The sequence below is a fragment of the Pseudomonas sp. LS-2 genome (assembly GCF_003605735.1).
Taxonomy (GTDB): Bacteria; Pseudomonadota; Gammaproteobacteria; order Pseudomonadales; family Pseudomonadaceae; genus Aquipseudomonas.
Genome location: NZ_QXTJ01000033.1, coordinates 172610 through 229188 on the forward strand (window position 1 = coordinate 172610; position 56579 = coordinate 229188).

The following is a 56579-nucleotide window of genomic DNA, read 5'->3' on the forward strand; positions in this document are numbered from 1 at the left end:
TTGAGATAGAGCCAGATGATGCCCTGTGCATCGTCGGGATGGTTACCACCCTGCAGAATGCCTGCAGTGGCGCGTGCGATGTCGGGAACCGGTTGGTCCATTGCCACACGCAGGTCGTGCCCACCCTGGGGGATGGCGATGGCCTGCTGGTACTTCATGTAATTGATCTCATCGCGACCGTTGGCGTAGAGATTCAAATAATAGATCGCGTCCTTCTGCCCTTTGGACCAGAGGCTCTCTCCGCCGACATAGCTGCGCACGGCCGACATCATGTACAGGCTGCCGCAACCCAGCAGCGCCTGTAACAGAACCACGGCGATAAATGGCCAGACGATGCCCAGAAGACGGGGCTTCTCGAGGATCCGCTTTTGCTTCATGGTGTCCCTTTCATCAGCACTGCCCGTACTCGCTCCCCAGGCGCAGGCGACCTTCCTGGCCGTCAGGGGACTCGGCTAATTTCCACGATGCAACGGATAACTCTCACACGTTGTACAGCAACCCATTCGTAAACCTGGAAAAGAAGAGACGTAAATATGACGCTTTTCACACTTTCCCGGACGATAAGGCTCAAGCATAGCCCAAGAATTGACGTGTTCCACTGGCGATACGCCATTTGATACGGCTTATGCGAAAAACCGACAAGGTGTATCAGAGTTGTTGCAGATGCCCGTAAAGACGGGCGTAGAGACCGCCGTCGGCAATCAGCTGCTGATGGTCACCATCCTCGGCGATGCTGCCACCGTCGAAGACAAGCACGCGATCAGCCTGCTTCACCGCTGACAGGCGGTGGGCAATGATCAGGGTGGTTCGGCCGCTGAGAAATCGGTTCAGGGCTTGATGCAGGTTGTACTCGGTGGCGGCGTCCAGTGCAGAGGTCGCTTCATCGAGAATGACGACTTTCGGGTCGGCGAGCACCATGCGCGCAATCGCCAGCCGCTGACGCTGTCCGCCGGACAAGCGCACGCCCGAACGCCCGACGACACTGTCCAGCCCGTGCGGCAACGCCCGGATAGTAGCGTCGAGCTGGGCGATTTCCAGTGCCTGCCAGCAGGCTTCGTCGCTGCGTTCGCGTCCCATCGACAGGTTCGCCCGAACGGTATCGTTGAACAGCGCAGGATGCTGCAAGACCACCGCGACATTTTCACGAACGGTCTCAAGCCCGATCTCCTCAAGGCTCGCACCCCCGAAGCGGATGGTTCCGGCCGTGGGGCTATAGAGGCCCAGCAGTAACTGAACCAGGGTGCTTTTGCCTCCGCCGCTGGCCCCGACGATCGCCACCTTCTCTCCTGGTGTAATCGACAGGTCGAGATGATCCAGAACCAGTTCCTCGCTGTAACCGAAGCTCAGGCCGCGCACATCGATGCTGACGGTTTCGCGACCCATGAAAGGATTGAGACGCCCCTCATATTGAGGTTCGTCGGCACGCGCCAGCAGCTCGTTGATACGGGTCAGCGCGCCACCGGCGGCATAAAAGGCGTATTGCAGGTTTAGCAGTTGCTCCACCGGGCCGATCATGAACCACAGGTAGCTGAACACCGCGAGCATATGGCCGATGGACAGGTCCGAGAACAGCACGGTGAGCATCGCGGCGGCGCGAAAAATGTCGATACCGAACTGAAACAGCAAACCGCTCGCGCGCCCCGAAGCGTCACTCTTCCACTGCGAGGCAACGGCGTAATCGCGCACTTCCCTCGCCCGTGACCCCAGCAAACCCAGGAAATACCCCTGACGGTTGCTGGCTCGAATCTCCTGAATCGCATCCAGGGTTTCGGTCAGCGCCTGGGTGAAGCGCGAGGTGCTGTCGTTCTCCAGCTTCTTCAGGTGCTTGACCCGCTTGCCCAGCTTCACTGTGGCGTAGATCACCAACGGGTTGAACAGCAGGATCAACAGCGCCAGTTGCCAGTGCATCCAGACCAGAATCGCGGCCGTGCCGGTGAGTGTCAGCATCGCGACGAGGAACTTGCTCAGCGTCTCGCCGACGAACTTGTCCAGCGTGTCGAGATCGGTGACCAGATGCGCTGTCACCGTGCCGCTCCCCAGGCTTTCGTATTCCCCCAGAGAAATACGCTTGAGTCTTTCGATCAGGCGTGTCCGGATACGGTAAACGATGTCCTTGGAAAGGCCCGCGAACAGCCGTGCCTGAATAACGTTGAAGAGCAATGCCCCCAACCGCAGGCACAGTGTGGCGACGAGCATCAGTCCGATATAGCCGATCGGCTTGTGCAGGCTCTGCGGCAGGAAGCGATTCATGAAGATCAGCGCCGAATCACCTTTGCCCAGCAACACCTCGTCCACCAGCAATGGCAGCAGCAAGGGGATCGGCACCGAACAGAGCACCGCCAGCACAGCGATGCCGTTGGCAATCCACAGCGACTTTTTATGGTGCAGCGCCAAGCGACGAATCTGTGTCCAATCGAGGCGATCGAGCAGCCCCGCGCCGGTTCTGGAGGGTGCCGGGCTTTCTATATCGACGTCGTTACGCACAGGCCGCGCGCTCCAGCCAACGGCTGAGCAGCGGCGCCAGTTCTTCGAGAGGTTGATAGCCGTTGGTCAGCAGGGCCAACTGGCCGTTACGTTCGGCGAGCAAGGTGGGGAAGCCAGCGATACCCAGATCCTGCACCCAGGAAAAATCAGAAGCCGTGGCGGCATGCTGTTCAGCACTGTCGAAGGCCTCGGCGAATTCGATCCGCGGCAACCCGGCTTTTTCAGCCAGTTCAGCCAATACCGTGGCTTGTGTGACGTCGCGACCTTGCAGATAAAACGCCTGCTGAATTTCTTTGACCAGTTTCCAGGCAATGTCCGGGGCCAGGCTGCGCGCGGCGACAATGGCGCGGCAGGCGGGCTCGGTGTCGTAGACGAAACCGTCGGGCAAGGCGTCTTCGAACTTGAACGACTGGCCTGTGGTGTCCTGCACCGCGTGCCAGTGTTCGAGGATGTAGCGCTTGGTGGCCGGCTCCAAAGCCGCGCCGCTGCCCGTGCGCAAGCCACCCACCACCAGATGCAGCGGCAAGCCCGCCGCCCTCGCCTGCTCGACCAGTGCATCGGCTACCGGCGCAAAGCCCCAGCACCAGGAACACATCGGGTCCATCACATAAAGCAGGCGGGCGTGCATGGCTCAGGCCTCGTTGGTTTGCGTGTCGTTGGCGTCTGCCAGGCGGTAGTTGCGACCGATCGGGTGCGGTTGATTGCGTGCCTTGGCCAGTTCGATCTGCTTCTGCCGGTCGATGGCGCTGCGGCGGGTTTTCTCGCTCAGCGTATCCCAGCAATGCGGGCAACTGACGCCCGGCGAATAGTGCTCACTGGCACGGTCTTCAGCGCTGATCGGTGTACGGCAGGCATGACATTGATCGTAGTCGCCTTCGGTCAGGTCGTGGCGCACGGTGACGCGATTGTCGAACACGAAGCAATCGCCACGCCACTGGCTTTCTTCCTGCGGCACTTCTTCCAGGTATTTGAGGATGCCGCCCTTGAGGTGATACACCTCTTCGAAACCCTCGCCGAGCATGTAGCTGGAGGCTTTTTCGCAGCGAATGCCGCCGGTGCAGAACATCGCGACTTTCTTGTGCCTGGCCGGATCGAAGTTGGCCTTGATGTACTCGGGGAATTCACGGAAGGTCGTGGTCTTGGGGTCAATGGCGCCCTCGAAGGTGCCGATGGACACTTCGTAGTCGTTACGGGTGTCGATCAGCAACACTTCGGGGTCGGCGATCAGCGCGTTCCAGTCCTGTGGTTCGACATAGGTGCCGACCGCCTTGTTCGGGTCCACGCCTTCGACGCCGAGGGTGACGATCTCTTTCTTGAGTTTGACTTTGGTGCGGTAGAACGGCTGATCGTCGCAATAGGACTCTTTATGGTCGATGTCGTCCATGCGCGGGTCGTTCTTGAGCCAGGCCATCAGCCCGTCGATGCCTTCGCGGCTACCGGAAACCGTGCCGTTGATGCCTTCTTCGGCGATCAGCAGCGTGCCTTTTATACCGTTATCGACCATGGCCTTGAGCAGCGGCTCGCGCAGTTCGACGTAGTCCGAAAGGGTGACGAATTTGTACAGCGCCGCGACAACGATGGGGGCGGTTTGGGTCATGTTGCGTCTCCAGGTGGTGACCCTCGCAAAGGGCCTACCGGATGAATGATTCAGGTGAAAGCGTGCCGACCAGGCAACGCGGCGCGGATTCTAGCAAAAATCGGAGGGGAACAGAGAGGGCGGTGGATCAGCGGGGATTGATGTGGGTCAATTGAAGTATTTGGCATGACCCCAATCCCGTAGGAGCGCGCTTGCCCGCGATATGCGGCGTGTCAGACACCAGAGAGGGGTCAGACAGATCGCTATCGCGGGCAAGCGCGCTCCTACAGAACTGAGCATCAGATCTTAGTCATGCCCCCCGGCACAGGTCGGCGACGCAGGCGCAGCGCCCAGCTTTGACCATTCTTCCGGGGTGTAGGTGTGCAATGCCAAGGCATGGAACTCACCCATCAGCCCCCCCAGCAGGCCGTAGACCTTCTGGTGGCGCTTGACGGCGTTGAGGCCAGCGAACTGCTCGCTGACCACCACGGCTTTGTAATGAGTGTCCGAGCCGCGACTGTGCATGTGGCTTTCATTGAGGACCTGAATGTACTCGGGCTGAAAGACCGCCAGCGCGGATTCGATTCGCTGTTGCATGCTCATGTCAGGCTTCGCTTATGGCTTCTTGGCCGGGGCAGCCGGTGCAGCAGCGCCTTTGCCAGCCGGAGCCAGTTCGTTGGTCATGGACTCCAGCAGTTTGGTGACCGCAGGCACTGCAGGTTGCAGTTTTTCCTGAGTCATCTGGAACGATTGCTGGCTGATCTGAGGCATCTTGGCCTGGACTTTCTTGCCCAGCGGAGACTGGTAGAAGGCCACCAGATCTTTCAGCTCTTGTTCGCTGAAGTTGTCGGTGTAGAGCTTGACCATGTCAGGCTGCAGCTTGTCCCAGCCAATGGCCTTGTCCAGAGCGGCGTTGGCCTGGGCCTGATACTTCTCCAGCACGGCTTTCTTGGAATCCGGCGCTTTGGTTTCGGCGAAACGCTGGGCGAACATTTGCTGCGCTTGCATGTAGATCGGCGCACCCAACTGATCGGCGTGAGCCAGTTTGAGGAACGCTACAGCACTGGCCTCATGGCTGGCGGTGGCGGCAAGAGCCTGGCCGCTGGCACACACCAGAGCGACCGCAGCACAGATGGCGCGAAGACGGGTCATCGAGTTTCCTTATCTAGCAGGCGAGGCTGAACCCCAAGGCCGGACATTCTGCGCCCCTTTTCGCCCCACGCTCAACCCCTGCCGCTACGAGCGGTCGAATCACTACAGGGGGACAACGACATCTCTGGAAGGTTTCACACGACCGGACCGCGCATTTTGTCGCACACTGAACGGGCTTGTTCAGCCGTGCAGCCGCTACCGGGAACCGAACCGCCTTCCCGGGTACTAAACTGCGCCAACCGACCTTAAGGAGTGAGTCCAGTGAGCCGTACCGAAACCGACAGCATAGGTCCGATCGAAGTCCCCGAAGACGCTTACTGGGGGGCGCAAACCCAGCGCTCTCTGATCAACTTCGCCATTGGTCAGGAACGCATGCCTTTGCCGGTGCTGCATGCGCTGGCACTGATCAAGAAAGCCGCAGCGCGGGTCAACGACCGCAACGGCGATCTGCCAGCCGATATCGCCAGACTGATCGAGCAGTCGGCTGACGAGGTCCTCAGCGGCAAGCTGGACGATCAGTTCCCGTTGGTGGTCTGGCAGACCGGCAGCGGCACCCAGAGCAACATGAACGTTAACGAGGTGATCGCCGGTCGTGGCAACGAGCTGGCCGGCAAAGGCCGGGGCGGCAAAAGCCCGGTTCACCCTAACGATCACGTCAACCGCTCGCAAAGCTCCAACGACTGCTTCCCCACCGCCATGCACATTGCTGCGGCGCAGGCGGTCAAAGAGCAGCTTCTGCCGGCGATTGCCGAACTCAGCGCGGGTATCGCCGAGCAGTCGTCGCGCCACATGAAGCTGGTGAAAACCGGCCGCACGCACATGATGGATGCCACGCCGATCACCTTCGGCCAGGAGCTGTCGGCCTACGTCGCGCAACTTGACTATGCCGAGAAAAGCATCCGCGCCGCCCTGCCCGCGGTCTGCGAACTGGCGCAAGGCGGCACGGCCGTCGGTACCGGCCTGAACTCTCCCCATGGTTTTGCCGAAGCAGTGGCGGCTGAACTGGCGGCGCTGTCCGGACTGCCTTTCGTCACCGCACCGAACAAGTTCGCGGCATTGGCCGGACACGAGCCGCTGACGGCATTGTCCGGCGCACTGAAGACCCTGGCCGTGACGCTGATGAAAATCGCCAACGACCTGCGCCTGTTGGGTTCAGGCCCCCGTGCCGGCCTTGCGGAGGTCAAGCTGCCAGCCAACGAGCCTGGCAGTTCGATCATGCCCGGCAAGGTCAATCCGACTCAGTGCGAAGCCTTGTCAATGCTGGCCTGCCAGGTCATGGGCAACGACACCACCATTTCCTTCGCCGCCAGCCAGGGTCACCTGCAACTGAACGTGTTCAAGCCGGTGATCATTCACAACCTGCTGCAATCGATTCGTCTGTTGGGCGACGGCTGCCGCAACTTCAACGAGCACTGCATTGCCGGAATGGAGCCGGATGCCGGAAAGATGGCCGAGCATCTGGAACGTGGCCTGATGCTGGTGACCGCGTTGAATCCACACATCGGCTACGACAAATCGGCGCAAATCGCCAAGAAGGCCTACAGCGAGGGCCTGACCTTGCGTGAAGCGGCATTGCAACTGGGCTTTTTGACCGACGCCGAGTTCGATGCCTGGGTGCGTCCGGAAAAAATGCTAGAGGCCGGCAGCAATGGCTGAGCCGATCAGCGGCGCCACCCCACTGGAAGGGTATGGCAAACGCATCCTGATGGTCATCGGTTCGCCGAAGACCATCAGCCTCTGCCACGCGCTCGGCGAGGCATATGCCCAGGGCGCACGCAGCCAGGGTCATGTGGTGCGGGTGCTGAAGCTTGAGGAACTGGAATTCGACCCGGTGCTGCGTGGCGGTTACGAATCAGGCCAGACACTGGAGCACGATCTGTTGGAGGCCCAACGCGAGATTCACTGGGCTCAACACCTGGTGTTCGTGTATCCGGTCTGGTGGGGCGGGCTGCCGAGCCTGCTCGGCGGTTTCTTCGACCGGGTGTTCATGCCCGGTTTCGCCTTCAAGGCCCACGGTCGTCATCACCCCTCCAACGAACTGCTCAAAGGGAGGACTGCGGAATTGCTGGTGACCCTGGACACACCTTCGCGCTACTTCCGTTGGGTTTTCAAGGCGCCGGCGCATCGACAGATGACGAATTCGATCCTCGAGTTCTGTGGCATCAAGGTCAAACGACTGACCGAGTTTTCGCCGGTCCGCACGTCCACCGAAGAGCAGCGCCAGCAGTGGATTCATCAGGCTGAGGCGTTGGGGAAACGCTAAAACGATGCATATGCCCTGTAACAATGAGGCGCGACAGCCTTATCTCGATTGGCGAATACGCCTTGTAGCAGCACGGCTTGCCGGCGGAGGCGCCTTCAATAACGCCACCGTGGGCAAGCCGGACTGCTACAGAATTGTTGTCGACAGGAGTACAGTGTCATTCGGCCAGCCGACGTTTCCGTATCACGCTGTGAAAACGTCATCCCGTGCCGCGCACACACAGGTTTTGCCGTCCTGAATTGTTACCAACCCTCTTCCCGGACCGGAGAAGGCTATGTTGAGCAAGCGTGAACAAGATCCCCAGACGGCGGTGCACTTTCGCAGCGACCGCGTCTCCCGCGTCAACGGCATGTATTTTTTCAGCACCCGGGAAAATACCCTCGAAGGCCCGTTCTTCAGCAAAGAAGACGCCGAGCGTGAGACCGAGGCCTACATCCGCCGCATGCAGGGGAGCAAAGCTTCTCAGTCCGAGCCCCCCTCCTCTTCCCTGAACGGCTGAATGTCAGGCGTGATTGCGGCGAAAGGTTTCTTCGCCCATGGCCGCTATCTGCCCCTCGATCAGCGCATCGAACGGCTGCAACAGCGCGTCGAATGAACGATCCGGTTCCAGTGTCTGGAGGGCATGGGTAATAGCCTCCAGGGTTGACAGCGCATCCGGCCCTGGCGCCTTGCGCAACCGATAGCGCGATACCGGGGCATTCTCCAGCGTCACTCGCGGCAGCGACGCCAATAAAGGATTCAGGTGCAACAGCTTTCGGGCCTTGCGCCAGGTGCCATCCGGGACCACCAGCAGCATTGGACCTGTCTCAGCAGCCTGGGGGGTCAGCGCCGTGGCCTCCTCTCCCGGAAACAACAACCGCGCCTGATAACCCGGCACGTTCAGCAGCGTTTCCAGATGGTCGAAGATCTCTGCGACTTCCAACTGCGCGTTGTTCAGTCCCAGCGCTGCGAGGCGCGCAGTGTTCAGCGCGTGATTAACCTCGCTGGGGTGCTGCAGGATCAGCACACGGGTGCGGCTGTCGAGTTGTGGAATCAGCGCGCACAGGCAGTGATTTTCCGGCCGCAGGCAACGTTCGCAACGAGCACGTGACATGGTCCAGCCCTCTTAAAGCGGGTTGAGCTGCGCTTTGAGCAGATCGCGAAACGTCTGGATCAACGGCTCGCGACTGCGGCCCCGACGCAGGATCATCGAAAAAGGCGCTTGGTAGCCAAAGGTCGCCGGCAATAACACCCGCAGATGCCCGGAATCGACCCACGACTGCGCATAGTGTTCCGGCAGATAGCCGATATACGCGCCGGACAGCACCAGAATCAGCTGCGCCTCCATACTCTCCACGGTCGCTGCGCTGTGCTTGAAGCCATGCCGCGCCAGCTCCGCCTGACTCCAGTAACCACGCCCGACCATGCGCTGCTGGGTGATCACCGGCTCTGGAATGCGTCGCTCGGCAAATAGCGGATGGCGACTGCTGCAATAGAGCCAATGCTGTTCGCGGTACAGGGGCTGATACAGCAGGCCGTTCATGCGCGTGGAAAAGGAACCGATGGCCAGATCGAGGCGGTTGTCCAGCACGCCCAGTTGCAGTTCATATGGGCTCATGACCGACAGGTGCAAATGCACCGCCGGATGCTCCTCGCTGTAGGCGCCGATCACTTCGGCGAAAGGCAATGCGCGGTCGCTGACCGTGGAGTCCAGCACGCCCAGATTGAGCGTCCCGCGCAGTTCGCCCTTGAGTGCGGCTGCGTAGAGTTCGAAGCCCTCCAGCTCACCGAGCAGTCGCAGGGTTTCCTGATGAAACAGCTCGCCTTTGCTGGTCAGGCTGAAACCGCCTCGGCCACGGTGGCACAGTACGATACCCAGCGCCGACTCCAACTGGCTCATGTAGGTGCTGATCGCCGAAGTCGACAGATTGAGTTCCTGCTGCGCACTGGCAAAGCCCTGATGGCGGACCACGCAGACGAAGATGCGCAGCAGTTTCAGATCGGGTAGTGCGTTGGCCATGATGCGTCCGGGAAGAGTTTTCGCTGTAGCAATTCGCGCAGCTTACCCGATACTTCAGAAATCTCTGAACTAAGTATTTTGCCTCAGCGATTGTTCGCAGCCCGCCCCGTTCGCAGAATCCGCCCAGTGCTTACAACTATTAATAACTCACCGATGAGGCAATCCCGTGGACAAGATTTTCCACCAACCACTGGGCGGCAACGAAATGCCGCGCTTCGCCGGCATCGCAACCATGATGCGTCTGCCACACCTGCAAACGGCCGCGGGCCTCGATGCCGCCTTCATCGGCGTGCCTCTGGACATCGGCACGTCGCTGCGCGCTGGCACCCGTTTCGGACCTCGTGAAATCCGCGCCGAATCGGTGATGATCCGTCCTTACAACATGGCCACGGGCGCTGCGCCCTTCGACTCGCTGTCGGTTGCCGACATCGGTGACGTCGCGATCAATACGTTCAACCTGCTGGACGCCGTACGCATCATCGAAGAGGCCTACGACGGCTTTCTCGAGCACGGCATCATCCCGCTGACCCTGGGCGGCGACCATACCATCACGTTGCCGATCCTGCGGGCGATCCACAAGAAACACGGCAAGGTCGGTCTGGTTCACATCGACGCCCATGCTGACGTCAACGATCACATGTTCGGCGAAAAGATTGCCCACGGCACTACCTTCCGCCGCGCAGTCGAAGAAGGTCTGCTCGATTGCGATCGCGTGGTGCAGATCGGTCTGCGCGCACAGGGCTACACCGCCGAAGATTTCAACTGGAGCCGCAAACAGGGCTTCCGCGTGGTGCAGGCCGAAGAGTGCTGGCACAAATCGCTGGCGCCTCTGATGGCTGAAGTGCGTGAGAAAGTCGGCGGCGGGCCGGTGTATCTGAGCTTCGATATCGACGGTATCGACCCGGCTTGGGCGCCAGGCACCGGGACCCCGGAAATTGGCGGCCTGACCACCATTCAAGCCATCGAAATCATCCGTGGCTGCCAAGGCCTGGACCTGATCGGCTGCGATCTGGTAGAAGTCTCGCCGCCGTACGACACCACCGGCAATACGTCATTGCTGGGCGCCAACCTTCTGTACGAAATGCTCTGCGTACTGCCCGGGGTTACACACCGCTAAAGGGTTGATCGGCAAGATCGATCCCGTAGCAGTCCGGCTTGCCGGCGGTGGCGTCCTTGAGATCGCCACCGCCGGCAAGCCGGACTGCTACAGGGCACGTTAGCAACCGCACAACACCATTCAGAACAACTCAGAAAACAGCCTTCACCGCTGACTGCCTGCGCCGTCTCAGCCGGATGATTCGCGTTTCACTATAAAAACAATGATTGGAGACACTCCATGGCTTTAGATATTTTCGTCGTGCTGATCTACGCAGCCGGCATGCTGGTGCTGGGCTGGTACGGCATGCGCAAGGCCAAGACCCACGAAGACTACCTGGTGGCGGGTCGAAATCTCGGTCCGAGCCTGTACATGGGCACCATGGCCGCCACCGTACTGGGGGGCGCCTCCACTGTCGGTACGGTCCGCCTGGGTTATGTTCACGGCATTTCCGGCTTCTGGCTGTGCGCGGCACTGGGCCTGGGCATCATTGCGCTGAACCTGTTCCTCGCCAAACCGCTGCTCAAGCTGCGCATCTTCACCGTCACCCAGATCCTCGAAAAACGCTATAACTCGACGGCCCGTCAGGCCAGTGCAGTGATCATGCTGGCCTATGCGCTGATGATCGGCGTGACGTCGATTCTCGCCATCGGCACGGTCATGCAAGTGCTGTTCGATCTGCCGTTCTGGGTGTCTGTGTTGTTGGGCGGCGGCGTGGTCGTGGTGTACTCGACCATCGGCGGCATGTGGTCACTGACCCTGACCGACATCGTGCAATTCGTGATCAAGACCGTCGGCCTGATGTTCATCCTGTTGCCGATCTGTCTGTACCGCGTCGGCGGTTGGGACGAACTGGTCGCCAAACTGCCGGCGTCGAGCTTCAGCTGGACCAGCATCGGCTGGGACACCATCATCACGTACTTTCTGATCTACTTCTTCGGCATCCTGATCGGTCAGGATATCTGGCAGCGCGTGTTCACCGCGCGCACCGAGAAAGTTGCCCAGTACGCAGGTTCGATTGCCGGCGTGTACTGCATCATCTACGGCCTGGCCTGCGCTCTGATCGGCATGGCGGCCCATGTTTTGCTGCCTGATCTTGCCAACGTCAACACCGCGTTCGCGGCCATCGTCAAAGCCTCGCTACCGGACGGCATTCGTGGTCTGGTGATCGCCGCCGCTCTGGCGGCCATGATGTCCACTGCCAGCGCCGGTCTGCTGGCTGCATCGACCACCCTGACCGAAGATCTGCTGCCGAAACTGCGTGGCGGCAAACAATCGAGCCTGGGCATCAACCGTCTGTTCACGGCCTTGACCGGCATCGTCGTGCTGGCAATCGCACTGGTGGTCAACGACGTGATCAGCGCCCTGACCCTTGCCTATAACCTGCTGGTAGGCGGCATGCTGATTCCGCTGATCGGTGCGATTTACTGGAAACGCGCCACTACCGCTGGCGCCATCACCAGCATGACCCTGGGCTTCGTGACGGCACTGGTGTTCATGTTCAAGGATGGCCTGGACGCCAACACGCCGATCTACTACAGCCTGGCGATCAGTCTGATGAGTTTCGTGGTAGTGAGCCTCGTTTTGCCACGTCCTGCGCCGATTGCCAGCGCGGCGTGATAAGCCGTAACGCGCATGAAACAGATTGGGCGTCTTCGGACGCCCTTTTTATGCGCGGTTACAAAAAAACCCTGTGCCGTGGACGATCCGGAGTATGAGAGTTGGGCTAGCCTTAACCGGGACAGCAATTTGGCATCGGGGGCCGTGGCGACGCAGCCTTCAGGGAGAACATTGAAGCCCGCTGTCACGCGACATGCCTCTGTTTCATGTAGTCGGGGTGATTTTCGAACACGTCAACGCAGAGGCTTGCCATGGATCGAACTGAAATCAAACAGCACGTTATTGACACACTTGGAAAGATCCTCGTCGACAAATCGCTGATTCAGGAAAAGGACGACGCGCTGCTCAGCGAGCTGGTACTGGACGAAGAGGATTTCACAAAGTTTTTTTCCAGCCTGCAGGACGATTTCGACATTGTGCTTCCGCACCGCGTCAAAGCCGATATCTCTCACCTCCCCGAGCATTCCAGCTACAGCCAACTGACGTTGCAGGGGCTGGTCGACCTGATTCTGACGCAAATGAAAGGCACGAAAAAACATTGAACGCAGATGCGTTCGATTCCTGATAAACGTAGGGCTAGTAGAAAGTTTCGCCAACACGAACGGCAGCGAAAAGACAGGAGCGGGCTATCAGGCGATAGCTCCGCTGTTTTTCAATGTAAGACTTGCCCTCGCTCAGCGGCGCGGGCGACGACGCTCATCATCATCGGTACGTACAGGAATGGGCTGCAACTTCGGCCGCTCGATCAAACCCAGTGCGACACCCACATCGTGAAGCCACTCTTGCAATTTGCTGTTCATATAACGCCCCCTTCAGGGAAATACCCGGCAGCCAACTTCTGACCTACCTACGCAGATCATAGTGCTAAGTCGCACTTTACGCCTGCTACTGAGTGTCGCGGGAGGAAATTTTCCCTTTCTTTACGCTAAGACATTTCCAGACAGCCAATCGAAAGATTCAGACGACCAACGGTCGTCATTTTCAACCGGTGACGGCGGGGCCGAACGCCGTCCCCTCATGGGCCTGACTGCGACGGGCGAACATGAAGAACAGTGCGCCACCGAGAAAACACCCTGTGAACCAGGCGAAATTGGCCATCGGCTGCAGCGCCGGAATGAAGGTGATGGCAATGCCCACCAGTGTCGACAGGATCAGCGCCTTCACTGCGGTGTAGTTGACCCCGCCGCTATACCAGTAGCGGCCGGTTGGACCGTCGTTAAACAGTGCATCGACGTCAATCTGCTGCTTCTTGATCAGGTAGTAGTCCACCAGCAAGATGCCGAACAGTGGGCCGATGAACGCCGCGAGCACATCCAGGGTGTAGTGGATGACTTGCGGGTTGTTGAACAGATTCCACGGCGTAATGAAGATCGAGGCCACTGCGGCGATCATCCCGCCTACCCGCCAGCTGATCTGGCTGGGTGCCACGTTGGCAAAGTCGAACGCAGGCGACACGAAGTTGGCGACGATGTTGATGCCGATGGTGGCAGTCACGAAAGCGAATGCGCCCAACAACACCGCCACGTCATTGTCGATTCGCGCCACGGTGGCGATGGGGTCGTGCAGCATTTCCCCGAACACAGGCAGCGTGCCTGAGACGATCACCACGGTGACCAGCGAAAAGGCCAGAAAGTTGACCGGTAGCCCCCAGAAGTTGCCGCGACGGACTTCGGACATGCTGCGGCAGTAACGGCTGAAATCGCCGAAGTTGAGCGTTGGCCCGGAGAAATACGACACCACCAGCGCAGTGGCCATGATCACTTGGGAAACGGCTTCCCAGCCCGTAAGGGATTTTTCCGACAGCGTGAAACTGATGTTCGCCCACCCGGCTTTCCAGACAATCCAGCCGGCCAGCATGAACATCACCGCGTAAACCACCGGCCCCGCCCAGTCGATGAAGCGACGAATCGAATCCATGCCGGTCCAGAACACGGCGGCCTGAACCAGCCACAGCGCCAGGAAGCCCAACCATCCAAGGTACGACAAACCGGCGAAATGCGGCTCGGCGTACACCGACATCTGCGGGAAGAATCGCAGGACCACGATGATCAATGCGCTGGACGCCAGATAGGTCTGAACCCCGTACCAGGCGACCGCGATCAGGCCACGAATCACCGCCGGAATATTCGCCCCGAACACACCAAACGCTAACCGGCAGATCACGGGATAAGGAACGGCCGCCTGCTGACTGGGTTTGGCCAGCAGGTTGGCGATGACCTGAATAATGCAGATCCCCACGAGCAATGCGATCAGCACTTGCCAGCTCGCCAGGCCCAATGCGAACAGGCTCGCGGCGAAGACATAGCCGCCCACGCTGTGCACGTCACTCATCCAGAACGCAAAAATGTTGTACCAGGTCCACTTCTGCGGCAGGGGACCGAGGTCTTCGTTATATAAGCGGGGGCTGTAACCTTTGGGCATTGGCTCGGTCATCGCATTTCTCCCTGAAAGGACAAACGGGCTCCCGAAAACAGATCTGCCTGACACACTGCGTACGGGAGCGCGCATGGGTTGTATACGCGTTGATACGCAGAATGCGTGCCATAGGGATAACAGGCAGCGCAAACCGGCGCGCAGTACCGATTCTGAAAGGGCTGAAAGATGAAGAGCCGATGGATGGCGACTAGCTAACAAGCTATGTGGCGCCCGCTCGCAGTGCAGCCGTGCCAGATGCCGGTGCACGTTCGGACTTGAATCAATCAAGGCGGCGGAATGTATACACCAATCCATCTACTTGTTTTGTTAACTCTGTATAAGCCCGGCTTGCCGACGACGGTTAACGTCCTGCCACCAACGTCGGCACGCCAGACGGCTACAGGCGCCGAGGCTAATCCGGCAACTGCACCAACCCGTCCTCATCAGTCATTGCGCGTTCCAGCAGATCTGCCGGTAGATTCTTGCTCGCGCGCGCGCCCAGCAGCTTGAGCTGCTCGCTACGACTGACCAGATTGCCGCGACCTTCAACCAGCTTGTTTCGCGCCGCGCCATAGGCTTTATCCAGCTGCTGCAGGCGGCTGCCCACCTCGTCCAGGTCCTGAATGAACAGCACGAACTTGTCGTAGAGCCACCCTGCGCGCTCGGCGATTTCCCGTGCGTTCTGGCTTTGGCGCTCCTGCTTCCACAAGCTGTCGATGACCCGCAGCGTCGCCAGCAATGTCGTTGGACTGACGATCACGATATTGCGGTCGAACGCGTCCTGGAACATGTTCGGCTCGGCCTGCAATGCCGCCGAAAACGCCGCCTCGATCGGCACGAACAGCAACACGAAATCCAGGCTGTGCAACCCTTCGAGTCGTTTGTAGTCCTTGCCGGACAGGCCTTTTACATGATTGCGCAACGAAAGCACGTGCTGTTTCAACGCGACCTGCGCGATCACTTCGTCGTCGGCGGACACATATTGCTGATACGCGGTGAGGCTGACCTTGGCGTCGACCACTACCTGCTTGTCGCCGGGCAGCATGATCAACACGTCGGGCTGGAACCGCTCGCCATCCGGGCCCTTGAGGCTGACCTGCGTCTGGTACTCACGCCCCTTCTCGAGCCCGGCATGCTCAAGCACCCGCTCCAGAATCAACTCGCCCCAATTGCCCTGAGTCTTCTGGCCTTTGAGCGCCCGGGTCAGATTGGTGGCCTCATCGCTCAGGCGTTGGTTGAGCTGCTGCAGGCGCTCCAGTTCCTTGCCCAGCGAAAAGCGCTCGCGGGCCTCCTGTTGATAGCTTTCCTCAACCCGCTTTTCGAACGACTGAATGCGTTCCTTGAGCGGGTTGAGCAACTGCCCCAACTGCTGCTGACTGGTCTCGGCGAAACGCTGTTCGCGCTCATCGAAGATTTTCCCGGCGAGCTCCGCAAACTGCGCGCGCAGCTCATCGCGGGAGCCTTGCAGGTCATTCAGACGCTGCTGATGGCTTTCCTGCTGCTCACGCAGTTCGGCATTGAGGGATGCACATTGCGAGTCCAGTCGACGCAGCTCCGCTTCCTTGATTGCGCGCTCCTGCCCCAAGGTCTCCTGAACCTGGCGAGCAGCATCCTGCTGCTGTCGCAGAAGCTCCACCTCACGGCGCAATGCGGCAAGGTCGGCCTGCTTGACCGCATTGGCCTGCCCCAGATCGCTGATTTCGTCGCGGCAGGCGTCGAGCTGAGCATTCAAGCCGTCCTGAGCCATTTGCGCGTTACTCAGGCGCTCATCAAGCAAGGCGGCGTCCGCTTCCCGTTGCGCCACTCTTCGCTGCAGGTGCCACGCCAATGCCAGCAACGGCAACGCCGCTGCCCCCAATCCCAGCAACACACTGGTGAGGTCCAAAGCCATAACGATTCCCCAACTCCACGGTTCATGCTGGCGGCATTATGCGCAGAACGGCCGATGGCGTCAGATTCTGATTGGCGATAAGCCCGGGAAGGAAGAAAAGCGTAGCGCATTCGCGCAAAGGCGCGCACTAGAGCGAGCGCTTGGGACAATCCACAGAACCTGTGGATAACTCAGTGGACAAGCCCCCTTTAACCTCCGCAAACGCAGGTAGAATGGGGCCTGCGTTCAAACTGACGATTTTTTCACCAATGAAAAAAAGCGATGCTTTTCATTGACTTAATAAATCGCCGCATGAAATCAGACTGTTACAGCCGAATGTGACAGTGAGATGGCAGCTAACGGCTTTAATGTGCACAAGTCAATTTCCAATCGCTATAAGCATCAGGAAGATCATTTTTAATTCAGGTCTTGCCCGCCTGAAATCCGGCGAATAGCCATCGTTTACCCGAACGAATACACATTTTCTGAATATGCCCTTCCATTGCGTCCAGCTTTCAGTTAGCATCGCCGCCGTTAGTACCAAGCTGAAAGTCAATTCTGATCGACCTAATCCCCCAGCCATGATTTGCTGCTGAGCAAACGGACTGAAAAAAGGGATCGATCACCTCGATGGTTTCCAGACATGAACTCGTACAACCTGCCGAACGATCGGAGGTGTGAAGAAGCAATCATGGCCTGCTCAGACCAGCCTGCAAATTGATCAGGATCTTCACCCCGAGCATCGAACCTTTGCTCCTGTTGTGTCGCCTGCCCTCCTAAGTACCTACCAGTCAGCCCAGCGCCACACGATAACCGCGCTTCAACTGGCTGCTTTTGTTCCAGACAGGTTCTGCGCCCTGCCCTGACTCGCATTCGAGCAACGGCCCGCGTTTACTGGAACGTTTTTATTTTGCACGCCTCTATTGCGTGTCGATTCAGGAAACACCATTACATGACTACTCATATCCAGACTCAAAATGCTATCCGCACCCTCACCAACGCATTTGCACCTATGGACTGCCTGATCATGGCAGCTCGCAAGGGTTGCTTTAGCTTCACCATCGTCAACGAACACGGCATCGCCCGTCACAGCGAGCGCCTGTATCCCGATCAGTACTCCAGCGCCGAGCCGCTGCAGGCCGTGATCGACCGCACACGTCAGGCACTGACAGCCTGAGACCGTTCGTCGGTTAAAAGCACAGACGTCCAAGCCTCACCCTCAAACGGTGGGGCTTTTTTGTGCCTGTTTTCCTTATGAAAAAACAATTGGCTTAATCGCTGCGTGGCATATGAGAAAGGATGTAGAGAGGGAAAGATTTTAAAAACAGACCTTTACACCGCAAATATGACACTACACTTCAAGTCAAGCGGTCTGAGCCGCTTCCGGTGGGCCCGACTCCATCACCGCTGCCAAGCGTCAGGGTCTGCCGGCTCAATTCTCTTCCCGAGGGTGTTATGGGAATCGCTGCCAGTGAACTGTGCCGATATGTGATCCGCCCCACGCTGATCTACCTTGGCCGCCACCATCCCGGAGCAGAACACTTTCTGCTCGCGGTCGCTGCAAGCCAGTCCGCATTGGGCGCCGAGCTTGACAGCCAACGCGGCCACGGCCTTTACGGGATCTCTGACACGCTCCACTACCAGCTTTGGGATGGCTACCTGGCGAAAGATCCGGACCTTGCGAGCCTGGTCCGCGGCCTTGCCAGTCAGCACGCCTTTCTCACAGGCCCCGATCTGGAATTGACCGTCAACCTGCGTTACTCCACGGCCATCGCCTGGATGATGGTCGAAGCCAGCCGCTTCTCCCTCCCAAGCGAAGACGACGTCATGGGCATGGCCCGAATTTGGCGCCGGATATTTCAACCTCAGGGCCGTCTGCAGGATTTCACTACGGCCTGGCAAACCTCCGTCGGCCCCCTTTCACAAGTCGAATCAGCCATTTTGTGACTCTGCGGTTTCGCGGACGTTAGCCGCAATTTTCCCGGATTGTCCTACAAAAACTGCTCTAGCTCGGGTGGTCCAGCCTATAGCGCGTTATGAAAAATATTGGTAATTTCCGCGCGGTGATCAACAAGGAGTTCTAACAATGAAAAAAACAATGATCAAATCCAGCCTCAGTCTCGCCATCACTCTTGCCTCCACCCAAATTTTTGCATCCGGTTTTGCCCTCAACGAGCAAAGCATCAGCGGTATGGGCACCGGTTTCGCCGGTCGTTCCTCCTCCGTTGATGACGCCAGCATCGTCTACGGCAACCCGGCCGGCATGTCGCGCCTCAAACGCCAGCAAGTGACTGTAGGTGTTGCGGCGATCGATGCCTCGACTGACATCTCGGACACCAGCGGCCGCAGCTCCGGCACCAACAAAGGCGACATGGTGCCTTTCACAGCGGTGCCGATGGGGTTTTACGTCAACCCGGTCGATGATCACTGGGCCTTCGGTCTGGGTGTCTACGCACCTTTCGGCCTGGTCACCGACTACGAAAGCAGCTTCCAGGGTCGTAACTTTGGCAGCAAGAGCATCGTGAAGGTCGTGACCTTCCAGCCAACTGTCAGCTACGCCTTCAATGACAAGGTTTCGATCGGGTTCGGTCCGACCATCAACCGTATCTCCGGCGCACTGGAATCTAACCCGAACCTGAGCGGCGTAACCGCTCCGATCACTGGCCGCCCAGCGGGCGACGGCCGCGTGCAGGTCAAGGGTGATGACGTGGGCTATGGCTTCAACGCCGGTATCCTCGTTCAAGCCACCGACACCACCACCGTCGGCCTGACTTACCACTCCAAGGTGACATACAAGCTCGAAGGCCACACTGAGGTGACACCTGGCGCCGGCGTACCTCCAGCCTTGCTCAGCGCCGGACGCTACGATGCCAAACTCAGCCTCGACACTCCAGAGTCGGTTGACTTCTCCGTCACGCAAAAGATGAACGATGCGTGGAAGCTGTATGCAGGCGCAACCTGGACTCGCTGGAGTCGCCTGGAAGACATCACCGTCAAGAACTCTGGCGTGAGCGGCGGTGCGCTGGCACCTCGCCTGTTCGGTACCATCACCGAAGAGCAGAACTGGCATGACACCTGGGCTTACGCAATCGGTACCTCGTACCAGTTGAACAGGCAGTGGGTTCTGCGTACTGGTCTGACGTTCGACCAATCGCCTACCAACAACGAGAACCGTTCGCCACGCATCCCGACCGGCGACCGCACGATCTTCAGCCTGGGCGCTGGCTACAGCCCTACGGATGACATCACTATCGACGTTGCGTATTCATACCTGAAAGAAGAAGACGTCAAGGTTCACGACGTCAGCCCACTGGGTCAGACTTACAACGCGAAGTATGAAAACAGCGCCAACGGTTTCGGCGTGGGCCTGACTTACCGCTTCTGATGCAGTTGGCGGAACCGGCAGATCACCGGTTCGCCATACAGAAAACCCCGCAGCCAGCGATGGATGCGGGGTTTTTCGTTGTAGAAGGCGATGAGCTTTGAAGGATCAGGGCTTCGACGCAATCGCCTTCTCTACCGCCGAGATCAGCTCGGGATCATCCGGCGTGGTCCTGCTGGAAAAACTGGCAATGACGTTGCCTTTGCGGTCCACGACATATTTATAGAAATTCCAGCGCGGGGCATTGCTCTGCTCGGCCAGTACCTTGAAAAGGTTGATCGCATCGGACCCGCGGACCGGCTGGGGCTCGGTCATGGTGAAGGTCACGCCGTAATTAACGAAGCAGACCTTGGCAGTTTCGGCGGCGTCGTTGGACTCCTGTTTGAAGTCGTCGGAGGGAACACCGAGCACTTCCAGACCCTGTCCCTTGAACCGCTGATTCAGGGCTTCCAGGCCTTTGAACTGGGGCGCGAAGCCACAGAAACTGGCCGTGTTGACCACCACCATCGGTTTACCCGCGAACTGCTTGCACAGGTCGATACCCTGTTTGGCCCGCAGCTTGGGCAACTCGCCCTGCAACAGCGGCGGGCAGTCGGCGGCCATAGCCGCACCGCTCATGGCGAAGAAGAGGACAGGAAGGCAGATCCAGCGAATTCTCATGACGGCATCCATTCAAGGCAGGGAGTCGGGTGTCAGCTCACACGCTACTCCGTGCCATCGAGAATGCCTAGGGCACAACGCCGCTCAGCAGGACATGCCCAACTGCAGTGCGCCAAGGCCGACGCGTTGCCAGCCCCACCACGCCAACAGCAGCAGTGTCGCAACTGCCAGCGCGCCACCGATCCAGGGAGCGAGCCGGATCACAGTGCCACCACTTGAGGCTGGAGCCGCGCCACAGGTCGTTCGCGCACCGGCCAGTTCAAGGCAGCGGCCACCAGGCTGAGGGCAATCGATACGTGCCAGATCAAGTCATAATTCCCCGTGTGGTCATACACGACGCCACCCAGCCAGCCGCCCAGAAACGCGCCCAACTGGTGGAACAGGAAGACGATACCACCGAGCATCGACAGATTGCGTACGCCGAACAGCGTTGCCACGGTGCCGTTGGTCAGGGGTACGGTCGACAGCCAGAGCAGACCCATGGAAATACCGAATAGATAAGCCGTGGTCTGGGTCAGCGGCGCCCACAGGAACAGGACGATCACCACGGCACGCAACAGATACAGACCGGTGAGCAGGCGCGGTTTGGACATCCGCCCGCCCAGCCAGCCCGCGATATAAGTGCCGAACACGTTGAACAGGCCGATCAACGCCAGGACCGTCGTGCCGACCGTGGCCGGCAAATGCTGATCCACCAGATACGCCGGCAAGTGCACGCCGATGAACACCACCTGAAAGCCACAGACGAAGAAACCGAAGGCCAGCAGCCAGAAGCCGGAGTGGGTGCAGGCTTCGTGGAGGGCTTCACGCAGCGTCTGCTCTCCTGCGGTCACGGGAACCGGCTTGTCCTTGAGCATCGCCACCAGGGGCAGAATGAACGCCACCAGCAAGCCCAGCGCCACCAGCGCCATCGACCAGCCCAACCACCCGATCAGGCCGAGCGTGCCGGGGAGCATGGCGAACTGACCGAACGACCCGGCCGCACTGGCGAGTCCCATGCCCATGCTGCGTTTTTCAGGCGGCAACGCACGCCCTACCACGCCAAGAATGATCGAGAACGTCGTCCCCGACAGCCCGATGCCGATCAGCAACCCAGCGCTCAGGGACAACGACGCCGGCGAGTCGGCCATGCTCATCATTGCCAGACCGACGGCGTACAGTATGCCCCCGACAAACACCACTTTAGCGGCACCGAAACGATCCGCCAGCGCCCCGGTGAACGGCTGCGCCAGGCCCCAGACCAGATTCTGCAGCGCGATGGCGAAGGCGAAGACCTCCCGCCCCCAGCCAAACTGCGCACTCATGGGCGGCAGAAACAGGCCGAAACCGTGCCGCGTGCCCAGGGACAAGGCCAGAATCAACGCACTGCCCAGCAAAATCCAGCCACTGGTACGCCACACGGATGTCATTGTTGTTCTCCAGAGATCAAAACAGCACGCGCAAAAATTAGGTGCATATGCCACCAAATCGGAATCTGCGGAAGCTACGCCCGGCGTTCAGGGGTGTCAATCGACGTGACGGGGATGGACATGGAGAGTTCGCGAGCTAGCCGATGACAGGATCAACAACGGTGAATACCACGTCCTGTAGCAGTCCGGCTTGCCGGCGGTGGCATTCTCAAGATCGCTGCCGCCGGTAAACGGAACGCCGCCCGACCGGACTGCTACAGAAGGAGTGCCATGCGACAGCGTCAAATCAGCTCAACGCCAGCGCCACAAGCACCAGAACCTCGAGCAACTCCAGCATGGCCCCGGCCGTGTCGCCGGTGCTGCCGCCAAGCCGTTTGATCATCAGTTGCCGCAACCAGAAGAACCCGGCAGTGGCGCTCAGCACCGCCCACAACCCCGCCCAACCGGCTATCAGCACACAGGCAACAGTGGTGACACCCAGCACTTGAATGCCGAGCCTGCGGGGCAAATGATCAGCCAGCGCCTGCCCCAACCCGCCCGCCCGAACATAGGGGGTGTTGAGGAACAGCCCCAACATCGCAGCGCGGCCAATGACCGGGGCGAGAAGCAGTCCAACGCTGTGGTGAGCATCGATCAGCGCCACTATCGCGGCGAACTTCAGCAGCAGCACGATCACCAGCGTGACCACGGCGATGGGTCCGCTGAGCGGGTCTTTCATGATCGTCAGGGTGCGCTCGCGGTCGCCGAACCCACCTAGCCATGCGTCGGCGCTGTCGGCCAGACCGTCCAGATGCAGACCGCCACTGAGCAACGCCCAACACCCCAGCAACAAGGCGGCATGAAGCAGTTGCGGTGTCCCCGAGAGCAATAAATCCAGCGCCATCAGCACCGAGCCGAACACCACGCCCACCAGCGGATAGAACAACAGCGAACGACCCAGCTCCAGAGGCGCGGGCATGCCCGGCAAGCGAATCGGCAGACTGCTGAGAAACTGCAGGGCAATCCAGAACGGCAGCATTCAGACCTCCGTCAGCACGCCAGCGGCTGCGATATCCAGGCTGAACAAACCGCCATGACCGACGACCACTTGCAACAGCAGTTCACGGGGCAAGCCGCGAGCTCGCGCCAGCAACAGCCGCATCACCCCGCCGTGGCTGATCAACAGAATGCGTTCGCCATCATGAGCGAGTTGAAGACGTCGGACCGCACCGAGAACACGTTCGGAAAACGCCAACACCGGCTCGCCATTGGGCGGCGTGAACGTGTACGGATTCTCCCAGAAACGCCCGAGACCTTCGGCGTCGGTGTCCATCAGTTGCGCCGTGCCGATGCCTTCCCAGTCGCCGAAATGCAGTTCTTGCAGAGCGGGTTCCATCTGCAACGGCAAGGACAGGCGGGCTGCCAGCTCTTCGGCAAAACGCGCACATCGCTGCAAGGGCGAACTGACAATGCGGTCCCATGGCCCGGCTGCGCCGACCGCCGCGCGCATCTGCTGCCAGCCGGTGTCGGTCAATGCATCGTCCAGGCTGCCGCGCAAGCCGCCGCCCAGTTCCGTCTCGCCATGACGCAGCACGTCCAGACGCAACGTCATGCCGGGCGATCCGCAACCGCAGCTTCGGCGAAGGTCGCCATGCCGTTGTGCAGCTCGCAGGCCAGACGCAACAGCGGCACGGCCAACGCCGCGCCACTGCCCTCGCCCAGACGCAGACCCAGCTCCAGCAAAGGCTCGGCCTGCAGGGTTTCCAGCACATGGCGATGACCGGGCTCGGCACCGCGATGCCCGAAGAACAGCCAAGGACGGCACGACGGATTGATACGCACGGCGACCAGGGCGGCGACGCTGCAAATGAACCCGTCGACCAGCGCGACGAGGCCTTCCTGGGCGCAGGTCAGATAGGCGCCCACCAGCGCGGCCACTTCAAAGCCGCCCAGCGCACGCAAGCTGCCCAACGCATCGCCGGACTGAGCGGCATGCAATTGCAACGCCTGCTCGATCACCTGAGCCTTGTGATTGACCCCTTGTGCATCAAGGCCAGTGCCCGGCCCCACCAGCAGTGGTGCTGGACAGGCGAGCACTGAACACGCGACGGCACTGGCGGCCGTGGTGTTGCCAATGCCCATCTCGCCGCCGATGAACAATTCGTAACCTGCGGCCCTGGCTCGCAGAACGCTGTCGCGACCGCCCGCCAGCGCGCCTTCGAGTTGCGCCAGGGTCATCGCCGGCTCCCTGACGAAGTTGGCGGTGCCTGCACCGAGGTTCAGATGCCGCACCCCCGGCAGGTTCAACGGAGAAACCGTGCCGAGGTCGACCACGTCCAATTGCGCCGACAACTGCTTGGCCAACACGCTGATCGCCGCGCCGCCCATGACGAAGTTGTGCAGCATTTGCCCGGTCACTTCCTGGGGATAGGCAGACACCCCTTCGGCCACCACACCATGATCGCCCGCGAAAATCGCGATCCAGACCTTGTCCAGCCTGGGCTTTACTCGACCTTGCAACCCGGCCAGCTGCACAGCGACCGCTTCCAGCTGGCCCAGCGAGCCCGCAGGTTTGGTCAATTGCTGCTGTCGGGCCAGCGCGTGCTCTCGGCTGTCTTGGTCAACTTCACGCGCAGGGGCGAGCCACCAGGCATTACTCATAGTGCGGATCCTTTCAAAGTCATGGGCAGGCCGGCGACCGTAAACACCACGCGCTGGCAACGGTCGGCCAGCGCCTGATGCAGCCAGCCGGCCTCATCGACATAACGACGGGTCAGCTCACCGAGCGGCACAACGCCCAGCCCGGTTTCGTTGCTGACGAAAATGATTTCACCCGGCAGTTCAGCCAGGCAATCGAGTAAGGCTTGGCGCTCCTGCGCCAGTCGCTGCGGATCGTCCAGCATCAGCAGATTGGTCAGCCACAGGGTCAGGCAGTCCACCAACAGGCAGCTGTCCGACCTTGCGCTTTGTTTCAACACACGGGCCAGCTCCACGGGCTCTTCGATCAGGCCCCAGTTGTCCGGGCGGCGCTGGCGATGCAATTCGACACGTTGATTCATCTCGCCATCCAGCGGTTGGCTGGTGGCGATGTAAATCACCCCAAGCCCGCTTTCGCTGGCCAGTTTTTCGGCCAGCCGACTTTTGCCCGAACGCGCCCCGCCGAGGATCAATTGCAGCATCAGCCTTGCTCCAGACCGCAGAGTTCACGCAGCAGCTTGCCATCGAGGTGCTTCTCCACCAAGTCAGCCAGCCGTTCGATATCGCGTTCGCGCAGGGCGTGATAGTCGACCGGCTCCACGTTCTGCAAACCGGCCCACCGCAGCAAGGCACTACTCGATGACGGGTGTTCGAACAACCCGTGCAGATAAGTGCCGAGGACCTGGCCGTCAGCACTTCGAGCGCCATCGCAACGCCCGTCGCTGAGTTGCACCAGCGGGTATTCCAGCGCCGGGCCGGTGGTCACGCCCGCATGGATTTCGTACCCGCAGACATCAGCGTCTTCCAGCGTCAGACGACCGCTGACATTGCGCAGCTGTTTTTCGTTTTCCAGCAACGTGCTCATCGCCAGCAGGCCGAGCCCCGGACTTGAACCGGCTGCGCCCTCGAGGCCCAGCGGATCGTGAAGTTCGTCGCCCAACATTTGCAGACCGCCGCAGATCCCCAGAACCTTGCCGCCATAACGCAGGTGCCGGCTGATCGCGACGTCCCAGCCGTTGTTGCGCAGATACGTCAGGTCGCTGCGCACGCTCTTGGAGCCCGGCAGGATGATCAGATCGGCGGGAGGGATCGGCTGACCCGGCCCCACGAATTGAAGATTCACCTGCGGGTGCAGGCGCAATGGATCGAAATCGGTGTGGTTGCTGATGCGCGGCAACACCGGCACCACCACGTTGAGCACCTGTTCGGCCTTGTCGGTCTGGCGCTGATCGAGACCGTCTTCGGCCTCCAGATGCAGATCCATGACATACGGCAGCACGCCCACCACCGGTTTGCCGGTGCGCTGTTCCAGCCAGTCCAGCCCCGGTTGCAGCAAGGCGATGTCGCCGCGAAAACGGTTGATGATGAACCCCTTCACCCGCGCCTGCTCGCTGGGCGACAGCAGTTCCAGCGTGCCGACCAGATGGGCGAAGACCCCGCCGCGATTGATGTCGGCCACCAGCAAAACCGGGCAATCCACAGCTTCGGCGAACCCCATGTTGGCGATGTCGCCCGCACGCAGATTGATCTCGGCCGGAGAGCCTGCTCCCTCGACCAACACCACCGGCCAGTTTTCACTCAGGCGCTGATGAGACGCCAGCACCGCTTTCATGGCGATGGCTTTGTAGTCGTGGTAGGCAACGGCGTTCATGGTGGTCACTGCGCGACCGTGAATGATCACCTGCGCGCCAGTATCGCTGTTGGGTTTGAGCAACACCGGGTTCATGTCGGTATGGGGTTCGAGATTGCACGCCTGGGCCTGCACCGCCTGCGCCCGACCGATCTCGCCGCCATCGGCGGTGACCGCGCTGTTGAGGGCCATGTTCTGCGGCTTGAACGGCACGGTGCGCACGCCCTGACGGGTCAGCCAGCGGCACAATGCCGTCACCAGGGTGCTTTTTCCGGCATCCGAGGTGGTGCCTTGCACCATCAGGGTTTTGCCGGTTTCAGGAGTGTTCATGGGCGCTCCCGGGAAAATTCGCTCAGGGCCTGCTCCAGTCGCTGCCAGTCGGCCTCTTCGCGAGGCAGGCCGAAGCGCAGGCTGCTGTTATGCGCCGAGTTGTTCACAAAGATACGCAGCAGAATGCCGCGCTGCGCACAGAACTCATGCAGATCGGCAGCCAGTGGCGTGATCAGCCATTGAAACAGCGCGCAACCGCCCTGCGGCGCAAAGCCGTGGCGAGTCAGTAACGCCACCAGGCGTTGGCTGGCCTGTTCGGTGCGCTGACGCTGAACGCGCTGACCTTCCACATCATCCAGGCAGGCCTGACCGAGAATGCGCGTTGGCCCGCTGACCGACCAGGGGCCAATCTGCCGGGCCAGAATCTTGAGAAAACGCGATTCGGCGAGCACGAAGCCAAGCCGCACCCCCGCCAGACCGAAGAACTTGCCGAACGACCGCAACACGATCAAGCCCGGGCGTTGCGTCTCTGCGGCCAGGCTCAGTTGCGGCGTGTTATCCATGAACGCCTCGTCCACCACCAGCCATCCGCCGCGCTGGGCCAGGCGCGCATGCCATTCCAGCAAACGCTCGGGCGGCAAGCTCAGGCCCGTGGGGTTGTTCGGATTGACCACCACCAACACGTCGAGGGCATCGATGAAGCGCTCGACCTCGTGCTCCAGCACCTCACGCACCAGAAACCCGGTACTGCGCCAGGCTTCGGCATGTTCGGCGTAACACGGCGACAACACCCCGACCTTGCCGGTCTGGCGCAAGCGCGGCAACGCCTGAATCGCCGCCTGAGACCCGGCCACTGGCAACAGGTCCGGTGCGCCATAATACTCACGGGCAGCGCGTTCCAGGCCGTCGTCGGTTTCCGGCAGACGCGCCCACGCGGACTCCGGAATCGGCGGAATCGGCCATGACCACGGCGAAATGCCGCTGGACAAGTCAAGCCAGTCGGCCTCGGCAATGCCGTACTTCGCGACCGCGCCGCGTAACCTCCCGCCGTGTTCAAGCATAGAATTCAGCTCCCAGGCACAGGATCAGCAGCCATAACCAAACCCCGCGCTGCACCAGTTGCCAGCCGCGGTCGATTGAGTCGGCGTCGGCGGGGACGCCTTCGCCCAGTTGCGGACGTTGATGCAGCTCGCCGTGATAGATTGCCGCGCCGCCCAGTTCAACGCCCAATGCGCCTGCGCCAGATGCCATCACCGGGCCCGCATTCGGACTGTCCCATTTCGGCGCCTGCGTGCGCCAGCAGCGCAACGCCAGACGGGTATTGCCCAGCAGCGCGTAAGTCAGCGCCACCAATCGCGCAGGAATGTAGTTCAGCAGGTCGTCGATTTTCGCCGAGGCCCAGCCGAAACGCTCAAAGCGCTCGTTGCGATATCCCCACATGGCGTCCAGCGTGTTGCTCAGGCGATAGAGCACCACCCCCGGCGCACCCAACACCGCAAACCAGAAGATGGCGGCAAACACCGCATCGCTGCCGTTTTCCAGCACTGACTCAGTGGCTGCTCGGGCGACCGCGGTCGCGTCCAGCTCTGAAGTCTGGCGACTGACCAGATACCCCACGCGACGCCGGGCCTCTTCCAGATCGTCTGCACGCAAGGCCTGGGCCACTGGCTCGACATGCTCACCCAGGCTACGCAAACCGAGGGCACAGTACAGCGCCGCGATCTCCACCAGCCAACCGATGTAAGGCAGCCAACTGAGGAAGGTGATCAGCACAGTCAGCGGGACGACCGCGATGAACCAGCCGGTGACACCATGGCTGCGCCAGCCGCGCCCACCGGCATTGAAGCGTTGCTCGATGCGCTCGGCATATCGGCCGAACGCCACCAGCGGGTGGTTTCGTTTTGGCTCGCCGAGCAGCGCATCCAGCGCGACGCCGGCAACGCTCAATAACGCCACGCTCATGGACTCACTCCCCATTTGTTCTCGTAGACCAGCTCTTGCAGCGGACGCGCCTGCGCCCAGCCTTCAAGTACCAGCATCGGCGCCGGATAGAATTCCTTGACCGGCCCCAGACACAGAATCGCCAAGGGTTTTGAACCGGTTGGCATCTCCAGCAATTGCGCCAGCTTCTGCGGGTCGAACAGCGACACCCAGCCCATTCCGAGGCCTTCGGCGCGGGCAGCCAGCCACAGGTTCTGGATGGCGCAGGACAACGACGCCATGTCCATTTCCGGCAAGGTCCTGCGACCGAAGATGTGTTTCTCGCGATCATCCATCAATGCGGCGACCAGCACCTCGGCGCAGTCATTGATGCCTTCGACCTTGAGCTTCATGAAATCATCGGAGCGTTCGCCCAGGGCTTCTGCGGTGCGAACCCGCTCTTCTTCCACCTGCGCCTGAATCCGTTCGCGCAACGACCGATCACTGATGCGAATGAAGCGCCACGGCTGCATCAGGCCAACGCTTGGGGCGTGGTGCGCAGCTTCGAGCAAGCGCGCCAGCAATTCAGGGGCAACCGAGCCGCCGCTGAAATGGCGCATGTCCCGACGCTCGGCAATGGCCCGGTAAACGGCAGCGCGTTCGTCGGCGCTGAAGGGATGATCAGTCATGGCGTCAACAGCGCCGCCATCGCCTGGGGGTTGGACGGAAAATAGAAATGCACGTAGGAGGCCGTCATTCTGCCCTCTCGATACACCGCTTCGGCGCCGCGACCGCCATTTGGGCTAATGCCACGGGCAATCGGGGTCAGTTCGGTGCTGGTCAGGGAATGATGATAGGTATGGCCGCGCAACGTCCCTTCAGGCAGCTCGACCGCTTGCAAGGCAAGGGCCGCGAGACGTTTCTGCATCACCGCTTCGCCGTCGAGCAGGCCCACCAGCGCTGCACGCTGGCCGTCAACATCGGTGAGCGCGTTGAGCAGATAGAGCATTCCGCCGCATTCAGCCAGCAACGGTTTACCCGCCGCATGGTGCGCGCGGATCGCTGCCAGCATTGGAAGGTTCTGCCCCAGCGCGACATGGTGCAGTTCTGGATAACCACCGGGGAGATAAAGGCTGTCAGCGTCAGGTATTTTCGGGTCGCGAATCGGCGAGAAGAACGACAATTGAGCACCCATCGCCCGCAGCAGATCGAGGCTGGCGCCATAGGTAAAAGCGAAGGCTTCGTCGTGGGCAATGGCGATGCGCACACCGGCCAGCAAGGGCTCGGCGGGAACGAAATCGGGCGCAGTGAAAGTGACAGCCGGCGGCAGCGTCGCATCGCAAGTGCTGGCCAGGGCTTGAGCGGCGGCATCCAGACGCACATCCAGATCGTTCAGTTCGCTGGCCTGAACCAGCCCCAGATGGCGGCTCGGCAGCTCGATCCCGGTTTCCCGCGAGAGCGCGCCGTACCAGCGCAACCCTTCGGTCAGGCTGCCTTCGAGCAACTGCGCATGACGCACGGTGCCGACCCGGTTGGCCAGCACGCCGGCGAACGGCAAGTCCGGCTGATAACGCGCAAGACCCAACGCCAACGCGCCGAAGGTCTGAGCCATGGCCGTACCGTCGATCACGCCCAGCACCGGGACACCGAAATGCCGGGCCAGATCGGCGCTGGACGGGGTGCCATCGAACAACCCCATGACGCCTTCAATCAGAATCAGATCTGCGTCGGCAGCCGCTTCCCATAGCAGGCGACGGCTTTCGTCTTCGCCCACCATCCACATGTCCAGTTGATACACCGGATTGCCGCTGGCGCGCTCGAGAATCATCGGATCGAGAAAATCAGGGCCGCATTTGAACACGCGCACCTTGCGTCCCTGGTTGCGATGCAAACGCGCAAGGGCGGCCGTCACCGTGGTCTTGCCCTGACCGGAAGCAGGCGCGGCGATCAAGACCGCAGGGCATTGCCGAGGCTGACGCTCACTCACAATTCAATGCCCTTCTGCGCCTTGATACCGGCCTGAAACGCGTGCTTGACCACGCCAATCTCGGAAACGGTGTCGGACAGGTCAATCAGTTCCTGTTTGGCGCCACGGCCGGTAACCACCACATGCTGCATGGGCGGGCGCGCCTGCAGGTCGCTGAGCACCTGCTCCAGATCGAGGTAACCGTGTTTGAGGGCGATGTTCAGTTCGTCAAGGATCACAAGCCCGATGCTCGGGTCCTTGAGCATGCCTTGGGTCACCCCCCATGCAGCTTCGGCCGCGGCGATATCACGCTGGCGATCCTGAGTCTCCCAGGTAAAGCCCTCGCCCATGACGTGGTAACGCACCTGCTCCGGAAAGCGACGGAAGAACAGCTCTTCGCCCGTGGCGTTGCGGCCCTTGATGAACTGCACCACCCCACACTGCATGCCATGCCCCATGGCCCGCGCCAACATGCCGAAAGCGGAACTGCTCTTGCCTTTGCCGTTGCCGGTCAGCACGAGCAACAGGCCGCATTCGTTGGGGGCGCTGGCAATGCGCTCGTCCATTACCGCCTTTTTGCGCAGCATGCGCGCCAGGTGGCGTTCGTCACGTTCGGGGGATTCGCTCATCTCAGCTCTCCGCTTGAGGGCAGGTGTGGCAAACGGAGGGCGCAGGCAAAGACTGACAGCAGGCGCCGGGATCGAACGCCCGAGCCTGCGCAGAGCATCGCCCTCCGTGATGCTGTTGAATGGATCAGGCCGGTCTCCGGACTCATGAGCGAACGCTTCAGCCCCGCGCCTTCCCATGCTCAGAGAGCACAGTGGCATCGTGCGGGACCTTGACTCATTTACCGTTGCGGAGGCAGCGCCGGGATTGACCGCAAACGCGCTCGCACCGGCTTCCCAGTTTCACCCAGTCTGGTGGGCACCTGAAACAATCGGCGAAGGTTAGTGGGTTGACCCGGGAGCGTCAATCGAACTGGCGGCCGGTGCGGCAATTGAGCACCGGTTGAACCCCCGCGCCCGGCATGTCTCTATTTCTATACATGCACTTGCATGACTGCCCGATGCACCACTGCCAGCAAGCGGAGATCGAACATGTTCAAGCCCAGAGCCCACGTTGTGGTTTTGCTGTTGGTCGCCGGAGGGCTCGCAGCGTGCGGCGAATCCTCCCGATTGCAAGTCTCGGACGGCATGGGCCCCTCGCCCAGGCTGCCGGAGCCGAACAAGACGCTGATCCCCACCGTGAACATCGCCCCGGCAGTGGGCTGGCCCGCGGGTGCCGAACCGGTCGCCGCGCCCGGCACCCAAGTGGCAGCCTTCGCCGAAAATCTCGATCACCCGCGCTGGCTGTATGTACTGCCCAACGGCGACGTACTGGTCGCCGAGACCAATGCGCCACCCAAGCCCGATGATGGCAAGGGCATCAAAGGTTGGGTCATGAAGAAAGTCATGGGCCGCGCCGGTGCCGCAGTCCCCAGCGCCAACCGCATCACGTTGCTGCGCGACAAGGACCACGACGGCGTCGCCGAAACCCGCACGGTATTCATCGACAATCTGAATTCACCCTTCGGCATGGCGCTGGTGGGCAATGATTTCTACGTCGCCGACACCGACCGGCTGCTGCGCTTCAACTACGTGCCGGGCGAGACATCGATCAAGGGCGACCCGCTGAAAGTCACTGACCTTCCCGGCGGCACGCTCAACCACCACTGGACCAAGAACGTCATCGCCAGCAAGGACGGCAGCAAGCTGTACGTCACGGTGGGTTCCAACAGCAATGTCGGCGAAAACGGCCTTGACGCCGAAGAAGGCCGCGCCGCGATCTGGGAAGTGGATGCCGCGACGGGCAATCACCGGATTTTCGCCTCCGGCCTGCGCAATCCCAACGGCATGGATTGGGAACCGCACACCGGCAAGCTGTGGACGGCGGTCAACGAGCGTGACGAGATCGGCAGCGATCTGGTGCCCGACTACGTGACCTCGGTGCAGGACGGCGGATTCTACGGCTGGCCGTTCAGTTACTACGGGCAGCATGTGGACATTCGGGTATCGCCGCAGAACGCTGAGTTGGTGCAGAAAGCGATTGCACCGGATTTCGCCGTTGGCCCGCATACGGCGTCATTGGGCCTGGCGTTCGCGGACGGTAAATCTCTGCCAGCGCCGTTCAACGAAGGCTTGTTCGTGGGCCAGCACGGCTCCTGGAACCGTAAACCCCACAGCGGTTACAAGGTGCTGTTCGTGCCGTTCAAGGACGGCAAACCCAGCGGCACGCCGGTCGACCTGCTGACCGGATTCCTCAATAGCGACGAAAAAGCCCAGGGCCGCCCAGTCGGTGTAGTCAACGACAATAAAGGCGGGGTGTTGGTGGCCGATGATGTCGGCAACAAGATCTGGCGTGTGACGGCGGCGAGGACGGTGCAGGCATCCAACCCTTGACACCACACCCCTTGTAGGAGCGCGCTTGCCCGCGATTGCGGCGCGATGATCGTTCCCACGCTCGGCGTGGTAACGATCATGATATTGAGCAGGAAGCTTGCAGGGGTGGCCTTCTCGCTGATGAACAGACAGGAAGAATAAGACCCTACGAAACGTTTGGGGGTTGCCCCCAAACATAGAATCTCCCGCACGAGATTTGTGAAGAGGCTTACTGCCGGGCCAGATTCGAAGGCGTTATCACCCGCTTGGCATTCAACCACGCCTTTTGCCAATACGGCTTGTCGAGGCTGTCGAGCTTGACGGTGCCACCGGTCGCCGGCGCATGCACGAATCGCCCTTCCCCCACGTAGATCCCGGCATGGCTGACATTCGAGCCGCCGCTGGTGGCGAAGAACACCAGATCACCCGTCTGCAACTGGCTGCGGTCGATGTCCGGGCCACGCAGATTGATCATGTCGCGCGTCGAGCGTGGCAGCGTGATCCCGGCGGCGCCTTGATAGACATAGCCGATCAAACCACTGCAATCGAACCCCGAGTCAGGCGTGTTGCCGCCCCAGCGATAAGGCGTGCCCACCAACCCGATGGCACGCAACAGCACGTCATCAGCGACCGGAGAGGAAAATTGAGAGGGAGCGGATACCACAGGCCTGGAAACGACCTTGGGAGGAGATGGCGGTGGATTGCTGGAACACGCGGCCAGCAATACAGCCAGTGAAGCAACAGCCAGGCGAACCGTAAACGACATAAACACAACAACCTTCGCGGGATGCGGCTTACTCTGCCGGGAGCCGAGTCAACGTGCAATCAGGGTTTCCCCGGTTGCACGCGTCGGTATTAACGGTGTTGGCGCTTGAGTGTAGTCGAGGTCATCGCGGTTGTGGTTTCCGGAACCCTGGAAGGTGCCATGGCCAGCGCGCGCTTGGCTTCGATGAAGGTACGCGCCCAGTACGCGTCGTCGAGACTGTCTACACGCACACCACCACTGCGACGGCTGCTGGAGTGGATGAACTGGTCATCACCCAGGTAGATGCCGGCGTGGCTCACACGGCCGCGGCCTGCGGTACTGAAGAACAGAAGATCGCCCGGCTTGAGATCACCGCGCTTGACCAGCGGCGCGTCGACGTTGATCATTTCGCGCGTCGAACGTGGCAGGCTCATGCCGGCTTCTTCGCGGAACAGATAGCCGATGAAACCGCTGCAATCGAAACCGGAAGTGGTCGAAGTGCCGCCGAAACGGTAGCGCGTACCGATCAGCGACTTGCCGCGTTCCAGGATGCTGTCAGCCAGTACCGGCAACTGATAAGGCTTGTTGTCGGCGAACTGGGCCAGTTCGTCTTCGGTGGCGATCTCGTCATCCAGTACGGATGCCGAATAATCAGCACGCTTGGTGGCGGTTTGGGCGGTGACAGAATCCTTGAACTGGGAGTTCTGCGCCTGTTGTTGCGACGCTGGCATCTGGGCCGCGCAGCCGAACAACAGCGTTACGAGTGCGAGAGGCACGAGGGGTGCGAAGCGATTCAGCATGGGCACGACCGTGGCTAATGTGTAAAGAAGCCGAGACTATGCCTTCTATCGTCATCATTTGCAAATTCAATCGAAACAAATGTGACTTACGATGTCCTCCATCACATCTAAGGCTCTACACCTCAGAAACGCATCCATGTGAATGGAGTGATCAGTCGTCGAGGGGTTTATCTCGGCGGTAAAGCCTCCCGCCACCCGCGTGCGCAGCATCGGCTCGTGGATATAGGGGAAGCTGGCGGTGGTTCCAATGCTGAGCACAGCATCAAAACCTTTCGCCATCTCTTCATACAGCACGTTCAATGCCAGTTCTGGCAGCATCTCCTGAAATAACACCACCGGCGGTCGCAAGACGCCGTGACACTGCGCGCACAATGGCGGCAGGGGTCGACTCAGGTGTTCGCTCAATTGCGGGTCTTCAGCGCCACAGGACTGACAATAAAGCGGCGCCAATTGACCGTGAATCTCGATCAGACGTTCGGACGGGCTGCCTGCGGCGCGGTGATAACCATCGACGTTTTGCGTCAGCACCCAGCATTCGGGTTTGCGTCGCTGCAATTGGGCGATCGCATAATGCGCCGCATTGGGCTGTCCGCCCAGGCAAGCGCTGCCTAATTGGGCAATGTATTTCCAGCACAGCGCAGGGTCGCGACGCAGCATAGGCCCGGACAAGGCCATTTCGATCGGCAGCCCGTCATCGGTATGACCGTTATAAAGGCCACCGACCCCGCGATAGGTGGGCAATCCGGAATCCGCCGACAGCCCGGCCCCGGTAATGATCAGAATACGGTTAGCGTGTCGCAGGGCAGACGCGGTTTGCAGCACCAGGGCCGGATCGACGATAGGCTGATTCATCGAACGCCCTCCTTCACCAACCCAGGGTTTCCTTTAGAAAGGGAATAGTCAGCTTGCGCTGGGCTTGCAAGGACGCCTGATCGAGTTGCTCGAGCAAATCGAACAACGCACTCATGCTGCGCTTGCCACGGGTCAGGATAAAATGACCCACTTCGTCCGTCAGGTGCAGCCCCCGCCGCGACGCGCGCAATTGCAGGGCGCGGAGTTTTTCTTCGTCGGAGAGCAGGCGCATCTGGAACACCAGCGCCATGGTCAGCCGCGATTTGAGGTCGGCCAGCTTGACCGGCAACTCGCGAGGCGAGCAGGACGCCGCGATCAACAGACGGCGACCACTGTCACGCAGGCGGTTGAACAGATGAAACAGCGCCTCTTCCCACTCCGGCTTGCCCGCCACGACTTGAAGGTCATCGAGGCAGACCAGCTCGTATTGCTCCAGATGATCGAACAGTTCGACGCCTTCCTCGAGCAACTCGGCCATCGGCAGGTAGACCGCAGGCTGCCCCAATTGCTTGAAGCGCAGACAGGCTGCTTGCAGAAGGTGCGTGCGCCCTACCCCGTTTTTGCCCCACAGGTAGATCAGGCTTTCGGTCCATCCGGCGTCGGCTTCGCACAGCCGCTCGACGTAGCCGAGTGCAGCGGCATTGGCGCCTGGATAGTAATTGATGAAGGTGGCGTCATCACGCAGACGCACACTCAGGGGCAGCTGAACTGGTTTCATGCTGGCTGAACGGTTCAGTGACGAACCGCCAAGGGGCCTCTGTGTAAAGTGTGCAAAGTTTATACCCGCAAGCCGGGCCGCACAATGCGCCAGAGCGCCTGCAAAATCAAAGGGTTGCGTCTACAGCGGGCCAGGCCGCGGAATATGGGGAATGACCGGCATAAAAAAGGCGCTTGAACACAACGATTCAAGCGCCTTGATCCTTTAGCGGTCCGGCCTACAAATCCGGGTCTTCCATGCCACCGTAGATATCCGAATCCTTGTACAGGTCATGAACATGGCGCACCAACACCATGATCACCGCCGCCACCGGCAACGCCAAGAGGATGCCGGTGAACCCGAACAGCTCGCCGCCCGCCAGGATCGCGAAGATCACTGCCACTGGATGCAGACCGATGCGATCGCCCACCAGCAGCGGCGTCAGCACCATCCCCTCCAGCGCCTGGCCGACCATGAACACCGCGACGATACCCAGCATCGGATACAGATCGCCGCCAAACTGGAAGAAGCCCGCCAGAATCGCCGAGCCTATACCGATGACGAAACCCATATAAGGCACGATCGCCGCAAGCCCCGCGATGACCCCGATCAGCAGGCCCAGTTCAAGCCCGACCAGCATCAACCCGGCAGCGTAGATCACACCCAGCGCGACCATCACCAGCAACTGGCCGCGAATAAACGCTCCCAGCACCTCGTGACATTCATCGGCGAGCGCAACGATTTTCTTCTCGCGGTGACGCGGCAGCAGGCTGCGCACCTTGGCCATCATCACGTCCCAGTCGCGTAACAGATAGAAGCAGACCACCGGGATCAGCACCAGATTGGTCAGCCAGCCGATCAGCGCCAGGGTTGAAGTGGTGGCTTGCGCCAGCACGATCCCGACGATGTCGCCGGTCTGGCCCATGTGCTCGGAAATCGCTGCTTTGACCTTATCGAACTTCCAGAACCCGTCCGCCAGGCCGAGTTTGGCCTGGGTCCACGGCAACGCGGTATGCTGCAGCCAGTCGAGAATCTGCGGCGCCAACTCATACAAGCGATACAACTGCTTGGCGAGCATCGGCACCAACACCAGCAGCAAACCCATGAAGATCAGCGTGAACAGCACAAACACTGTCACCACACTCAAGGTGCGTGACATCTTGAGTTTCTCCAGACGATCCGCCAGTGGATCGCCCATGTACGCCAGCAACAGCGCTACCAGAAACGGCGTCAGGATTGCGTGCAGCAACCAGACGAACAGGCACAGCAGGATGACCCCGCCCAGCCAGAACCAACGACGCGTATCAGTCATTACTGCCCCTCGGACCCGGATGATTTGCTTCATGCAACGTCGCTATGAACGCATTCACCAGCGGAAGTGCAGTGTTTGCGCGGAAGTCTGTGGCGGTTGTGGAACGGGGGCGGCCCCAGGGGCCGGCACCTGCCCGGCGTTGACCGGTGCGCTGGCGACTTGATCTGCCGGCACTTCCTGCAACTTCGCCAGCGACAACTGCGAACGCAGTTGATCCGGGCTGCCACTGACGTCAAACACGACACGGTCCGCATCCACGGACTTCAGGCGACCGCCGAAGGGTTCCAGCAAGCGACCCAACTGAGCGTAGCGTTCCAGATTCATGCCTTGAACCTCCAGCGCCATGCTTGAGGACGCCCCGGGCTTGACCACAAAGCGCGGTGCCAGACGCTGGCTCACAGACAGCAAAACGGCGTCGGCCAGTTCAGCGGAACTCGCGCCGGTAGCACTGCCCTGATCCATCTTGTCGCCCAGCCACAAGTGCCATTTCCCTTGCCACTGACCGCCGTTTTCCTGCGCGTGTACAGCGAGAATCGCATCGGAGCCGTAGCGTTCAGAAGCCTGTTTGAGCGGCGCAACGTCATTGCCATCCAGGGTCTTGGCATTACCGATGCCCTGCTCGCCCAAGTCCGCCAGCGGCAGGCGCAGTGGCAGGCCACGATGTTGCGCAGCGCGTCGCAGCGGTTCGGCCGAGGCCTGTCCGTCGCCGACCAGATTGGCGCCGTCAGTCGCATCGTTCAGCCACCAGGCCATGATGACCGGGCGATTGGAGCCCCAGAGCGAAAGACCGGCCTGACGCAGCGCGCGTTCGGTGCTCGCCGGGTCGAAATCCACCTGCAGCGACTCCGGTGGGCCTGCGTCATAACCGTACTGACTGATGATTTGCTGTGGATCCTTGCGCACTTCGGCAAGGCCAGCGCCTTGAGACGCCTTCGGATCGCCGGTCAAGCGCATGACCAGGGTTTCCAGCGCCGCCTGAGTGGCCCGGGTTTTCTCGTCCGGCGTCTGGCCGCTGACCGGCTCGCGCACTTGATAGAGGTTGTTCACCGTCTCGGCCAGGACCGGGAGGCTCATGAGGGAAAGGCAACCCACGAACAGGCAGTTTTTTAGGCGCATGAAAGAAGGTGGACGCATGAAGAGGTTCCCGAAAAACAGATAAGACAGCTTAACGAATAGCTGTATCACGATGACTGGCTCGATTCAGACCGCACAGCGGCACGAATCGCTCACTCTGACGACGAACTTACACCTTTTATAGTCGCCGACGAACGGCTTGACCCTGAACGACCGGGTTATTTTTTCTTCATCATGCCCCTGCCCGTCGGCCCAAGGATGGCCGCTTGAGCCCAACCCTGATAAAATCGCGCGCCTTCGCAGACCGGCGATGCCACGGCCACGAGCCGTTCCAACTCGGTCGTTACCCCGAATCCCCCCTAAAGGCCTGGATCATGAGCAAGCAACCCTCCCTGAGCTACAAAGACGCCGGTGTAGACATCGACGCCGGTGAAGCATTGGTCGAACGCATCAAGAGCGTTGCCAAGCGCACCAAGCGCCCGGAAGTGATGGGCGGCCTGGGGGGCTTCGGCGCTCTGTGCGAAATTCCGGCAGGCTACAAGCAGCCGGTACTGGTCAGCGGCACTGACGGCGTTGGCACCAAGCTGCGTCTGGCCCTGAACCTGAACAAGCACGACAGCATCGGTATCGACCTGGTCGCCATGTGCGTCAACGATCTGGTGGTTTGCGGTGCAGAACCCCTGTTCTTCCTGGACTACTACGCCACTGGCAAACTGAACGTCGACACCGCCGCGCAGGTCGTGACCGGCATCGGCGCAGGCTGCGAACTGGCCGGTTGCTCGCTGGTCGGCGGCGAAACTGCAGAAATGCCTGGCATGTATGAAGGCGAAGACTACGACCTGGCCGGTTTCTGCGTCGGCGTCGTGGAAAAATCCGAAATCATCGACGGTTCGAAAGTCGCGACCGGCGACGCCTTGATCGCCCTGCCATCGTCCGGCCCGCACTCCAACGGCTACTCGCTGATCCGCAAGATCATCGAAGTCTCCGGTGCCGACATCGAAACCATCCAGCTCGACGGCAAGCCACTGACCGACCTGCTGATGGCGCCGACCCGCATCTACGTCAAGCAACTGCTCAAGCTGATCAAGGACACCGGCGCGGTCAAGGCCATGGCCCACATCACTGGCGGCGGTCTGCTGGACAACATCCCTCGCGTACTGCCTGAAGGCGCGCAAGCGGTGGTCGACGTGGCGAGCTGGACCCGCCCGGCCGTGTTCGACTGGCTGCAGGAAAAAGGCAACGTCGACGAGCACGAAATGCACCGCGTTCTGAACTGCGGCGTCGGCATGGTCATCTGCGTCGCGCAAGAACACGTCGAAGCCTCCCTCAACGCCCTGCGTGAAGCCGGCGAACAGCCTTGGGTCATCGGCCAGATCGGCGTTGCTGCCGAAGGCGCTGCGCAAGTCGAGCTGAAAAACGTCAAGGCACATTGATGTCTGAAGTAGCAAGGCCTGACGTGTCAAAGCCTGACATGCCCCAGGTATGTGATGTGGTGGTACTGCTGTCCGGCACCGGCGGCAACCTGCAAGCGATGATCGACAGCTTTCAGGACAGTTCAAGCCCTGCTCGCATTCGCGCGGTGATTTCCAACCGCGCCGATGCCTACGGACTGGAGCGCGCCAGGAACGCGGGGATCGAAACCCGCGTTCTCGATCACCAGGCCTACGAGGGTCGCGAGGCCTTCGACGCGGCACTGATCGAACTGATCGACACCTTTGCGCCGAAACTGGTGGTACTCGCCGGTTTCATGCGAATTCTCACGCCAGGCTTCGTGCGTCACTACCACGGCCGCCTGCTGAACATTCACCCTTCGCTGCTTCCCCTGTATAAAGGTTTGCACACGCACCAGCGCGCGCTGGAGGCTGGCGACGCCACGCACGGCTGCAGCGTACACTTCGTCACGGAGGAACTCGATGGAGGGCCTCTGGTCGTACAAGCTGTGATTTCGGTAGAGTTGGACGACACGCCCGCCACACTGGCGCAAAGGGTTCATACCCAGGAACACCTGATCTATCCGCTGGCGATTCGCTGGTTCGCAGAGGGCCGACTGGTTCTCGACGAACATGGCGCATCCTTGAACGACCAGCCACTGGGCCCCGGCGGCCACTTGATTCAGGCCACTTAATTCGGCTCTCTATTCCAAAGACAGGAGATACTATGCGTCGCGCTTTGCTCTTCGCTTTCGCTCTGTTCGCACTCCCTGCGGTCAACGCGGCAGACCTTCAACCCTTCTCCGCCAGCTACACCGCTGACTTCAAACAACTCCCTGTCGGCGGCGGCAGCGCCAGCCGTAGCCTGGAAAAGAACGCCGATGGCACCTGGACCTTGAGCTTCAAGGCGTCGATGATGATCGCCAGCCTGACTGAGGTCAGCACCCTGAAGTCCGACAAGGACACACTCCTGCCACAGACCTACCAGTTCGAACGTGGCGGCCTGGGCAAGAGCAAGAAAGTCGATCTGGTGTTCGACTGGTCCACCAAGTTCATCACTGGCACCGACCGTGGCGACGCGGTGAAGATTCCGCTCAACAGCGGCATCCTCGACAAGTCCACCTACCAGCTCGCGCTGCAGCACGATGTGGCCGCAGGCAAGAAGAGCATGAGTTATCAGGTGGTCGACGGTGATGAGGTCGATACCTATGACTTCCGCGTACTGGGCACTGAAAAAGTCGATACCAAAGTCGGCTCGGTCGATGCGATCAAGGTCGAGCGCGTGCGTGACCCAACGCAGAACAAGCGCATTACCGTGATGTGGTTCGCCAAGGACTACGACTACCTGCTGGTTCGCTTGCAGCAGGTGGAGACCGATGGCAAGGAATACAACATCATGCTGCAGGATGGGACGGTGAACGGTAAGGCGGTCAAAGGCAGCTGATCCGGGTTTGTATTGTGTCCTGTGAGACCCCGCTGACATGGCGGGGTTTTTTATTGGGGCATCGGCGCAGGCCATTGAGCGTTGATCCCTTATGTTTTGTGGCGCTGATCTTTGTTCTGCCTAACGGCAGAAGTATTCCGCCTTCGGCGGGTTACTTGAAAAGACCCCAAGTAACCAAGGGTCTAGCGCTCCCTGTCCGGCCCGACTTCGTCGGGTTCCCTCGTCTCCGGCATTGCTCCGGGGGCACGCCGCCGACCGGCCATCCCTGGCCGAACGGCGGCTAGCGCGACATCCATGTCGCGCTGCCCCCTACGCAACGCCTGCGCTCGGCCTGCCAAAGTCGCAATTTGCGGCGTCTGAACTACTGCGCACTTAGAGGCAAGATCAAAAGCCAATGCGGCTCACCGCCCTGACCTGATCCGGCTTCTCCCATGGAGTTTGGTGGTGAATTTAACTCCGAGTACGCCGCGAACCCTGTAGCCGTCCGGCTTGCCGGCGGTGGCGTACGGAAGATCGCTACCGCCGGCAAGCCGGACTGCTACAGGTTCGGCGTTCACAGGTCATGGCGATTGCCGTTGCCATTGATCTTGATCTTGATCTTGATCTTGATCTTCGTACGCCATAGCCCAGACACCACAAAACGCGACTTGGGTGCAGGCTGAACGCAGGCGGCGCGGAGTGGGCCGAGCGGCATGGATGCCGCGAGAGCCGCCCCCCGCCATGGATGGCGGATGGCGGATGGCGGCGGGCCCACGGAGCGTCGCCGAAGTGAGGGTACGGCGACGAAGGAGCCGCCAAACCAGGAGCCAGGACCCTTGGTTACTTGGGGTCTTTTCAAGTAACTCGCCGAAGGCGAAATAGGCCTGGCGTTAGCCAGTCCCCACCAAGGCCAGCGCCGATACTGGTTAAGTACCCAAATCACAACGCAAGAAAAGCCCCCACGAACCGCCATTTTCACGGCACCCAATGGTCCCCAAGCGAACATGAAACTTTCTTCACGCCACTCAAACGAGTGCGACAAACCGTCGCACGCCCTTCTAAAACAACCCCTTACCGATTCTTGCGAAATCGGGAAATAACCTTTACCAAAATCGTCGGTTTACTTAGCAAGCTACCAAAACCTATAAAGTAACCACTGCGACGTCCTGCCGCAGATTTCAAAGAGTCAGGAGTTTTCAATATGACGGTTACTGTTACTGAACGCGACGACGCCCACATCTCCCACGAAAGCATCGCGGATGGCATTCAGATCTGGGATGTACGCCAGCAAGACCAACTGGTAGGGATGTTTCACCACGAATCGGACGCACAGCGTTACGCAGCAGAGCTCGCAGAGCTGGAAGCCAAGAAGGCAGCGAGCAACTCGCAATAACGGAATCGCAGCAAAACAAAACCCGCCGAGGCGGGTTTTGTTGTTTTCGCGTTTACCACATCAGATCGTCAGGGATCTTGTAGGCCGCATACGGATCGTCGCCATCCGGCTCCTCGGTCGGCTCGCTCAGCATCACGATACGACGCGGATCACGCTCCTGAACCTTGAGCGCCGCCTCGCGAGGAATAACCTCGTAGGTACCGCCATGATGCACGATGGCCAGTGAACCGTTGCTCAACTTGCTGCGCATCAGCGAGTTGACCGACAGGCGCTTGACCTTCTTGTCGTCGACGAAGTTGTAGTAATCCTCGGTGGTCAGCTTTGGCAGTCGCGTCGCTTCGATCAACTGTTTGACCTGGGCGGCACGGGCTTTCTGCTCGGCCTTCTCCTGCCGCTGACGGTTCAGTTCCTGATCGCGTTTGGCCTTCTCGGCCAAGGCTTCCTGAGCGGCACGCTGGTTCGTGTCGTCGGCTACGGCCTGACCCTTGTGCACCAGACGCTGTTCTTTCTGCTTGTTCTTGGCGACCTGCTTGGCCTGTTTCTCATTGACCAGGCCCGCTTTGAGCAATTGGTCACGAAGGGAAATACCCGCCATCTGTCTTCTCTCTCTAAATAGTCAACTCAACCGCAGTTGGGCGTGATCTTTTCCTGGCGCTTGGCTTCGCCCCAAAGCGCATCCATCTCTTCGAGGCTGCAATCTTCGATGGGGCGTCGGGTGTCGCGCAAGGCCTGTTCGATAAAACGAAAGCGCCGCTCGAACTTGCCGTTCGCGGCGCGCAAGGCATTTTCCGGATCGACCTTGAGGTGACGGGCCAGATTGACCACCACGAACAGCAGATCGCCAATCTCTTCGTTGATCCCGTCGCTGTCGTTGTCGGCCATGGCTTCGAGAACCTCATCGAGTTCCTCGCGCACCTTGTCGACCACCGGCAGCGCATCCGGCCAGTCGAAACCGACCTGTGCCGCGCGCTTCTGCAACTTGGCTGCCCGCGACAATGCGGGCAATACGTTCGGGACGTCATCGAGCAACGACAACTGCTCTGGAACGTGAGCTTTTTCGGCGCGCTCCTGGGCCTTGATTTCTTCCCAGCGATGCTTGACCTGATCTTCGCTCAGGCGCGGCGTTTCCAGCGGCGCATACAGATCGCCCGTGGGAAACACATGGGGGTGGCGACGAATCAGCTTGCGGGTGATGCCGTCGACCACGCCGTCGAACTCGAACCGCCCCTCCTCTCGCGCCAACTGGCAGTAATACACCACCTGAAACAGCAGATCGCCCAACTCGCCCCGCAGATCGTCGAAGGACCCGCGCTCAATGGCGTCGGCCACTTCGTACGCCTCTTCGAGCGTGTGCGGCACGATGGTCGCGTAATTCTGCTTCACGTCCCACGGGCAACCGTACTGCGGGTCGCGCAAACGGGCCATGAGGTTTAGCAAGTCCTGGAGCTTATACATTGAAAGTCCTATCGATACTTCGGCTCAAGACATCCGGCGCCTGAAGCACCGCTATCGCGAGCAAGCTCACGCCTGCAGGACATCGCATTCCCTGTAGGCGCGAGCTTGCTCGCGATCAGCGGTTGCCAGAACAACGCCTGGTCAAGGCGTACGATTACGCCGTGTCTCGATGATGTTCGGCAACTGCGAGATACGCCCCAGCAAACGGCCCAGTGCATCGAGCCCCGGGATTTCGATGGTCAGCGACATCAGCGCAGTGTTGTCTTCCTTGTTCGAGCGGGTGTTGACCGCCAGCACGTTGATGCGCTCGTTGAGCAGCACCTGGGAGACGTCACGCAGCAGCCCGGAACGGTCGTAGGCACGGATGATGATGTCCACCGGGTACGTGAGCACTGGCACCGGGCCCCAACTGACCTGAATGATCCGTTCAGGTTCGCGTCCGCCCAGTTGCAGCACCGAGGCGCAGTCCTGACGGTGAATGCTCACACCGCGGCCTTGTGTGATGTAACCGACGATGGCATCGCCGGGCAACGGCTGGCAGCAGCCGGCCATCTGGGTCATCAGGTTGCCGACGCCCTGAATCTGAATGTCGCCACGCTTGCCCGGCTTGTAACCGGTGGCTTTGCGTGGAATCAGCTCCAGTTGCTCGTTGCCGCGCTCCGGCTCGACCAGTTGCTGTGCGAGATTGACCAGCTGCGCCAGACGCAAATCACCAGCACCCAACGCGGCGAACATATCTTCGGCGGTCCGCATGTTGGCTTTTTCCGCCAACTTGTCGAAGTCCACCTGCGGCAGAGCCAGACGTGCCAGTTCCCGTTCGAGCAGGACCTTACCGGCGGCGACGTTCTGATCGCGGGCCTGCAATTTGAACCAGTGAACGATTTTGGCCCGCGCCCTGGAGGTTGTGATGTAGCCCAGGTTCGAGTTCAGCCAGTCACGGCTCGGCGTGCCGTGCTTGCTGGTGATGATCTCGACCTGCTCACCGGTTTGCAGGCTGTAGTTAAGCGGGACGATACGGCCGTTGATCTTCGCGCCACGGCAGTTGTGGCCGATTTCGGTGTGTACCCGATAGGCGAAGTCCAGCGGTGTCGCGCCTTTGGGCAAGTCGATGGCATGGCCGTCCGGGGTGAAGACATACACCCGGTCCGGCTCGATATCGACGCGCAGCTGCTCGGCCAGACCGCCGATATCACCCAGTTCTTCGTGCCACTCCAGCACCTGACGCAACCACGAGATTTTCTCCTCGTAGTGGTTGGAACTGGATTTGACGTCGGTGCCCTTGTACTTCCAGTGGGCACAGACGCCGAGCTCGGCCTCTTCGTGCATCGCGTGGGTGCGGATCTGCACTTCCAGCACCTTGCCCTCGGGACCGATCACCGCCGTGTGCAGCGAGCGATAGCCGTTCTCCTTGGGGTTGGCGATGTAGTCGTCGAATTCCTTGGGGATGTGACGCCAGAGGGTGTGGACGATGCCGAGCGCGGTGTAGCAGTCGCGCATTTCCGGGACCAGCACGCGCACGGCGCGAACGTCGTAGATCTGGCTGAATTCCAGACCCTTGCGCTGCATTTTGCGCCAGATCGAATAGATGTGTTTGGCCCGGCCGCTGATATCGGCGGTCACGCCGGTGGCCAGCAGTTCGTTTTCAAGCTGACACATCACGTCGGTGATGAAACGCTCGCGGTCAAGACGACGCTCATGCAGCAGCTTGGCGATCTGTTTGTATTGCTCAGGCTCCAGGTAACGGAAGGACAGGTCCTCCAGTTCCCATTTGATATGCCCAATGCCCAGACGGTGAGCCAGCGGCGCGTAGATGTCGAAGACTTCCCGGGCAACGCGGTTGCGCTTCTCGTCGTCAGTGTTCTTCACGGCGCGGATGGCGCAGGTGCGTTCGGCGAGCTTGATCAGCGCGACACGCACGTCGTCGACCATGGCGACCAGCATCTTGCGCAGGTTCTCCACCTGCGCCTGAGTGCCGAGCACCAGCGATTGGCGCGGGCTGAGACTGGCGCTAATGGCCGCCATGCGCAGCACGCCATCGATCAACTTGGCCACCGTCGGGCCGAAGCGCTGACTGACGTCGGGCAAGGGAATCTTGCCCTCGCGCACGCCGCGGTAGATCACGGCGGCGATGAGCGAGTCCTGGTCCAGCTTGAGGTCGGCCAGGATTTCAGCGATTTCCAGGCCCGTCTGAAAACTCGACGTGCCTTCGGCCCAGAGGTTCTTGGCGGCGTTGTCCTGCTGCTCGGCTTGCCGGGCAAATTCACAGGCTTCCTTCAAGGCCTGTCGGTCCACTGCGAGGTCGACGCTGACCACATGATCAAGCCATGCGTCGAGGTTGATACTGCCGTCTGTGTTTATCGGCTGGTGTGCTCTCACCTGTACCATGTTGCTTACCTTCCCTACGGCGCGATGAAATGCGCCATCAGTCGCCAGCCTTCTTCAGCGCACACACCTTGCGGGCCATGCAAGAGCCTATGCGCGGGCCAGTCGGATTAAACGAGATTCCCTGTGAGGCGTCGGCTCGGATCCTGGAGCCCTGCTTGCCTCACTTACTCGCTTCAAATAACGCCATTGCCTCGACATGCGCTGTCTGCGGAAACATATCGAGGATTCCGGCACGTTTTAAACGGTAGCCCTGCCTGATCAATTCGACCGTGTCGCGCGCCAAAGTTGCCGGGTTGCACGACACATAAACCAAACGTTCAGCACCCAGTGACTTCAACTTGCGGACCACTTCGAACGCCCCGTCACGCGGGGGATCGAGCAGTACCGCGCAGAAACCTTCCGCCACCCAGGGCGCCTTGTCCAGCGGCTGCGACAGATCCGCCTGATAAAACTTCACATTGTGCAAATCATTGCTCAGTGCATTGCCCGTTGCGCGTTGCACCATGGTCTCGACGCCCTCCACTGCCACCACTTCGCGTGCGGATTGCGACAGTGGCAAGGCGAAGTTACCAAGCCCGCAGAACAAGTCCAGCACTCGTTCGTGCGGACGTGGATCAAGCCACGCCAACGCCTGCGCGATCATCGCGGTATTGACCTGTGCGTTGATCTGCACGAAGTCGCCCGGACGATACGCCAGCTCCAGATTCCAGGGTTCAAGACGAAAGCCCAGCGGCGCCGAAGGATTCACCGGCTGCGGCCCATCTTCGCCGTGCAACCACAGCTGCGCGTCATGGGTTTCGCAGAATGCCTTGAGAACGTCCAGATCCTTGTCCGCCAGCGGCGCGGTATGGCGCAGCAAAACGGCGTTGGCCGATCCGCTGAACAGTTCGACGTGACCCAGCGCCTGAGGCTTGCTCAAGCGTCTGAGCATGTCCGGTAACGCCGTCATGATCGGTTGCAAGGCCTGTACCAGCACCGGGCATTGATCGATGGCGATGATGTCTTGACTGGAGGCTGCACGAAAACCCACCACCAGGCGTTTGCCTTTGGCGTCCCAGCGAACGGCGACGCGGGCACGACGTCGGTAGGCGTACTCATCGCCGGTCAACGGCGCGGCCCACTGCTCGGGCTCGACACCGGCAACGCGACTCAACTGTTCGGCGAGCATGCGCTGTTTCAGGGCAAGCTGCTCGTCGTGGGGCATCTGTTGCACGCTGCAACCGCCACATCGTCCGAAGTGCGCGCAAGGCGCCGGACGACGCATGGGGCTGGCGTTGAATACACGCTCGGTGCGCGCCTCGACCACTTTGCCGTGGGCGCCAAGCACCCGGGCTTCCACCTCTTCTCCGGCCAGACTGCCCGCCACGAACCAGGTTCGCCCCTCAATGAAGCCGATGCCTCGGCCGTCGCTGGACAGACGCTCGATGGTCAGACGTTGCTTTTTACCGGTCGGGACCTGCGTCGTCCGGGTGCCGCCACTGGGCTGGAAACGCAGGCCTGCATCACGCTTGGCCATCAGTTGGGCGCATCGTAGACACCGGTCGACAGGTAACGGTCGCCCCGGTCACAGATGATCGCGACCATGACCGCATTTTCCACTTCCTGAGAAAGACGCAGCATGCCGGCAACTGCGCCGCCAGAAGATACGCCGCAGAAGATGCCTTCTTCGCGGGCCAGACGACGCATGACGTCCTCGGCTTCGCTCTGGGCCATGTCCATGATCCGGTCCACACGGTCGGCCTGGTAGATCTTTGGCAGGTATTCGTGCGGCCAGCGGCGGATGCCCGGAATGGCTGAGCCGTCCATCGGCTGCAGACCGACGATCTGGATCTGCGGGTTCTGTTCCTTGAGGTAACGCGAGGTGCCCATGATGGTACCGGTGGTCCCCATGGAGCTGACGAAATGGGTGATGGTGCCGCCGGTCTGTTGCCAGATTTCCGGGCCGGTGCCGACGTAGTGGGCTTCGGGGTTATCGCCATTGGCGAACTGGTCCAGCACCTTGCCGCGGCCTTCGGCCTGCATGCGTTCAGCCAGATCGCGAGCGCCTTCCATGCCCTCTTCCTTGCTGACCAGAATCAGCTCGGCACCATAGGCGGTCATCGCGGCCTTGCGCTCGGCGCTGGAGTTGTCCGGCATGATCAGGATCATGCGGTAACCCTTGATCGCCGCGGCCATGGCCAGGGCAATGCCGGTATTGCCGGAGGTGGCTTCGATCAGGGTATCGCCCTGATGGATCTGCCCGCGCAACTCGGCGCGGGTGATCATCGACAGCGCCGGACGGTCCTTGACGGAACCGGCCGGGTTATTGCCTTCGAGCTTGAGCAGCAACATGTTGCTGGTGTTCCCGGCCATGCGTTGCAGACGCACCAGCGGGGTGTTGCCGACGCAATCGGCGATGGTTTGATACTGCAGGGTCATGGCGTGTTCGCGATCCAGACGTGCGGGGGTCGCCTATCATACCGGCAATCGCCTCAAGCCCATATCACGCAAAGTGAGTTCGATATAGCGAAAGGAAATAAGCACTCGGACTCCGGTGTCAGCCCCCGTAGGAGCGCGCTTGCCCGCGATAGCGTCGTCCGAGCCGCTGCGAATTACTCAGAAATAGTGCGATCGCGGGCAAGCGCGCTCCTACAGGGCCCGAGTGTCAAGCGACCGCCTCGACCTCCCGCGCCGGTATACGCATGATCATTCGCAAACCCTGTGCGGTGTTCTCCGCCCACATCTCGCCGCCTTGCAGCCGCACTGAATTGCGCGCGATGCTCAACCCCAGGCCGAAACCACCATCGCCCGGCCGCGCACCATCGAGGCGAATGAACGGGGCGAAAATTCGCTCCAGTTCGCTTTCGTCCACGCCACCGCCCTGATCTTCCAGCCATAGCAGCCAATCATCCCCATCGCGCTGACCACTCAGACGCACGATGCCGTCGGATGGCGAATGACGGATGGCGTTGCGCAAGATGTTTTCCAGCGCCTGGGCCAAGGTATTGAGATGACCGCGCACCCAGCAATCGCTTTGCAGATCGCACACCAGTTGGCGCGAAGGCCAACAGCTTTCGAAACAGGCGTTATCCACCAGCATGTCCCACAGCGCCAGGACCTGGATGTCCTCGTCAGGCAGTTTCTGCCGCTCGGCGTCGAGCCAGGCCAGGTGCAGGGTGTCGTCCACCAGCCGGCGCATGCCTTCGACCTCGCGACTCAGGCGTTCACGCAACTCCGGCAGGCTCTGTTCGCTGTCGCATGCCACCCGCAGCCGACTCAAGGGCGTGCGCAGTTCGTGGGACATGTCACGCAGCAACTGCTGTTGGACCTGCACGGTGGATTGCAGGCGGCTGGCCATGTGGTCGAACGCGCGATTGAGCTCGCCCAGTTCGTCCTGACGCGAGGTCATCTGTGGCGATAGCCGGTTGGACAGGCGATCCGCTCGCCAGGCGTTGGCCTGTTCGCGCAACTGGTTAAGCGGACGAATCAGCAGACGATAAAGGCCGACGCACAACAACAGCGTGAAAAGGCCGGGAATGATCACGTTGGTCAGCATCTGCCAGATCAGCGCGTGACGGCCCGGTTTGAAACGCTCGGGCAACTCGATGATCAGGCTGCCGAGGCTCGGATCGTTGGGAAACGGAATTTTCAACCAGGGCACGGTCTTCTGCCGACGACTCATGGGCCAGTCGACGCCGCGCATGAAGGTCAGACGCTGCACCTGAGCATCACTGAGCGGGATGCTGCTCAACGATTGCAAGTCGCGGCCGATGACGCCCACCCAGCCCTTTTCATGACGACGAACTTCCCGCAACCAGTCATCGATACCCCGCTCATTGCCAACGCCCCACGCCTGTTCGGCCTCGGCGGCGTAGCTGTTGAGCACCCTTCGGGCATCCGGCGACAAGAACGCATTCTGCGTTTCGATGTAACGGCCCCAGTACCAGCTGAGCCAGATCATCAGCAGGCAGAATCCCACCAGCAGAACGGCCAGCTTCCAGAACAACGAATGCCTGCCGGGCAGGCGGGAACGACGTTCACGCATCCGGTTCGGCTGCCGTGAGCACGTAACCCTTGCCCCATACCGTACGCAGATGGTGGGCTTCGTAGCCAATGGCCTTGAGCTTGCGACGGATCTGACTGACGTGCATGTCCAGGCTGCGATCATGCTGTGAGTAACCGCGTTGCAATACATGCTGATAAAGGAAGGGTTTGCTCAGGACGTCCTCGGGATTGCGCCAGAGGGTTTCCAGCAACCGGTACTCGCTGCCGGTCAATTGTGCGGCCACGCCTCTGAAGCTCACATCGCCAAGCCCTTCGCTGAAGGTGAGTTCATCGTGCACAGCGGGCTGCAGCGGGGCGGCGACCGGTGCATGGAAACGGCGCTCCAGCTCTACGCGTCTCAAGATGGCCTCGATCCGCACCCTCAACTCATCGACGCTGAACGGCTTGGGCAGGTAGTCGTCAGCACCATGGCGGAAACCGGTGATGCGGTCTGCCTCTGCGCCGAGTGCGGACATCAGGATGATCGGCATCGTGTGCCGACGACGCAGATTGACCAGGATATCCAGGCCGTTCATGCCGGGCAGCAGAATGTCCATCAGCACCACGTCGAAGGCTTGCCGCTCTGCCCGCTCCAGACCTTCGGCGCCGTTCTGGCACCAGGTCACATGAAAGCCGCAACGGTCCAGTTGGTCATGGACGAAGGCACCCAGCACAGGATCGTCCTCGATGGCGAGTATGCTGGGGCGATGAATGATTGCGGGATTCATTGGCGTCTGCGAGTGATTCTCAGGCCGCGATTATTCAAGATTGCGCCTGCTTGAGCAATGGCGACTGGTCGACGGACGTCGCAAGCGTGTTCGCTGACCGCCTGATTTGCCGGGTACACCCGCTCTCAAGTGGCTACACTGCGCACATTACCAAGGATTGCAAGGCAACCGTGGCGCAGGTCTTGCTTCATTTACGCTGCAAACACCGAGGCGTGATACAGAGTGCCGGAGAACGAAGTGTGCTGAACAAACTGGGCATCAAAGGCCGCGTATTGCTGCTGACCCTCCTGCCGGCCTGCCTCATGGCAGCGCTGCTCGGCGGCTATTTCACCTGGATGCAGCTTTCGGAGTTGCAGACTCAGCTACTCAAGCGCGGCGAGATGATCGCCAACGAGCTGGCGCCGCTCTCTGCAGCGGCACTGGCGAGCGACGACAAGCCCATACTCGATCGCATCGCCGGCCAGGTGCTGGAACAGGCAGATGTCCGTGCGGTGTCGTTTCTGGATGCTGACCGCAATCTTCTGGCCCACGCCGGTCCGACCATGATCAATCAGCCACCGATCGGCAACAGCACGCATATCCTGCAACGCTCCGACAATGACGCCACCCGTTACCTGATGCCGGTGTTCGGGCGCAATCGCCATCTCACCGGCGAAGTGGTGCCTGAAGAAGCCGACCGGCTGCTGGGCTGGGTCGAACTCGAACTGTCCCACAGCGGCACGTTGCTGCGCGGTTACCGCAGCCTGTTCTTCAGCCTTCTTTTGATCGTCATCGGGCTGGGCCTGACCGCCATGCTCGCGCTGCGCATGAGCCGAACCATCAACGGCCCCATTGCACAGATCAAACATGTCGTCGCGCAATTGAAGGACGGCAATCTGGAGGCGCGATTGCCGCCGATGGGCAGCAATGAACTGGACGAACTGGGCTCAGGCATCAACCGCATGGCCGCAACGCTTCAGAATGCTCAGGAAGAATTGCAGCACAGCATCGAGCAGGCCACCGAAGATGTGCGCCAGAATCTGGAGACCATCGAGATCCAGAACATCGAGCTGGATCTGGCACGCAAGGAAGCCTTGGAAGCGAGCCGGATCAAATCCGAATTCCTCGCCAACATGAGTCACGAGATTCGCACCCCGCTCAACGGCATCCTGGGGTTCACCCATCTGTTGCAGAAAAGCGAACTGACACCGCGCCAGCACGATTATCTGGGCACCATCGAGAAGTCCGCCGACAGCCTGCTGAGCATCATCAACGAGATTCTCGACTTCTCGAAGATCGAGGCCGGCAAGCTGGTGCTCGACGCCATTCCGTTCAACCTGCGCGACCTGCTGCAAGACACCCTGACGATTCTGGCCCCCGCTGCGCACGCCAAACAGCTGGAGCTGGTGAGTCTGGTCTATCGCGATACGCCGCTGTCGCTGGTGGGCGATCCGTTGCGGCTCAAGCAGATCCTCACCAACCTGGTGAGCAACGCCATCAAGTTCACCCGTGAAGGCACCATCGTCGCCCGCGCCATGCTCGAAGACGAACAGGACGACAAGGTACAACTGCGCATCAGCGTGCAGGACACTGGCATCGGCCTGTCCAGTCAGGACGTGCGTGCGCTGTTTCAGGCATTCAGCCAGGCGGATAACTCACTGTCGCGGCACTCGGGCGGCACCGGGCTGGGACTGGTGATTTCCAAGCGTCTGATCGAACAGATGGGCGGCGAGATCGGTGTCGAGAGCACGCCGGGAGAAGGCTCGGAGTTCTGGATCAGCGTGACCCTGCCCAAAACCCGCGACGATCTTGAGGATCTGCCAGCGCCGCCGTTGATGGGACGCCGTGCGGCGGTGCTGGAGCATCACGACCTGGCGCGCCAGGCGCTGGAACATCAGCTTGAAGACTGCGGCCTGCAACCGATGGTTTTCAACAATCTGGAAAACCTCATCAACGGCGTGACCGTGGTGCACCAGACGCCGCATGCCATCGAAATGGCCGTGCTCGGCGTCACCGCTCACGAACTGCCACCCGAGCGCCTGCGCCAGCAGATATGGGACCTGGAAAACCTCGACTGCAAGGTGCTGGTGCTGTGCCCGACCACCGAACAGGCGCTGTATCAACTGTCGGTGCCGGACGCCTACAGACAGTTGCAGGCCAAACCCGCCTGCACCCGCAAACTGCGGCGCGCGCTGTCGGAGCTGATCAATCCCAAACAGCAGCGCAACGAGGTGCCGGAGCCGATCTCGAGCCGGCCGCCACGCATCCTTTGCGTGGACGACAACCCGGCCAACCTGTTGCTGGTGCAGACGCTGCTCGAAGACATGGGCGCCAAAGTGCTGGCCGTCGACAGTGGTTATGCGGCGGTTCAGGCGGTGCAGGAGGAAACCTTCGATCTGGTGTTGATGGACGTGCAGATGCCGGGCATGGACGGGCGTCAGGCCACCGAGGCGATTCGCAGTTGGGAGTCTGAGCGTCAGGCCACGTCGCTGCCGATCGTCGCCCTCACCGCCCACGCCATGGCCAACGAGAAGCGCGCGCTGCTGCAAAGCGGCATGGACGACTACCTGACCAAGCCGATCAGCGAACGGCAACTGGCGCAGGTGGTGCTGAAATGGACGGGTCTGGCCCTGCGCAATCAGGCGCCGGAGCGGCATCAGGAAATCAGTCACGGCAGCATCAACCTGCAAGTGCTCGATCATGAAGAAGGTTTGCGTCTCGCGGCGGGCAAGGCCGACCTGGCGGCAGACATGCTGGCGATGCTGCTGGCGTCACTCGACACGGATCGCGAAGCCATTCGCGCCGCTCGGGACGCCGACGATCATGTCGCGCTGATCGAACGCGTTCATCGGCTCCACGGTGCCACTCGGTACTGCGGGGTACCGCAATTGCGGGCGGCCTGTCAGCGCAGTGAGACCTTGCTCAAGCAGGATTCACCGGACAGCGAAAAAGCGCTGGATGATCTGGAAAAGGCCATCTCCCGGCTCGAGGTCGAGGCGCGGGTGAGTGCTTGATGTGGATCAAAGCGCGATTGGCCAGACCGCGTACACCTGTAGGAGCGCGCTTGCCCGCGAAAGCGTTGTGTCTGTGAAATATTCGTACCCCGACGCGCCGCAATCGCGGGCAAGCGCGCACCTACAGTTTGAGTCGTGTCGAGCATGAGACTTTCATCAAGGAGCAACCATGCGTACCCTCCTCTACAGCAGCCAGACCTACGACCGTGACAGTTTTCTTTCGGCCCAAGTGTCCGCTGAAATCGAACTGCACTTCCAGCCCGCACGACTGACGCTGGACACCGTCGCGCTCGCCGATCAGTACCCGGTGGTGTGCGCCTTCATCAATGACGATCTCAGCGCACCCGTCCTCGAACGCCTGGCGGCGGGCGGGACGAAGCTGATCGCACTGCGTTCGGCCGGCTTCAACCATGTCGACCTGCCCACCGCGCAACGTCTGGGCCTCGGCGTGGTGCGTGTCCCCGCCTACTCACCCCACGCGGTGGCCGAGCACGCGGTCGCGCTGATCCTCTCGCTCAATCGCCACCTGCACCGCGCCTACAACAGAACCCGCGATGGTGACTTCACTTTGCACGGCCTGACCGGTTTCGATCTGGTGGGCAAGACCGTCGGCGTCGTGGGGACCGGGCAGATCGGTGCCACTTTCGCCCGGATCATGGCCGGGTTCGGCTGTCAGTTACTGGCTTACGACCCCTATCCCGACCCGCAGGTCGAAGCCCTCGGCGCGCGCTATCTGCCGCTGGATCAGTTGCTGGCCGAAGCGCAGATCGTCAGCCTGCATTGCCCGCTCAACGAACAGACACGCCATCTGATCAATTTCGAGTCGCTGTATCGCATGCAGCGCGGAGCGATGTTGATCAACACAGGTCGCGGAGCATTGGTCGATACCCCTGCATTGATCGAGGCACTGAAGAGTGGTCAGTTGGGGTATCTGGGGCTGGATGTCTACGAAGAAGAGGCGCAGCTGTTTTTCGAAGACCGCTCCGACCAGCCATTGCAGGATGACGTGCTGGCACGGCTGCTGACCTTTCCCAACGTTGTCGTGACGGCGCATCAGGCGTTTCTGACCAAAGAAGCATTGGGCGCAATTGCGCAGACAACCCTCGATAACATCACCCAGTGGGCAGCCGGGACACCGCAGAATCTTGTATAGGCGCCCACCGGCAGCGGGCATCGGCAATCTAAAGTGGTAGCATGCGCGCCTATTTGGAGACCCCCATGGCCGAACACGATTTTCGCTACAGCATGCTGACCCCGCACCACACCCTGATCGAATGCCGCAGCCTTGCGGTCGGTCGCTATCAAGTGACCGGTAACGGCGGCTCGATCAAGCACGACGACGTGCTGCTGGTCACCGTCAAAGGCAGCAAAGACCTGTACATGCGCCTGAACGTGGAGAAGGTCCGTCACCTGATCAATCCGCCCGGCCAATGGGTGGCCGTGGCCAACGGTCCGGCGTTCACCGAGCTTGCGATTCATCAGTGGAAGGTCAATTGCAACGGCTGTGGCAAGGAGCAGGACATCGAATTCATGGTCGATGGCAAGGAAGGCAAAAAGGCCCTGCAGCCTGCCGCCACTGCACGCATTGCGGAGCTTGGCTGGAAAACCGTTGGCGAAAAACACCTGTGCCCGGCCTGCGCGAAGAACACCGCATGAAACCGCTGGTACTGACACTGCTCGCCGCCACGATGCTGACGGGCTGCGCCAGCGACACCGACGCGCTCAAGCGTGATCACGGCTATGTACTGGAATGGATTGGCGAACGTCCGCTGATCGACAACAGTCACCTGACCATGACCCTGGGTGAAGACGGCCGCGCTTACGGCAACGCGGGGTGCAATCACTGGTTTGCATCCTACCGGCTGGACGGCGACAAGATCAGCTTCGGCCCCGTGGGCAGCACCCGCAAGATGTGCGCACCGGCCTTGATGGAACAGGAGCACCGTTTCCTGGAGGCCATGGGCAAGGTGCAGCGTTGGGATGTGTCAGAGGTCGAGCAGTTGCAGCTGTGGCCGACGCAAGGATTGCCGTTGCGGTTCTGGCCAGAGGAAGGTTGATCGTTTGATTCGGGTTGCAACTGACCTCGTGCATCACGCGCCTCTGTAGCAGTCCGGCTTGCCGGCGGTAGCGATTTCAGACACGCCACCGCCGGCAAGCCGGACTGCTACAGGGGAAACGAAGCCGAACTGGCGAACGGTGCTCACCCCTTCCCTTTCAACTCCGCGAGTTTCTGCGCCACGCCCGCGGCAGTCTGTTCGCCCATCAACTGCTCACGCACCTTGCCCTTGTCATCAATGATGTAGGTCACCGGCAGCGCTTCGCTCTTGGGCAGGTCGTACTGGTCGGCCGGGTCCTGGGCGAGCACGGTGAATTTGATCCCCAACGCATTGCTGGCGGTTTTCAGGTCTTCGCCCTGCAGGTTGTCGAAGTTGACCCCGAACACGCTGACGTTCTGCCCGCTCAT

General features: G+C 60.6%; 56 protein-coding genes and 1 riboswitch (2 of these 57 running past the window's edge). Of the genes, 18 read left to right on the forward strand and 38 right to left on the reverse strand.

Features of this window, described 5'->3' with window-relative positions; translation table 11 throughout:
• From D3M70_RS19010 to D3M70_RS19035, 6 genes are all read right to left on the reverse strand, one after another.
• Positions 1-377: the beginning of an EAL domain-containing protein gene (locus tag D3M70_RS19010; protein ID WP_120127234.1), read on the reverse strand. 2089 nt of this gene lie to the left of the window's left edge; the window shows 377 of its 2466 coding nt (coding positions 1-377); the start codon lies at positions 375-377; the stop codon falls past the left edge of the window.
• Between the two features lie 271 nt (positions 378-648).
• A complete protein-coding gene (locus D3M70_RS19015; RefSeq protein ID WP_165869848.1) occupies positions 649-2430 on the reverse strand; it encodes an ABC transporter ATP-binding protein in 1782 nt (593 codons plus the stop codon).
• 46 nt (positions 2431-2476) lie between these two features.
• The gene (locus tag D3M70_RS19020) at positions 2477-3079 is read right to left on the reverse strand and encodes a DsbA family protein (protein ID WP_165869847.1); all 603 of its coding nucleotides are present in this window, start codon (positions 3077-3079) and stop codon (positions 2477-2479) included.
• A gap of 36 nt (positions 3080-3115) precedes the next feature.
• Positions 3116-4081 (reverse strand): rhodanese-related sulfurtransferase, encoded by a 966-nt coding sequence (locus D3M70_RS19025; protein WP_120127236.1) that lies wholly within the window; start codon positions 4079-4081, stop codon positions 3116-3118.
• Between the two features lie 285 nt (positions 4082-4366).
• Positions 4367-4663, reverse strand: coding sequence for a BolA family transcriptional regulator (locus D3M70_RS19030; protein WP_120127237.1), 297 nt, complete (start codon positions 4661-4663; stop codon positions 4367-4369).
• Positions 4664-4675: 12 nt separating this feature from the next.
• Positions 4676-5212 (reverse strand): DUF2059 domain-containing protein, encoded by a 537-nt coding sequence (locus tag D3M70_RS19035; protein ID WP_120127238.1) that lies wholly within the window; start codon positions 5210-5212, stop codon positions 4676-4678.
• Between the two features lie 261 nt (positions 5213-5473).
• Between D3M70_RS19035 and D3M70_RS19040 the strand changes: the two genes are divergently transcribed.
• From D3M70_RS19040 to D3M70_RS19050, 3 genes are all read left to right on the forward strand, one after another.
• Positions 5474-6868, forward strand: coding sequence for a class II fumarate hydratase (locus D3M70_RS19040; protein WP_110949040.1), 1395 nt, complete (start codon positions 5474-5476; stop codon positions 6866-6868).
• Positions 6861-7475 (forward strand): NAD(P)H-dependent oxidoreductase, encoded by a 615-nt coding sequence (locus tag D3M70_RS19045; RefSeq protein WP_120127239.1) that lies wholly within the window; start codon positions 6861-6863, stop codon positions 7473-7475. The genes D3M70_RS19040 and D3M70_RS19045 overlap by 8 nt, the downstream gene beginning before the upstream one ends.
• A gap of 274 nt (positions 7476-7749) precedes the next feature.
• Entirely contained in the window at positions 7750-7974 is a 225-nt protein-coding gene (locus D3M70_RS19050; RefSeq protein WP_120127240.1) for a DUF6316 family protein, read from the forward strand.
• A gap of 3 nt (positions 7975-7977) precedes the next feature.
• On the opposite strand, the gene D3M70_RS19055 is transcribed toward D3M70_RS19050, so the two are convergent.
• Together D3M70_RS19055 and D3M70_RS19060 are read right to left on the reverse strand one after the other, a co-directional pair.
• A complete protein-coding gene (locus tag D3M70_RS19055) occupies positions 7978-8568 on the reverse strand; it encodes a tRNA-uridine aminocarboxypropyltransferase (protein WP_120127241.1) in 591 nt (196 codons plus the stop codon).
• 12 nt (positions 8569-8580) lie between these two features.
• Positions 8581-9474 carry a LysR family transcriptional regulator gene (locus tag D3M70_RS19060; protein ID WP_081567565.1) on the reverse strand — a complete coding sequence of 298 codons (894 nt, stop codon included), beginning with the start codon at positions 9472-9474 and terminating at the stop codon, positions 8581-8583.
• Positions 9475-9640: 166 nt separating this feature from the next.
• Here D3M70_RS19060 and speB point away from each other — a divergent pair, with 166 nt between their 5' ends.
• From speB to D3M70_RS19075, 3 genes are all read left to right on the forward strand, one after another.
• A complete protein-coding gene (gene speB, locus D3M70_RS19065) occupies positions 9641-10591 on the forward strand; it encodes an agmatinase (protein WP_081567566.1) in 951 nt (316 codons plus the stop codon).
• 219 nt (positions 10592-10810) lie between these two features.
• A complete protein-coding gene (locus D3M70_RS19070) occupies positions 10811-12190 on the forward strand; it encodes a sodium:solute symporter (protein WP_120127242.1) in 1380 nt (459 codons plus the stop codon).
• Positions 12191-12441: 251 nt separating this feature from the next.
• Entirely contained in the window at positions 12442-12732 is a 291-nt protein-coding gene (locus D3M70_RS19075; protein ID WP_120127243.1) for a hypothetical protein, read from the forward strand.
• A 132-nt stretch (positions 12733-12864) separates the two neighbouring features.
• Here D3M70_RS19075 and D3M70_RS33395 read toward each other — a convergent pair whose 3' ends face one another.
• The 3 genes from D3M70_RS33395 to rmuC form a co-directional block, all read right to left on the reverse strand.
• On the reverse strand, positions 12865-12990 hold the full coding sequence (locus D3M70_RS33395; protein WP_256601618.1) for a PA1414 family protein: 126 nt from the start codon (positions 12988-12990) through the stop codon (positions 12865-12867).
• A 181-nt stretch (positions 12991-13171) separates the two neighbouring features.
• A complete protein-coding gene (locus D3M70_RS19080) occupies positions 13172-14623 on the reverse strand; it encodes an NCS1 family nucleobase:cation symporter-1 (protein WP_120127244.1) in 1452 nt (483 codons plus the stop codon).
• Positions 14624-15017: 394 nt separating this feature from the next.
• On the reverse strand, positions 15018-16382 hold the full coding sequence (gene rmuC / locus D3M70_RS19085) for a DNA recombination protein RmuC (protein WP_165869849.1): 1365 nt from the start codon (positions 16380-16382) through the stop codon (positions 15018-15020).
• A 1045-nt stretch (positions 16383-17427) separates the two neighbouring features.
• Between rmuC and D3M70_RS19090 the strand changes: the two genes are divergently transcribed.
• The 3 genes from D3M70_RS19090 (at position 17428) to D3M70_RS19100 (ending at position 19860) form a co-directional block, all read left to right on the forward strand.
• Positions 17428-17652: a hypothetical protein gene (locus D3M70_RS19090; RefSeq protein ID WP_120127246.1), complete on the forward strand. Its 225-nt coding sequence runs from the start codon at positions 17428-17430 to the stop codon at positions 17650-17652.
• Between the two features lie 278 nt (positions 17653-17930).
• Complete coding sequence (locus D3M70_RS19095; RefSeq protein ID WP_120127247.1) at positions 17931-18422, forward strand: hypothetical protein; 492 nt, start codon at positions 17931-17933, stop codon at positions 18420-18422.
• Positions 18423-18561: 139 nt separating this feature from the next.
• Complete coding sequence (locus D3M70_RS19100) at positions 18562-19860, forward strand: OmpP1/FadL family transporter (protein WP_120127248.1); 1299 nt, start codon at positions 18562-18564, stop codon at positions 19858-19860.
• Between the two features lie 105 nt (positions 19861-19965).
• Here the strand turns inward: D3M70_RS19100 and D3M70_RS19105 are convergent, their stop codons facing one another.
• The 12 genes from D3M70_RS19105 to cobO all read right to left on the reverse strand — a co-directional run bounded on the left by D3M70_RS19105 (position 19966) and on the right by cobO (position 31017).
• Entirely contained in the window at positions 19966-20517 is a 552-nt protein-coding gene (locus tag D3M70_RS19105; RefSeq protein WP_120127249.1) for a glutathione peroxidase, read from the reverse strand.
• A gap of 200 nt (positions 20518-20717) precedes the next feature.
• Complete coding sequence (locus D3M70_RS19110) at positions 20718-21926, reverse strand: MFS transporter (protein ID WP_120127250.1); 1209 nt, start codon at positions 21924-21926, stop codon at positions 20718-20720.
• Between the two features lie 286 nt (positions 21927-22212).
• Positions 22213-22944, reverse strand: a complete 732-nt coding sequence (locus D3M70_RS19115) for an adenosylcobinamide-GDP ribazoletransferase (protein WP_120127251.1) — start codon at positions 22942-22944, stop codon at positions 22213-22215.
• Positions 22945-23517: an alpha-ribazole phosphatase family protein gene (cobC, locus tag D3M70_RS19120; protein WP_120127252.1), complete on the reverse strand. Its 573-nt coding sequence runs from the start codon at positions 23515-23517 to the stop codon at positions 22945-22947. It lies immediately after the preceding gene.
• Positions 23514-24566: a nicotinate-nucleotide--dimethylbenzimidazole phosphoribosyltransferase gene (cobT, locus tag D3M70_RS19125; protein WP_120127253.1), complete on the reverse strand. Its 1053-nt coding sequence runs from the start codon at positions 24564-24566 to the stop codon at positions 23514-23516. The genes cobC and cobT overlap by 4 nt, the downstream gene beginning before the upstream one ends.
• A complete protein-coding gene (gene cobU / locus D3M70_RS19130; RefSeq protein ID WP_120127254.1) occupies positions 24563-25084 on the reverse strand; it encodes a bifunctional adenosylcobinamide kinase/adenosylcobinamide-phosphate guanylyltransferase in 522 nt (173 codons plus the stop codon). Before cobU ends, cobT begins: the two co-directional genes overlap by 4 nt.
• Positions 25084-26562, reverse strand: a complete 1479-nt coding sequence (locus tag D3M70_RS19135) for a cobyric acid synthase (RefSeq protein ID WP_120127255.1) — start codon at positions 26560-26562, stop codon at positions 25084-25086. The genes cobU and D3M70_RS19135 overlap by 1 nt, the downstream gene beginning before the upstream one ends.
• Positions 26559-27563 (reverse strand): threonine-phosphate decarboxylase CobD, encoded by a 1005-nt coding sequence (cobD, locus tag D3M70_RS19140; protein ID WP_120127256.1) that lies wholly within the window; start codon positions 27561-27563, stop codon positions 26559-26561. Before cobD ends, D3M70_RS19135 begins: the two co-directional genes overlap by 4 nt.
• Positions 27556-28464: an adenosylcobinamide-phosphate synthase CbiB gene (cbiB, locus tag D3M70_RS19145; RefSeq protein WP_120127257.1), complete on the reverse strand. Its 909-nt coding sequence runs from the start codon at positions 28462-28464 to the stop codon at positions 27556-27558. Before cbiB ends, cobD begins: the two co-directional genes overlap by 8 nt.
• Complete coding sequence (bluB, locus tag D3M70_RS19150; protein ID WP_120127258.1) at positions 28461-29111, reverse strand: 5,6-dimethylbenzimidazole synthase; 651 nt, start codon at positions 29109-29111, stop codon at positions 28461-28463. Before bluB ends, cbiB begins: the two co-directional genes overlap by 4 nt.
• Positions 29108-30409, reverse strand: a complete 1302-nt coding sequence (locus D3M70_RS19155) for a cobyrinate a,c-diamide synthase (RefSeq protein WP_120127259.1) — start codon at positions 30407-30409, stop codon at positions 29108-29110. Before D3M70_RS19155 ends, bluB begins: the two co-directional genes overlap by 4 nt.
• Positions 30406-31017: a cob(I)yrinic acid a,c-diamide adenosyltransferase gene (gene cobO / locus D3M70_RS19160; protein WP_120127260.1), complete on the reverse strand. Its 612-nt coding sequence runs from the start codon at positions 31015-31017 to the stop codon at positions 30406-30408. The genes D3M70_RS19155 and cobO overlap by 4 nt, the downstream gene beginning before the upstream one ends.
• A gap of 109 nt (positions 31018-31126) precedes the next feature.
• A riboswitch (cobalamin riboswitch) is annotated at positions 31127-31335 on the reverse strand.
• Between the two features lie 150 nt (positions 31336-31485).
• On the opposite strand from cobO, the gene D3M70_RS19165 reads away from it, so the two are divergent.
• Positions 31486-32826: a sorbosone dehydrogenase family protein gene (locus D3M70_RS19165; protein ID WP_120127261.1), complete on the forward strand. Its 1341-nt coding sequence runs from the start codon at positions 31486-31488 to the stop codon at positions 32824-32826.
• 208 nt (positions 32827-33034) lie between these two features.
• Here the strand turns inward: D3M70_RS19165 and D3M70_RS19170 are convergent, their stop codons facing one another.
• From D3M70_RS19170 to D3M70_RS19195, 6 genes are all read right to left on the reverse strand, one after another.
• A complete protein-coding gene (locus D3M70_RS19170) occupies positions 33035-33571 on the reverse strand; it encodes a C40 family peptidase (protein ID WP_120127262.1) in 537 nt (178 codons plus the stop codon).
• An 89-nt stretch (positions 33572-33660) separates the two neighbouring features.
• On the reverse strand, positions 33661-34356 hold the full coding sequence (locus tag D3M70_RS19175) for a C40 family peptidase (RefSeq protein WP_165869842.1): 696 nt from the start codon (positions 34354-34356) through the stop codon (positions 33661-33663).
• Between the two features lie 60 nt (positions 34357-34416).
• Positions 34417-35190, reverse strand: coding sequence for an NAD-dependent deacylase (locus tag D3M70_RS19180; RefSeq protein ID WP_165869851.1), 774 nt, complete (start codon positions 35188-35190; stop codon positions 34417-34419).
• A gap of 25 nt (positions 35191-35215) precedes the next feature.
• Positions 35216-35920, reverse strand: coding sequence for a DnaA regulatory inactivator Hda (hda, locus tag D3M70_RS19185; protein WP_081567588.1), 705 nt, complete (start codon positions 35918-35920; stop codon positions 35216-35218).
• A 217-nt stretch (positions 35921-36137) separates the two neighbouring features.
• A complete protein-coding gene (locus D3M70_RS19190; RefSeq protein ID WP_081567589.1) occupies positions 36138-37211 on the reverse strand; it encodes an AI-2E family transporter in 1074 nt (357 codons plus the stop codon).
• Between the two features lie 54 nt (positions 37212-37265).
• Positions 37266-38327 carry a DUF2066 domain-containing protein gene (locus D3M70_RS19195; protein ID WP_120127386.1) on the reverse strand — a complete coding sequence of 354 codons (1062 nt, stop codon included), beginning with the start codon at positions 38325-38327 and terminating at the stop codon, positions 37266-37268.
• Between the two features lie 332 nt (positions 38328-38659).
• Between D3M70_RS19195 and purM the strand changes: the two genes are divergently transcribed.
• From purM to D3M70_RS19210, 3 genes are read left to right on the forward strand one after another with little or no spacing between them, the layout of a single operon-like run.
• Positions 38660-39718 (forward strand): phosphoribosylformylglycinamidine cyclo-ligase, encoded by a 1059-nt coding sequence (gene purM, locus D3M70_RS19200; RefSeq protein WP_120127265.1) that lies wholly within the window; start codon positions 38660-38662, stop codon positions 39716-39718.
• A 38-nt stretch (positions 39719-39756) separates the two neighbouring features.
• The gene (gene purN / locus D3M70_RS19205) at positions 39757-40410 is read left to right on the forward strand and encodes a phosphoribosylglycinamide formyltransferase (RefSeq protein WP_120127387.1); all 654 of its coding nucleotides are present in this window, start codon (positions 39757-39759) and stop codon (positions 40408-40410) included.
• 32 nt (positions 40411-40442) lie between these two features.
• Positions 40443-41159 carry a DUF3108 domain-containing protein gene (locus D3M70_RS19210; protein WP_120127266.1) on the forward strand — a complete coding sequence of 239 codons (717 nt, stop codon included), beginning with the start codon at positions 40443-40445 and terminating at the stop codon, positions 41157-41159.
• 553 nt (positions 41160-41712) lie between these two features.
• On the opposite strand, the gene D3M70_RS32035 is transcribed toward D3M70_RS19210, so the two are convergent.
• On the reverse strand, positions 41713-41853 hold the full coding sequence (locus D3M70_RS32035) for a hypothetical protein (protein ID WP_165869843.1): 141 nt from the start codon (positions 41851-41853) through the stop codon (positions 41713-41715).
• 486 nt (positions 41854-42339) lie between these two features.
• Between D3M70_RS32035 and D3M70_RS19215 the strand changes: the two genes are divergently transcribed.
• Positions 42340-42531, forward strand: a complete 192-nt coding sequence (locus D3M70_RS19215) for a hypothetical protein (protein WP_062380056.1) — start codon at positions 42340-42342, stop codon at positions 42529-42531.
• Between the two features lie 52 nt (positions 42532-42583).
• Here the strand turns inward: D3M70_RS19215 and D3M70_RS19220 are convergent, their stop codons facing one another.
• The 7 genes from D3M70_RS19220 to D3M70_RS19250 form a co-directional block, all read right to left on the reverse strand.
• Positions 42584-43126, reverse strand: coding sequence for a DUF2058 domain-containing protein (locus D3M70_RS19220; protein ID WP_120127267.1), 543 nt, complete (start codon positions 43124-43126; stop codon positions 42584-42586).
• A gap of 26 nt (positions 43127-43152) precedes the next feature.
• A complete protein-coding gene (gene mazG, locus D3M70_RS19225) occupies positions 43153-43986 on the reverse strand; it encodes a nucleoside triphosphate pyrophosphohydrolase (protein ID WP_120127268.1) in 834 nt (277 codons plus the stop codon).
• A 141-nt stretch (positions 43987-44127) separates the two neighbouring features.
• On the reverse strand, positions 44128-46371 hold the full coding sequence (gene relA / locus D3M70_RS19230; RefSeq protein WP_120127269.1) for a GTP diphosphokinase: 2244 nt from the start codon (positions 46369-46371) through the stop codon (positions 44128-44130).
• A gap of 160 nt (positions 46372-46531) precedes the next feature.
• Positions 46532-47887: a 23S rRNA (uracil(1939)-C(5))-methyltransferase RlmD gene (gene rlmD, locus D3M70_RS19235; RefSeq protein ID WP_120127270.1), complete on the reverse strand. Its 1356-nt coding sequence runs from the start codon at positions 47885-47887 to the stop codon at positions 46532-46534.
• Positions 47887-48789: a cysteine synthase CysM gene (gene cysM / locus D3M70_RS19240; RefSeq protein ID WP_120127271.1), complete on the reverse strand. Its 903-nt coding sequence runs from the start codon at positions 48787-48789 to the stop codon at positions 47887-47889. Before cysM ends, rlmD begins: the two co-directional genes overlap by 1 nt.
• 226 nt (positions 48790-49015) lie before the next feature.
• Positions 49016-50395: a cell wall metabolism sensor histidine kinase WalK gene (locus D3M70_RS19245; RefSeq protein WP_120127272.1), complete on the reverse strand. Its 1380-nt coding sequence runs from the start codon at positions 50393-50395 to the stop codon at positions 49016-49018.
• Positions 50388-51122 (reverse strand): response regulator transcription factor, encoded by a 735-nt coding sequence (locus D3M70_RS19250; protein WP_120127273.1) that lies wholly within the window; start codon positions 51120-51122, stop codon positions 50388-50390. Before D3M70_RS19250 ends, D3M70_RS19245 begins: the two co-directional genes overlap by 8 nt.
• Positions 51123-51361: 239 nt before the next feature.
• On the opposite strand from D3M70_RS19250, the gene D3M70_RS19255 reads away from it, so the two are divergent.
• The 4 genes from D3M70_RS19255 to D3M70_RS19270 all read left to right on the forward strand — a co-directional run bounded on the left by D3M70_RS19255 (position 51362) and on the right by D3M70_RS19270 (position 56172).
• A complete protein-coding gene (locus D3M70_RS19255) occupies positions 51362-54115 on the forward strand; it encodes a response regulator (protein WP_120127274.1) in 2754 nt (917 codons plus the stop codon).
• Positions 54116-54284: 169 nt separating this feature from the next.
• Entirely contained in the window at positions 54285-55268 is a 984-nt protein-coding gene (locus D3M70_RS19260) for a 2-hydroxyacid dehydrogenase (RefSeq protein ID WP_120127275.1), read from the forward strand.
• Between the two features lie 65 nt (positions 55269-55333).
• Positions 55334-55771: a hypothetical protein gene (locus D3M70_RS19265; RefSeq protein WP_120127276.1), complete on the forward strand. Its 438-nt coding sequence runs from the start codon at positions 55334-55336 to the stop codon at positions 55769-55771.
• Positions 55768-56172 carry an META domain-containing protein gene (locus tag D3M70_RS19270; protein WP_120127277.1) on the forward strand — a complete coding sequence of 135 codons (405 nt, stop codon included), beginning with the start codon at positions 55768-55770 and terminating at the stop codon, positions 56170-56172. Before D3M70_RS19265 ends, D3M70_RS19270 begins: the two co-directional genes overlap by 4 nt.
• Positions 56173-56315: 143 nt before the next feature.
• Here D3M70_RS19270 and D3M70_RS19275 read toward each other — a convergent pair whose 3' ends face one another.
• Positions 56316-56579, reverse strand: the 3' portion of a protein-coding gene (locus tag D3M70_RS19275) for a TlpA disulfide reductase family protein (RefSeq protein ID WP_120127278.1). The gene runs 204 nt beyond the window's last position; the window shows 264 of its 468 coding nt (coding positions 205-468); its start codon lies off the right edge, out of view; its stop codon occupies positions 56316-56318.

Bases quoted from the DNA above. Each gene is read 5' to 3' on its own strand.
- D3M70_RS19100 (WP_120127248.1), top strand. From the start codon at position 18,562: ATGAAAAAAACAATGATCAAATCCAGCCTCAGTCTCGCCATCACTCTT.
- D3M70_RS19215 (WP_062380056.1), top strand. From the start codon at position 42,340: ATGACGGTTACTGTTACTGAACGCGACGACGCCCACATCTCCCACGAA.
- D3M70_RS19250 (WP_120127273.1), bottom strand. From the start codon at position 51,122: ATGAATCCCGCAATCATTCATCGCCCCAGCATACTCGCCATCGAGGAC.
- D3M70_RS19265 (WP_120127276.1), top strand. From the start codon at position 55,334: ATGGCCGAACACGATTTTCGCTACAGCATGCTGACCCCGCACCACACC.
- D3M70_RS19195 (WP_120127386.1), bottom strand. From the start codon at position 38,327: ATGCGCCTAAAAAACTGCCTGTTCGTGGGTTGCCTTTCCCTCATGAGC.
- D3M70_RS19245 (WP_120127272.1), bottom strand. From the start codon at position 50,395: ATGCGTGAACGTCGTTCCCGCCTGCCCGGCAGGCATTCGTTGTTCTGG.
- D3M70_RS19050 (WP_120127240.1), top strand. From the start codon at position 7,750: ATGTTGAGCAAGCGTGAACAAGATCCCCAGACGGCGGTGCACTTTCGC.
- cysM (WP_120127271.1), bottom strand. From the start codon at position 48,789: ATGACCCTGCAGTATCAAACCATCGCCGATTGCGTCGGCAACACCCCG.
- D3M70_RS19090 (WP_120127246.1), top strand. From the start codon at position 17,428: ATGACTACTCATATCCAGACTCAAAATGCTATCCGCACCCTCACCAAC.
- D3M70_RS19270 (WP_120127277.1), top strand. From the start codon at position 55,768: ATGAAACCGCTGGTACTGACACTGCTCGCCGCCACGATGCTGACGGGC.
- cbiB (WP_120127257.1), bottom strand. From the start codon at position 28,464: ATGAGCGTGGCGTTATTGAGCGTTGCCGGCGTCGCGCTGGATGCGCTG.
- cobT (WP_120127253.1), bottom strand. From the start codon at position 24,566: ATGAGTAATGCCTGGTGGCTCGCCCCTGCGCGTGAAGTTGACCAAGAC.
- cobO (WP_120127260.1), bottom strand. From the start codon at position 31,017: ATGAGCGAATCCCCCGAACGTGACGAACGCCACCTGGCGCGCATGCTG.
- cobD (WP_120127256.1), bottom strand. From the start codon at position 27,563: ATGCTTGAACACGGCGGGAGGTTACGCGGCGCGGTCGCGAAGTACGGC.
- D3M70_RS32035 (WP_165869843.1), bottom strand. From the start codon at position 41,853: ATGCCGCTCGGCCCACTCCGCGCCGCCTGCGTTCAGCCTGCACCCAAG.
- D3M70_RS19080 (WP_120127244.1), bottom strand. From the start codon at position 14,623: ATGACCGAGCCAATGCCCAAAGGTTACAGCCCCCGCTTATATAACGAA.
- mazG (WP_120127268.1), bottom strand. From the start codon at position 43,986: ATGTATAAGCTCCAGGACTTGCTAAACCTCATGGCCCGTTTGCGCGAC.
- D3M70_RS19025 (WP_120127236.1), bottom strand. From the start codon at position 4,081: ATGACCCAAACCGCCCCCATCGTTGTCGCGGCGCTGTACAAATTCGTC.
- D3M70_RS19075 (WP_120127243.1), top strand. From the start codon at position 12,442: ATGGATCGAACTGAAATCAAACAGCACGTTATTGACACACTTGGAAAG.
- hda (WP_081567588.1), bottom strand. From the start codon at position 35,920: ATGAAACCAGTTCAGCTGCCCCTGAGTGTGCGTCTGCGTGATGACGCC.
- D3M70_RS19070 (WP_120127242.1), top strand. From the start codon at position 10,811: ATGGCTTTAGATATTTTCGTCGTGCTGATCTACGCAGCCGGCATGCTG.
- D3M70_RS19060 (WP_081567565.1), bottom strand. From the start codon at position 9,474: ATGGCCAACGCACTACCCGATCTGAAACTGCTGCGCATCTTCGTCTGC.
- D3M70_RS19190 (WP_081567589.1), bottom strand. From the start codon at position 37,211: ATGACTGATACGCGTCGTTGGTTCTGGCTGGGCGGGGTCATCCTGCTG.
- D3M70_RS19110 (WP_120127250.1), bottom strand. From the start codon at position 21,926: ATGACATCCGTGTGGCGTACCAGTGGCTGGATTTTGCTGGGCAGTGCG.
- D3M70_RS19260 (WP_120127275.1), top strand. From the start codon at position 54,285: ATGCGTACCCTCCTCTACAGCAGCCAGACCTACGACCGTGACAGTTTT.
- relA (WP_120127269.1), bottom strand. From the start codon at position 46,371: ATGGTACAGGTGAGAGCACACCAGCCGATAAACACAGACGGCAGTATC.
- D3M70_RS19135 (WP_120127255.1), bottom strand. From the start codon at position 26,562: ATGAACACTCCTGAAACCGGCAAAACCCTGATGGTGCAAGGCACCACC.
- purM (WP_120127265.1), top strand. From the start codon at position 38,660: ATGAGCAAGCAACCCTCCCTGAGCTACAAAGACGCCGGTGTAGACATC.
- purN (WP_120127387.1), top strand. From the start codon at position 39,757: ATGCCCCAGGTATGTGATGTGGTGGTACTGCTGTCCGGCACCGGCGGC.
- rlmD (WP_120127270.1), bottom strand. From the start codon at position 47,887: ATGGCCAAGCGTGATGCAGGCCTGCGTTTCCAGCCCAGTGGCGGCACC.
- D3M70_RS19115 (WP_120127251.1), bottom strand. From the start codon at position 22,944: ATGCTGCCGTTCTGGATTGCCCTGCAGTTTCTCAGCAGTCTGCCGATT.
- D3M70_RS19095 (WP_120127247.1), top strand. From the start codon at position 17,931: ATGGGAATCGCTGCCAGTGAACTGTGCCGATATGTGATCCGCCCCACG.
- D3M70_RS19055 (WP_120127241.1), bottom strand. From the start codon at position 8,568: ATGTCACGTGCTCGTTGCGAACGTTGCCTGCGGCCGGAAAATCACTGC.
- bluB (WP_120127258.1), bottom strand. From the start codon at position 29,111: ATGACTGATCATCCCTTCAGCGCCGACGAACGCGCTGCCGTTTACCGG.
- D3M70_RS19030 (WP_120127237.1), bottom strand. From the start codon at position 4,663: ATGAGCATGCAACAGCGAATCGAATCCGCGCTGGCGGTCTTTCAGCCC.
- D3M70_RS33395 (WP_256601618.1), bottom strand. From the start codon at position 12,990: ATGAACAGCAAATTGCAAGAGTGGCTTCACGATGTGGGTGTCGCACTG.
- D3M70_RS19220 (WP_120127267.1), bottom strand. From the start codon at position 43,126: ATGGCGGGTATTTCCCTTCGTGACCAATTGCTCAAAGCGGGCCTGGTC.
- cobU (WP_120127254.1), bottom strand. From the start codon at position 25,084: ATGCTGCAATTGATCCTCGGCGGGGCGCGTTCGGGCAAAAGTCGGCTG.
- D3M70_RS19020 (WP_165869847.1), bottom strand. From the start codon at position 3,079: ATGTGTTCCTGGTGCTGGGGCTTTGCGCCGGTAGCCGATGCACTGGTC.
- D3M70_RS19165 (WP_120127261.1), top strand. From the start codon at position 31,486: ATGTTCAAGCCCAGAGCCCACGTTGTGGTTTTGCTGTTGGTCGCCGGA.
- D3M70_RS19105 (WP_120127249.1), bottom strand. From the start codon at position 20,517: ATGAGAATTCGCTGGATCTGCCTTCCTGTCCTCTTCTTCGCCATGAGC.
- cobC (WP_120127252.1), bottom strand. From the start codon at position 23,517: ATGACGTTGCGTCTGGACGTGCTGCGTCATGGCGAGACGGAACTGGGC.
- D3M70_RS19045 (WP_120127239.1), top strand. From the start codon at position 6,861: ATGGCTGAGCCGATCAGCGGCGCCACCCCACTGGAAGGGTATGGCAAA.
- D3M70_RS19035 (WP_120127238.1), bottom strand. From the start codon at position 5,212: ATGACCCGTCTTCGCGCCATCTGTGCTGCGGTCGCTCTGGTGTGTGCC.
- D3M70_RS19210 (WP_120127266.1), top strand. From the start codon at position 40,443: ATGCGTCGCGCTTTGCTCTTCGCTTTCGCTCTGTTCGCACTCCCTGCG.
- D3M70_RS19170 (WP_120127262.1), bottom strand. From the start codon at position 33,571: ATGTCGTTTACGGTTCGCCTGGCTGTTGCTTCACTGGCTGTATTGCTG.